Source organism: Martinezella tropici, assembly GCF_003287875.1.
Lineage (GTDB): Bacteria > Pseudomonadota > Alphaproteobacteria > Rhizobiales > Rhizobiaceae > Rhizobium > Rhizobium tropici_C.
Map to the genome: position 1 here is coordinate 57,672 of NZ_QMKK01000056.1, position 57,671 is coordinate 115,342.

At 56.8% G+C, this 57,671-nt stretch carries 50 protein-coding genes and 3 pseudogenes (2 of these 53 cut by a window edge); 34 read left to right on the plus strand and 19 right to left on the minus strand.

Going from position 1 to position 57,671, the window contains the following annotated elements:
- Positions 1–100, minus strand: partial view of a hypothetical protein gene (locus DQ393_RS33955; protein ID WP_146758997.1) — the 5' end (the start) only. It extends 212 nt beyond the left edge of the window; the window shows 100 of its 312 coding nt (coding positions 1–100); it begins with the start codon at positions 98–100; the stop codon falls past the left edge of the window.
- A 78-nt stretch (positions 101–178) separates the two neighbouring features.
- Between DQ393_RS33955 and DQ393_RS29610 the strand changes: the two genes are divergently transcribed.
- Together DQ393_RS29610 and DQ393_RS29615 are read left to right on the plus strand one after the other, a co-directional pair.
- Positions 179–2,137: an McrB family protein gene (locus DQ393_RS29610; RefSeq protein ID WP_245430492.1), complete on the plus strand. Its 1,959-nt coding sequence runs from the start codon at positions 179–181 to the stop codon at positions 2,135–2,137.
- A gap of 47 nt (positions 2,138–2,184) precedes the next feature.
- On the plus strand, positions 2,185–3,510 hold the full coding sequence (locus DQ393_RS29615; RefSeq protein ID WP_245430507.1) for an McrC family protein: 1,326 nt from the start codon (positions 2,185–2,187) through the stop codon (positions 3,508–3,510).
- Between the two features lie 300 nt (positions 3,511–3,810).
- On the opposite strand, the gene DQ393_RS29620 is transcribed toward DQ393_RS29615, so the two are convergent.
- Positions 3,811–4,446 (minus strand): hypothetical protein, encoded by a 636-nt coding sequence (locus DQ393_RS29620; RefSeq protein ID WP_245430493.1) that lies wholly within the window; start codon positions 4,444–4,446, stop codon positions 3,811–3,813.
- 186 nt (positions 4,447–4,632) lie between these two features.
- On the opposite strand from DQ393_RS29620, the gene DQ393_RS29625 reads away from it, so the two are divergent.
- The 4 genes from DQ393_RS29625 to DQ393_RS29645 all read left to right on the plus strand — a co-directional run bounded on the left by DQ393_RS29625 (position 4,633) and on the right by DQ393_RS29645 (position 9,184).
- Positions 4,633–6,126: a recombinase family protein gene (locus DQ393_RS29625; RefSeq protein WP_112345377.1), complete on the plus strand. Its 1,494-nt coding sequence runs from the start codon at positions 4,633–4,635 to the stop codon at positions 6,124–6,126.
- Positions 6,126–7,025, plus strand: coding sequence for a plasmid partitioning protein RepB C-terminal domain-containing protein (locus DQ393_RS29630; protein WP_245430494.1), 900 nt, complete (start codon positions 6,126–6,128; stop codon positions 7,023–7,025). Before DQ393_RS29625 ends, DQ393_RS29630 begins: the two co-directional genes overlap by 1 nt.
- The gene (locus tag DQ393_RS29635) at positions 7,009–7,941 is read left to right on the plus strand and encodes a plasmid partitioning protein RepB C-terminal domain-containing protein (protein WP_112345285.1); all 933 of its coding nucleotides are present in this window, start codon (positions 7,009–7,011) and stop codon (positions 7,939–7,941) included. Before DQ393_RS29630 ends, DQ393_RS29635 begins: the two co-directional genes overlap by 17 nt.
- Positions 7,942–8,410: 469 nt before the next feature.
- Entirely contained in the window at positions 8,411–9,184 is a 774-nt protein-coding gene (locus tag DQ393_RS29645; RefSeq protein WP_112345287.1) for a site-2 protease family protein, read from the plus strand.
- 306 nt (positions 9,185–9,490) lie between these two features.
- Here DQ393_RS29645 and DQ393_RS29650 read toward each other — a convergent pair.
- A pseudogene (locus DQ393_RS29650) lies at positions 9,491–10,074 on the minus strand (transposase); the annotation flags it as partial.
- Positions 10,075–10,321: 247 nt separating this feature from the next.
- Here DQ393_RS29650 and DQ393_RS29655 point away from each other — a divergent pair.
- From DQ393_RS29655 to DQ393_RS29670, 4 genes are all read left to right on the plus strand, one after another.
- Positions 10,322–10,882, plus strand: coding sequence for a hypothetical protein (locus DQ393_RS29655; RefSeq protein WP_112345288.1), 561 nt, complete (start codon positions 10,322–10,324; stop codon positions 10,880–10,882).
- 656 nt (positions 10,883–11,538) lie between these two features.
- A complete protein-coding gene (locus DQ393_RS29660) occupies positions 11,539–12,123 on the plus strand; it encodes a hypothetical protein (RefSeq protein ID WP_146758998.1) in 585 nt (194 codons plus the stop codon).
- 327 nt (positions 12,124–12,450) lie between these two features.
- Complete coding sequence (locus DQ393_RS29665) at positions 12,451–14,235, plus strand: flagellin (RefSeq protein WP_112345290.1); 1,785 nt, start codon at positions 12,451–12,453, stop codon at positions 14,233–14,235.
- Between the two features lie 283 nt (positions 14,236–14,518).
- Positions 14,519–15,538 (plus strand): ABC transporter substrate-binding protein, encoded by a 1,020-nt coding sequence (locus tag DQ393_RS29670; RefSeq protein WP_112345291.1) that lies wholly within the window; start codon positions 14,519–14,521, stop codon positions 15,536–15,538.
- A gap of 193 nt (positions 15,539–15,731) precedes the next feature.
- Here DQ393_RS29670 and DQ393_RS33960 read toward each other — a convergent pair.
- Positions 15,732–15,972, minus strand: a pseudogene (locus DQ393_RS33960) (hypothetical protein); the annotation flags it as partial.
- Positions 15,973–16,197: 225 nt separating this feature from the next.
- Here DQ393_RS33960 and DQ393_RS29675 point away from each other — a divergent pair.
- The 13 genes from DQ393_RS29675 to DQ393_RS33605 all read left to right on the plus strand — a co-directional run bounded on the left by DQ393_RS29675 (position 16,198) and on the right by DQ393_RS33605 (position 30,334).
- Positions 16,198–17,553, plus strand: coding sequence for an NAD(P)/FAD-dependent oxidoreductase (locus tag DQ393_RS29675; RefSeq protein ID WP_112345292.1), 1,356 nt, complete (start codon positions 16,198–16,200; stop codon positions 17,551–17,553).
- 108 nt (positions 17,554–17,661) lie between these two features.
- Positions 17,662–18,483 (plus strand): IclR family transcriptional regulator, encoded by an 822-nt coding sequence (locus DQ393_RS29680; protein WP_112345293.1) that lies wholly within the window; start codon positions 17,662–17,664, stop codon positions 18,481–18,483.
- Between the two features lie 17 nt (positions 18,484–18,500).
- Entirely contained in the window at positions 18,501–18,854 is a 354-nt protein-coding gene (locus DQ393_RS29685) for a RidA family protein (protein ID WP_112345294.1), read from the plus strand.
- 46 nt (positions 18,855–18,900) lie between these two features.
- Entirely contained in the window at positions 18,901–19,911 is a 1,011-nt protein-coding gene (locus DQ393_RS29690) for an ABC transporter substrate-binding protein (protein WP_112345295.1), read from the plus strand.
- A 69-nt stretch (positions 19,912–19,980) separates the two neighbouring features.
- Entirely contained in the window at positions 19,981–20,871 is an 891-nt protein-coding gene (locus DQ393_RS29695) for an ABC transporter permease (RefSeq protein ID WP_146758999.1), read from the plus strand.
- Positions 20,868–21,650 carry an ABC transporter permease gene (locus DQ393_RS29700; protein WP_181592440.1) on the plus strand — a complete coding sequence of 261 codons (783 nt, stop codon included), beginning with the start codon at positions 20,868–20,870 and terminating at the stop codon, positions 21,648–21,650. Before DQ393_RS29695 ends, DQ393_RS29700 begins: the two co-directional genes overlap by 4 nt.
- Positions 21,650–22,756, plus strand: coding sequence for an ABC transporter ATP-binding protein (locus tag DQ393_RS29705; RefSeq protein ID WP_112345298.1), 1,107 nt, complete (start codon positions 21,650–21,652; stop codon positions 22,754–22,756). Before DQ393_RS29700 ends, DQ393_RS29705 begins: the two co-directional genes overlap by 1 nt.
- Before the next feature lie 14 nt (positions 22,757–22,770).
- On the plus strand, positions 22,771–24,243 hold the full coding sequence (locus tag DQ393_RS34355; protein WP_146759000.1) for a 2Fe-2S iron-sulfur cluster-binding protein: 1,473 nt from the start codon (positions 22,771–22,773) through the stop codon (positions 24,241–24,243).
- Positions 24,240–25,394: an NAD(P)/FAD-dependent oxidoreductase gene (locus tag DQ393_RS29715; RefSeq protein WP_112345300.1), complete on the plus strand. Its 1,155-nt coding sequence runs from the start codon at positions 24,240–24,242 to the stop codon at positions 25,392–25,394. Before DQ393_RS34355 ends, DQ393_RS29715 begins: the two co-directional genes overlap by 4 nt.
- A 51-nt stretch (positions 25,395–25,445) precedes the next feature.
- Positions 25,446–26,873 carry an aldehyde dehydrogenase family protein gene (locus tag DQ393_RS29720; RefSeq protein WP_112345301.1) on the plus strand — a complete coding sequence of 476 codons (1,428 nt, stop codon included), beginning with the start codon at positions 25,446–25,448 and terminating at the stop codon, positions 26,871–26,873.
- A 512-nt stretch (positions 26,874–27,385) separates the two neighbouring features.
- The gene (locus DQ393_RS29725; protein ID WP_112345302.1) at positions 27,386–28,387 is read left to right on the plus strand and encodes an IS30 family transposase; all 1,002 of its coding nucleotides are present in this window, start codon (positions 27,386–27,388) and stop codon (positions 28,385–28,387) included.
- Positions 28,388–28,664: 277 nt separating this feature from the next.
- Positions 28,665–30,191, plus strand: coding sequence for a hypothetical protein (locus tag DQ393_RS29730; protein ID WP_112345303.1), 1,527 nt, complete (start codon positions 28,665–28,667; stop codon positions 30,189–30,191).
- Positions 30,188–30,334, plus strand: coding sequence for a hypothetical protein (locus DQ393_RS33605; protein ID WP_181592441.1), 147 nt, complete (start codon positions 30,188–30,190; stop codon positions 30,332–30,334). Before DQ393_RS29730 ends, DQ393_RS33605 begins: the two co-directional genes overlap by 4 nt.
- Positions 30,335–30,338: 4 nt before the next feature.
- On the opposite strand, the gene DQ393_RS29735 is transcribed toward DQ393_RS33605, so the two are convergent.
- Entirely contained in the window at positions 30,339–33,503 is a 3,165-nt protein-coding gene (locus DQ393_RS29735) for an adenylate/guanylate cyclase domain-containing protein (RefSeq protein WP_112345379.1), read from the minus strand.
- Between the two features lie 236 nt (positions 33,504–33,739).
- On the opposite strand from DQ393_RS29735, the gene DQ393_RS29740 reads away from it, so the two are divergent.
- The gene (locus DQ393_RS29740; RefSeq protein WP_112345304.1) at positions 33,740–34,321 is read left to right on the plus strand and encodes a hypothetical protein; all 582 of its coding nucleotides are present in this window, start codon (positions 33,740–33,742) and stop codon (positions 34,319–34,321) included.
- Between the two features lie 33 nt (positions 34,322–34,354).
- Positions 34,355–36,235, plus strand: a complete 1,881-nt coding sequence (locus tag DQ393_RS29745; protein ID WP_112345305.1) for a hypothetical protein — start codon at positions 34,355–34,357, stop codon at positions 36,233–36,235.
- Positions 36,236–36,283: 48 nt separating this feature from the next.
- Here DQ393_RS29745 and DQ393_RS29750 read toward each other — a convergent pair.
- A pseudogene (locus DQ393_RS29750) lies at positions 36,284–36,358 on the minus strand (DDE-type integrase/transposase/recombinase); the annotation flags it as partial.
- Positions 36,359–36,470: 112 nt separating this feature from the next.
- A complete protein-coding gene (locus tag DQ393_RS29755) occupies positions 36,471–37,370 on the minus strand; it encodes a LysR family transcriptional regulator (RefSeq protein WP_112345306.1) in 900 nt (299 codons plus the stop codon).
- Between the two features lie 96 nt (positions 37,371–37,466).
- On the opposite strand from DQ393_RS29755, the gene DQ393_RS29760 reads away from it, so the two are divergent.
- A complete protein-coding gene (locus tag DQ393_RS29760) occupies positions 37,467–38,303 on the plus strand; it encodes an SDR family oxidoreductase (protein ID WP_112345307.1) in 837 nt (278 codons plus the stop codon).
- A 101-nt stretch (positions 38,304–38,404) separates the two neighbouring features.
- On the opposite strand, the gene DQ393_RS29765 is transcribed toward DQ393_RS29760, so the two are convergent.
- The 5 genes from DQ393_RS29765 to DQ393_RS29785 form a co-directional block, all read right to left on the minus strand.
- Positions 38,405–39,637, minus strand: coding sequence for an MFS transporter (locus tag DQ393_RS29765; protein ID WP_112345308.1), 1,233 nt, complete (start codon positions 39,635–39,637; stop codon positions 38,405–38,407).
- 59 nt (positions 39,638–39,696) lie between these two features.
- A complete protein-coding gene (locus DQ393_RS29770; RefSeq protein ID WP_112345309.1) occupies positions 39,697–40,455 on the minus strand; it encodes an SDR family oxidoreductase in 759 nt (252 codons plus the stop codon).
- 139 nt (positions 40,456–40,594) lie between these two features.
- Positions 40,595–41,134, minus strand: coding sequence for a carboxymuconolactone decarboxylase family protein (locus DQ393_RS29775; protein ID WP_112345310.1), 540 nt, complete (start codon positions 41,132–41,134; stop codon positions 40,595–40,597).
- Positions 41,135–41,273: 139 nt separating this feature from the next.
- Positions 41,274–42,236, minus strand: a complete 963-nt coding sequence (locus DQ393_RS29780) for a GlxA family transcriptional regulator (RefSeq protein ID WP_069610733.1) — start codon at positions 42,234–42,236, stop codon at positions 41,274–41,276.
- A gap of 53 nt (positions 42,237–42,289) precedes the next feature.
- The gene (locus DQ393_RS29785) at positions 42,290–42,691 is read right to left on the minus strand and encodes a winged helix-turn-helix transcriptional regulator (RefSeq protein ID WP_069610732.1); all 402 of its coding nucleotides are present in this window, start codon (positions 42,689–42,691) and stop codon (positions 42,290–42,292) included.
- A gap of 115 nt (positions 42,692–42,806) precedes the next feature.
- Here DQ393_RS29785 and DQ393_RS29790 point away from each other — a divergent pair, with 115 nt between their 5' ends.
- The 4 genes from DQ393_RS29790 to DQ393_RS29805 all read left to right on the plus strand — a co-directional run bounded on the left by DQ393_RS29790 (position 42,807) and on the right by DQ393_RS29805 (position 46,254).
- The gene (locus DQ393_RS29790) at positions 42,807–43,820 is read left to right on the plus strand and encodes a zinc-binding alcohol dehydrogenase family protein (protein ID WP_112345311.1); all 1,014 of its coding nucleotides are present in this window, start codon (positions 42,807–42,809) and stop codon (positions 43,818–43,820) included.
- A gap of 84 nt (positions 43,821–43,904) precedes the next feature.
- A complete protein-coding gene (locus DQ393_RS29795) occupies positions 43,905–44,213 on the plus strand; it encodes a putative quinol monooxygenase (RefSeq protein ID WP_112345312.1) in 309 nt (102 codons plus the stop codon).
- A gap of 50 nt (positions 44,214–44,263) precedes the next feature.
- Positions 44,264–44,977, plus strand: coding sequence for an SDR family oxidoreductase (locus tag DQ393_RS29800; RefSeq protein ID WP_112345313.1), 714 nt, complete (start codon positions 44,264–44,266; stop codon positions 44,975–44,977).
- Between the two features lie 128 nt (positions 44,978–45,105).
- Positions 45,106–46,254, plus strand: a complete 1,149-nt coding sequence (locus tag DQ393_RS29805; protein WP_245430496.1) for a major royal jelly family protein — start codon at positions 45,106–45,108, stop codon at positions 46,252–46,254.
- Between the two features lie 75 nt (positions 46,255–46,329).
- On the opposite strand, the gene DQ393_RS29810 is transcribed toward DQ393_RS29805, so the two are convergent.
- Positions 46,330–48,882, minus strand: coding sequence for an MFS transporter (locus DQ393_RS29810; protein WP_112345315.1), 2,553 nt, complete (start codon positions 48,880–48,882; stop codon positions 46,330–46,332).
- A 196-nt stretch (positions 48,883–49,078) separates the two neighbouring features.
- On the opposite strand from DQ393_RS29810, the gene DQ393_RS29815 reads away from it, so the two are divergent.
- Together DQ393_RS29815 and DQ393_RS29820 are read left to right on the plus strand one after the other, a co-directional pair.
- Positions 49,079–49,693 (plus strand): response regulator transcription factor, encoded by a 615-nt coding sequence (locus DQ393_RS29815; RefSeq protein ID WP_112345316.1) that lies wholly within the window; start codon positions 49,079–49,081, stop codon positions 49,691–49,693.
- A gap of 127 nt (positions 49,694–49,820) precedes the next feature.
- Positions 49,821–50,216 (plus strand): response regulator transcription factor, encoded by a 396-nt coding sequence (locus DQ393_RS29820; RefSeq protein WP_245430497.1) that lies wholly within the window; start codon positions 49,821–49,823, stop codon positions 50,214–50,216.
- 177 nt (positions 50,217–50,393) lie between these two features.
- Here DQ393_RS29820 and DQ393_RS29825 read toward each other — a convergent pair whose 3' ends face one another.
- Positions 50,394–50,894 (minus strand): helix-turn-helix domain-containing protein, encoded by a 501-nt coding sequence (locus tag DQ393_RS29825; RefSeq protein WP_112345317.1) that lies wholly within the window; start codon positions 50,892–50,894, stop codon positions 50,394–50,396.
- Between the two features lie 444 nt (positions 50,895–51,338).
- Between DQ393_RS29825 and DQ393_RS29830 the strand changes: the two genes are divergently transcribed.
- Together DQ393_RS29830 and DQ393_RS29835 are read left to right on the plus strand one after the other, a co-directional pair.
- A complete protein-coding gene (locus DQ393_RS29830) occupies positions 51,339–52,148 on the plus strand; it encodes an SDR family NAD(P)-dependent oxidoreductase (RefSeq protein ID WP_112345318.1) in 810 nt (269 codons plus the stop codon).
- A 10-nt stretch (positions 52,149–52,158) separates the two neighbouring features.
- Positions 52,159–52,593 carry a cupin domain-containing protein gene (locus DQ393_RS29835; protein WP_112345319.1) on the plus strand — a complete coding sequence of 145 codons (435 nt, stop codon included), beginning with the start codon at positions 52,159–52,161 and terminating at the stop codon, positions 52,591–52,593.
- A 39-nt stretch (positions 52,594–52,632) separates the two neighbouring features.
- On the opposite strand, the gene DQ393_RS29840 is transcribed toward DQ393_RS29835, so the two are convergent.
- The 5 genes from DQ393_RS29840 to DQ393_RS29860 all read right to left on the minus strand — a co-directional run.
- The gene (locus tag DQ393_RS29840; RefSeq protein ID WP_245430498.1) at positions 52,633–53,577 is read right to left on the minus strand and encodes an alpha/beta fold hydrolase; all 945 of its coding nucleotides are present in this window, start codon (positions 53,575–53,577) and stop codon (positions 52,633–52,635) included.
- A 109-nt stretch (positions 53,578–53,686) separates the two neighbouring features.
- Positions 53,687–54,856, minus strand: coding sequence for a M20 aminoacylase family protein (locus DQ393_RS29845; RefSeq protein ID WP_112345320.1), 1,170 nt, complete (start codon positions 54,854–54,856; stop codon positions 53,687–53,689).
- Between the two features lie 2 nt (positions 54,857–54,858).
- Positions 54,859–55,497 carry a GntR family transcriptional regulator gene (locus DQ393_RS29850; RefSeq protein WP_112345321.1) on the minus strand — a complete coding sequence of 213 codons (639 nt, stop codon included), beginning with the start codon at positions 55,495–55,497 and terminating at the stop codon, positions 54,859–54,861.
- Positions 55,498–55,864: 367 nt separating this feature from the next.
- A complete protein-coding gene (locus DQ393_RS29855) occupies positions 55,865–56,752 on the minus strand; it encodes an N-acyl homoserine lactonase family protein (protein ID WP_112345322.1) in 888 nt (295 codons plus the stop codon).
- Positions 56,753–56,865: 113 nt separating this feature from the next.
- Positions 56,866–57,671 carry the 3' portion of an MFS transporter gene (locus tag DQ393_RS29860; protein WP_112345323.1) on the minus strand. 409 nt of this gene lie beyond the right edge of the window, so the window shows 806 of its 1,215 coding nt (coding positions 410–1,215); the start codon falls outside the window, past its right edge — the gene reads right to left on this strand; the stop codon is at positions 56,866–56,868.

Below are 57,671 nucleotides of genomic sequence, written 5' to 3' on the forward strand. Positions count from 1 at the left end.
GGCCCGGATATACCCGACGAAAAATGCGCCTGAACAGCTGGCCTACACGGTCGGAATCGAGGCCGAAGGTTGCTTCGTGGTCAAGATTGACACGGTCCATCTCAGCGATAGTGACCCAATCCGTAAAAAATATGCGGAGATGCGCGGCCCCTATGACAACTCTTCCCGGATAGTGGCGATGCTGTCGGCGGCAGATGGAGTGGACAGGCCCATCTCGGACCTTGTCGCCTGGAGCGTCGGAGAGATCAACAAGTTTTCTCCGGGTTACGATGAATTGGCTAAAGCACTGGGCCTTGGATCCCTTGACGATGGGGGAATCCTTCGCCGGTTCGACGGAAAGGCCGCCTTCAAAAATGCCCGTGCGTCATGGACGCCGCAGGAGACCGAACTCTTTTGCCGCCTAGCGCGGCTGGTGCATGAGCGCGACCTTGATTGGTGGCATATCGATACGGACATCGAGGTCCGGTTCGGCCGCAAGGAGCCAGGCAGCGAGCGCGCCATTGGCGTTCTCGGGACTGTTCACGGGCGCGCGTCTCGGACATTAAGCCTCAGGCACGACCTAGGAGACCTGTCGAAGTTCACGCGGCAGCCGGTGACGGCAGATCTCGTAAAGCAGCTTGAGGCTGCCCTTTCGTCGAGCAGCGCCGTGCTCCTCGATTGGGCAGCCCCCAGCCAGGACCGCCCCGGCTATTGGCCCGATGAAACGTCGTTTGAGAAGGCCGAGGGCGACGTCGGGAGTGCGGGCGATGACATACGGCCCTCCGCTAAGGTAAGCTCGCCATCTCCACGGAACGTCATCTACTACGGCCCGCCAGGGACCGGAAAGACCTTCGCAGTTCGCCGTCTGATCGAGGCCGACTATCAGGACACGACGGCGACACACGACGCCGACGAATGGCGCAGAAGCTTCATTGCGGAGAAATTCAGCGAGCTCCGGTGGTGGGAAGCGATTGCTGCCGCGCTCTACGACCTGGGCAAACCTTCGAAGGTGACCGAGATCCGGGACCATCAAATCATTCGAACAGTGGAGGCCGCGAACAACAACAATCATGTGCCGTCGACGATCTACCGTGTGCTTGCATCGCATGCGATTGCCGCGGCGCAAGGCGAAGCGCACGCGCCAATCATTTTCGAGAAAAGCGAAAACGCGCTTTGGAGCCTTGCTGGCGAATGGAACGAGGCCTGCGGCGAGATCATCAAGCTCGTCGACAAGCTCCGCCTCGGTCCTCCTGCAGGCAGTGTTATCAAGCGCTATGAGTTCGTCACCTTTCATCAGTCGTATGGGTATGAGGAATTCGTCGAGGGCCTGCGACCGCTCCTGGACGGGGAAGGCGAGGGGAGTGGCGTTGCCTACAGGATCCGCCCCGGCGTCTTCCGCGTGCTTTGCGAGGCAGCCAAAGCCGCACCGGATCACCGTTTCGCGATCGTCATCGACGAGATCAATCGTGGCAATATCAGCAAGATCTTCGGAGAACTGATCACTCTGATCGAGGTCGACAAGCGCCGGGGCATGAAGCAGGAGATAACGGTGACGCTTCCCTACTCAAGCGACAAATTTTCCGTACCGGCAAACGTCGACATTATCGGCACGATGAACACAGCCGACAGGTCGCTCGCCCTCCTCGATACAGCGCTGCGGCGCCGGTTCGATTTCAAGCCGGTTTATCCCGACAGCCGCGACGAAGCGGGCGCCCCGCTACAGGGTCTGCGAGTGCAAACGGAGGAAGCGACGATCAATATTCCGCAGATGCTTTCAGCCATCAACGAGCGGATTGAAGCCCTCTATGATCGTGACCATACGATCGGCCACGCCTACTTCGAGCGTTTGAAGGACTGCCCAGATGGGCTTGAGCGGTTTGAGGCACTTTCGGCGATTTTCCGGGCGAATATCGTACCGCTGCTCGAGGAATATTTCTTCGAGGACTGGCAGAAGATCAGGCTCGTGCTCGGCGATAACCAGAAAGAGCCGCTGGCACAGTTCGTGGCTGAGGTCGGCGATGCGCAAGAGGAATACCGGAGGCTGTTCGGCGCGAATTCATCGATAGATTCCTTCGCCGCCAAGGCCAGGTTCGCTCTCCAGCCCGGTGCGTTCTCTATGCCATCGGCTTATGTCGGCATATACAAGATCTTCCGCTGATGGCCTATCCGAACCCCGGTCACACGCTCACGGTCCACGAATTCGACATGCTCGTCGGAGAGGACGCGGCGCAGTCAGGGCAGAACGCAGCGGCGGTTGTTCCAAACCATGTTTTCGAATGGCTTCAACAACAATGCCTGGCCCAGACGGAGGGTAAGGGAGCGAGGTGGGCGCGGCTGGCGCAGCGCGGCGGCCGGCTAGTCGTGCAGGTTACAAACTATGTTGGCGTGATCCGCGCGCCGGGCGGCGTGCAGATCGAGGTCTTGCCGAAGGTCGGCCGCGCTGGTGGTGCCGACGAAAATTGGGCACGGCGTCTGCTGATCCGCATGCTCTCCTGCCTCGGTCCGTTTCGGCATATCAGGACCGCCCGCGCCGAGCTTGCCGCGACCAGGATGTCGCTGCTCGAGGTTTTCGTGGCTGAATTCCTCGATGCGGTCTCCGCCGTCATCAAACGCGGACTACGGGGGGCTTATGTAACACGCCAGGGCAATCTGCCGTTTCTGCGGGGCAAGCTCATGATGTCTGATCACCTCCGACACAACCTTGTTCGCGCTGACGCCTTTTTCACAGAACATGACGACTTCTCAACCGATCGGCCGGAAAACCGGCTCATCCACGCCGCGTTGAATGAAGTGATCGCTCAGTCGGTTTCGCTTGAAAATCAGCGACGGGCGCGGGAACTGCGCTTCGTCTTTTCCGATGTCCCTCCAACCGGCGACGTCGCCGGCGATATCAGGAAGCTGCAGCCGGACCGGAGCATGATCCACTATGGCGAGGCACTCTCTTGGGCTGAGCTGGTTCTGACCGGCTTCTCTCCTTTGACGGGCGCCGGCCACAGGTCAGCGTCGTCACTGCTCTTTCCAATGGAAATGCTTTTTGAGGCCTATGTCGCCAAACACCTCGAAATTGCGATCGATCCCGCCTTGCGGCTGAAGGTTCACCCGGCGACCCATTATCTCGTCGAGCACGAGACGGAGCAATGGTTCCGGCTGGAGCCCGATCTTGTCGTGCGGAAGGACGGCCGAAACATCGTCGTGCTTGACACCAAATGGAAGCTGCTCGACATTATCGAAACAATGCGGAAAGAGAGGTACAATCTTTCGCAAGGCGATTTCTACCAGCTCCACGCTTATGGTCACACCTACCTGGAAGGGGAGGGCGACGTGGTGCTCGTCTATCCAAAGACAGAGGCGTTCCCTCGCCCGCTCGAGCCGTTCATCTTCCCGAGCGCACAAAACCTTCGGCTTTGGGTATTGCCGTTCTGCCTAGACACCGGGACACTGGTATGTCCTGCTAACCAGCCCGATAGAGCTTCCTTTCCGATGATTCTGCGAGTGCATCGCCACGCTGCCTCTATTTCAGGAGCAAGCTAGAGCGTGCCCGCCGTTGTTTAGCAGTTGAAAGAACAATCATTCAGAGGGGAGCGTAAGGTAAACGGCGTATGGCAAAAGCCTACCAGGAGGCACGCGCACTCGCGGCGACGATCGATCGCGACATGGTTCGGCCCCTCCATGGACCGACGCATGTCTCAAGCGCTTCAATATTCATAAGGATGTCGACGAAGGAGCTGCGGCCGGCTGGATGCTAGCCGCAATCCAGGAGCAGGTGAGCGAACGCAACGTCTACGGCTGATGAAGGCTGGGGAAGATCGTCGATGCGGCGGTGAACGAACCCTAGCGCAATGATGTTTTCCGATACCGGCCCTTTCGTCTAGATCCTATATATTCAAGTAGTTTCGAATGGAGAAGAGCACTGATGTCCCGCCGGGCTGTCTTCAGGCTGACATGCCAGTTCAACACGATTTCTTTCGCTCCGAAGCGATCGCCTGCGCTGATCCGTTCTAGAAACCATTGTTGGCGTTGATTGAATGTCAGCGGTTCTGGGTCATCTTTAGGGTCATTTTCCGGGACACGATTAGGGTCATTGCGGCGTGTGTTTACTGCCAGCGTGGAGATGGCGGCTTCGCCGGTCGTATAAGCTTCCTTGGTGGCTACGCGAATGAAGCGATCGTTTAAGGAAAAAGTCTCCTCGGAGGCCGGGCCTTCGATAATACCCAGCACAAAAGCCCGCACTACCGGCGAAGAAACAACGAGCCGAAGGAAAAACATAACTTCTGGAGCATGTTGACCAGACAGCCAATGTTTTGCGGTGCGTTCGCTGGCACCTGTCTGCCGCATCAGCTCCTTGATAGCTCGATGGCTGTCGCCATGCTCTTTTTTTAAAAGATTGGCGACTGTGACGGCGAGAACCTCTCGGTCGCCAAGGAAGCCTGGCCACATCGGCAACTTACTGCCCTTTTTCGGCAACATCTTCCGCTCCTTCATGCGCTAGGATTACAAGGCGGATACCTGCAGAAATGGATGTGCTGGTCGCCGCGGCGGCCTCAAGATCAGACGTGTTCTGATCGACGATAGGAGGGGCGACCAGTGGATCGGGAGACCTTTAGCGCTAGGTCATCGGTGTCGCAGCCTGTGCGGGCTGCCGAATATGTGCGTATGTCGACCGATCATCAGCGATACTCTACCGAAAACCAATCGGAGGCAATCCGGGAATATGCTCAGACTCGCGGTATCGAAATTGTCCGAACATACGCGGATTCCGGAAAGAGTGGGTTGAAAATCGAAGGACGCGATGCGCTCCGACAACTCATCACGGATGTGCAGGTCGGCACAGCCGATTTCACAATGGTCCTGGTATATGATGTCAGTCGCTGGGGCCGTTTCCAGGATGCTGATGAAAGCGCCTATTACGAATACATCTGCCGCCGTGCTGGGATCTCCGTCCAGTATTGCGCGGAGCAGTTTGAAAATGACGGCAGCCCAATATCGACCATCGTCAAAGGCGTCAAGCGAGCTATGGCCGGAGAGTATAGCCGAGAGTTGTCTACAAAGGTTTTCGCAGGACAGGGCCGGCTGATCGAAAAAGGGTACCGGCAAGGGGGGCCAGCTGGTTTCGGTCTGCGACGGACCCTGATCGATGAGCGCGGTCAGATTAAGGGTATTCTTCATCGTGGGGAGTACAAAAGCATCCAGACCGACCGGGTTATTCTCACTTTAGGGCCGACCGAAGAAGTGGAGCTAGTCCGTGAGATATATCGCAGGTTCGTCCATCATGGGGAGAGTGAAAGCCAAATCGCGGCTGATCTGAACGAGCGGGGCATCAAATCCGACCTTGGGCGCGACTGGACGAGAGGGACAGTCCATCAAATCCTGATCAACGAGAAATATGCCGGCGACAATGTATGGAACCGGCGGTCTTTCAAATTGAAGAAAAGGCATGTGCGCAATGATCCGGACATGTGGATCAGGGCTGACGGCGTATTCGATCCCGTCATCGAGCGCCCCCTCTTCCAAGCGGCCCGAACGCTCATCAACGCTCGGTCATATCGCTTGAGCGACGATGAAATGCTGCAGTCTTTGCGGGACCTTTACCGGCGAATTGGAAGCTTGTCCGGTATCGTCATTGATGAGTGCGATGGCATGCCGTCGAGCAGTGTCTACAGCTCGCGCTTCGGAAGCCTTCTCCGAGCCTATAGTCTCGTGGGCTTTAATCCGGATCGAGATTATCGTTATATCGAGATCAATCGAAAACTGCGCAAGCTCCATCCCGAGGTGCTTGAGGAGGTAATGAGCTCTTTGAAATCCTCGGGAAGTGAGGCTTGGCAGGACAGCGAAAGTGATCGTGTGACTGTCAATGAAGAGTTCACCCTATCGATCGTAATCGCCCGCTGCTTTCAGACCTCCACGGGACTTTTACGCTGGAAGCTGCGTTTCGACACGTCGCTTGCTCCGGACATCACCATTGTTGTCCGCATGGATTCAACCAATCGGAGGCCTTTCGACTACTATCTCCTTCCAAGGCTCGATCTTCTCGCCGAACGATTGAGGATGGCAGAAGACAACGCTTTGCAGCTCGACGCCTATCGGTTCGACGATCTCGCTATTCTCTATCAGATTGCTGTACCCGTGAACCTGCCGGAGGCCGCGTGATGTCTGCTCTTCATATAGAAATGATCCCTATTTCGCGGATCTCAGTCCTAAACCCGCGCGCTCGCAATAAAAGGCAGCATCGGGATATCGTAAACAATATCGAAGCCATTGGCCTCAAACGCCCGATCACTGTTAGCCGCCACGATGGTCCAGGCGGACTACGGTATGATCTGGTTTGCGGGGAGGGGCGGTTGGAAGCTTTCCAGATGCTCGGGCAAAGCGAAATTCCAGCGGTTGTCATCGAGGCCAGCGAGGACAAATGCCTTGTGATGAGCCTGGTCGAAAACATTGCTCGACCAACGCCCAGACCGATCGATCTCATGCGCGAGATCGGTTCTTTGAAAGCGCGTGGCTACACTGACGCTGCAATTGCCGAGAAAATCGGCGTGGGAACATCCTGGGTCTATATGATCGCAACGCTCCTTGAAAAAGGAGAGGAACGTCTCGTTGCGGCTGTCGAAACCGGTCTGATACCGATCACACTGGCGATGGAGATTTCTCGAGCAGAAACTGAAGAAGCTCAGAGCCTGCTGCTGGAAGCCTATGAGGCAGGCCAGCTTCGCGGAAAAAAATTGGCAGCCGTCCGACGGTTACTCGACATGCGTATGCGCGCACGGGGAAAGGGGCTGCCAGCAGCGCCTCTCGGTCGAAAGGGCACGGGTCGGCGGATGACGGCCCATGATCTGATGCAGGTCTACCAGCGAGAAGCGGAAAAACAACGCCTGCTGGTCAAGAAATCCGATTTCACCCAAACACGTCTTCTCTTCATTGTGGAAGCGATCAAGGACCTTCTCGCCGATGAAGGCTTTGTCAACTTATTGAGGGCTGAGGGGTTGGCCACAATGCCGAAAGCGCTCGCAAACCGAATTTCCGGAGAGCACGATGACCGAAGGGCATAATGAGGAGGATGGGCAAATACATCTGGCGTTCGATCGGGATATCCGAACGATTCCTATCTCGTCGATCCTTCCACTGAAATCTCTACCTGATGGCGCGCGCGAGAGCCGAAAGTTTGCGCAAGTCTTGAGCTCGATCAAGGCAATTGGATTGGTCGAAGCACCGGTCGTCATTGAGGATACCAGGCAGCCAGGTATTTGGTTTCTTCTAGACGGCCATCTGCGACTAGAGGCATTGAAGGAGCTAGGCCTCCTTGAGGTTGAATGTCTGATCGCAACTGACGACGACACCTATACATATAATAAGCGTGTCAATCGACTGGCCCCCATTCAGGAACATAGGATGATCGCGCGGGCGATCGACAGAGGCGTCGCGCCGGCCGACATAGCTGATGCCTTAGGTCTTCAAATGGAATCTGTTATACGCCGGTTCAGACTACTTGACGGCATCAGTCCTGAGGCCGCGGAGATGCTGAAAGACACGCCATGTTCGATGACCGTTATCGACGTGTTACGGCAGATGTCGGCTGTCAGGCAAATAGAGGCCGCGGACCTAATGATTGGTCAGCATAATTTTTCCATCATGTTTGCCAAAGCTATACGCGCCGCCACTCCAGATAGCCAACTCGTTGCTCCTAAAAAATTTTCAGGCCGGGCTGCCGGCACTCCATCCGGTCAGCAGATCGCGCGAATGGAGAGGGAGCTGGCAGCGCTACAAACTCAAGTGAAGAACATCGAAGAGACCTACGGAATCGATAATCTGCATCTTACCGTCGCACGGGGATACATCACTAAACTATTGGCCAATAGCCGCATCACCTGGTGGTTAGAAAATCACCGGCAGGAGTATCTTGGGGAATTCCAGAAAATTGCAGAGATCGAGTCGATCGCCCCTTTCAAGGATGCTCCCGAGGTCTAGGCCTTGAGGCAGCTTTTTAACGCCGAAGCCGACAGCCCACATCATCGACTGGTTCCACATCGCCATGAAGATCCAGCCAATGCAGCAGATCGCCAATTACCTGTGTCACTCCACCTCTGACCGTGCCGATGTACTGCCTATTGACAGGGACGTCACGGCCGTGAAGCGGCGTCTGTGGCGCGGTCGCGTCGATCGGGCGATCCGCGACCTGGAGCAACTCTTGGTAAGTCTCAGGCAGCGCAGCGGGAAGGTGAATTCTCGATCGCACGGCTTCACAGCCTTTGCTCGCAGCTCCTGACCTACATCCGTTCCAACCGCGGCGAAGGGCGCCATCCAGCAACCACTTGCAACCATTCCTTAGCCATCGAATAACTTATAAGTTGACCAGAACAGTCCGCCGCCTGCAAAGATTTGGATGGGCGGCTATTCGTTGACCGCGTTCGATTTTTGAGTTCCGGAACACTATTTTATGCAACCAAAGATAATTTATTCCCGATTTCCACAATCATGGAATCTGAGTGCCAACTTCTTAGCTGCCTTCATTATCTTTCTCGGGACGGGAATCGCTCTTTTTGCCGGCTGGCTCGATTTGCCGGTGGCCGTTTTCGTGTTCGTCTTAGCTGGCTGGATCGTCTCCTTATGCCTACACGAGGGCGCCCACGCGCTCGCAGCATATTGGGGCGGAGATCGAAGTGTTTCTGCAAAAGGATATCTCAGCCTCGAGCCGCTGGCTTACGCCCAGCCATTCTTAAGTTTCGGTCTGCCTCTGCTCTACCTGATATTGGGCGGAATCGGTCTTCCAGGCGGCGCTGTATCTATCGATCATGGAGTACTTAGAAATAAGCACTGGCAGGCTTTCGTATCTGCTGCCGGCCCACTGACAAACTTGGTGTTCCTGATAATCCTCACTCTTCCCTTCCTCCTCGGATTGGCTGATGACGATTCGCGCTTCTGGCAGGCCGCAGCCCTTCTCGGAGCTTTGCAGGCTTCCGCTGTCGTCTTGAATCTTCTTCCCATTCCTGGCCTGGATGGCTTTGGCATCCTGCGACCATATCTCCCACGGGATATGCAACTGCAGGCCAATCAAATAGCCCCGATGCTGAGCGTCCTATTGCTGATGATGTTCACTTCCCATTCTGCAAATAGCGCTCTCTGGCGTGCCGTTTTCGAGCTTACCGATTTCTTTTCCGTTGATCGGTTTCTCATCCATGAGGGGTGGAATTCATTCCGCTTTTGGATGTGAAGCCTTTTAAATAGCTGGCGATGGAGCATCGGTTTTCGGCTCGTCTGACCCGTCGGAGAAGTTGGATGAAGCTGCCGGAGGTTTTTTGCGTTGCTGACCATCGCTCGAAGGAGTTTGCAATTTCGTTGACCAAATTGGCCGCGCCGCGGTTCGATTGGCCAATATCTCCTCCACCCATACGTAACCCGCACCGGGCAGAGATCTTTGCAGGACGACGAAGGATTGCCCACTTCATCACGGTCAGAGGCGTCGATCGAGGATGCCAAACGACCTGGCCGCGCTGGCGCTCGCGCGGCGGCTATCGGCGGCTCGCCTTTCGCGATTGAGGAGCGCGGCGATCCGCCGATAGCCATAGGTTGGCTTTTGATCCACCAGCCTGCGAATGGCGGGCAGAAGCTCTGTATCCTCGGCCTTGTGATAGGGCCCGCGCGGCTTTGATCTGCCTTTCAGCCGCTCAACGAGGTTGGAGCGGGAGACGCCCAGCGTGTCTGCGACGGTCTTCATCGGGAACCGTCCTTCGGCAACAAGATCGGCCGCGATATCCGTTTTTTTGAGTCTGCTTTCGAAAGTGCTTCGCGGAGGATTTCGACCTCCATCGTTTTGCGGCCGAGCATGCGCTCCAGCTCGCGGACGCGGTCCTCCAGCTTCTTCACTTCCGAATTGCCCACAACCGGCTCGTCAGAATCCACGGCTGCAGCACCTCCCTCGCTCAAGAGCCTGCGCCACCGGTAAAGCAGATTGGGCGCAACGCCATGGCGGCGAGCGGTGGAAGATACCGTCTCGCCTGGTTCGAAACTCTGCTCGATCATTGTCAGCTTTTGCTCGGTTGTCCACCGTCTGCGCCGGACATCACCCGTCAGCAGTTCAACGTGTCGATACTCGTTAGACATAAGCATGTCCTCAAGCCTGTGCTTGAGCCTTTCTGCTTATGCCGACTGTCCGGTCAGAACGGGGTGCAGTTCAGTGGGAAAGCTTTTCTCACATGCGAAGCCCAGATTTTCGGATGAGTCCTTACAGTGGAAGCGGAAAATTGAGCCTATAATGTCCACGTAATACCTGTCAGTGGCGTTGACATCGATTTTCCTCGAAGTAGATTTCGATGTTATTTTGTGAAACGCGGCGCAAGCGGGGGCTTATATGCCAATTCTTATACTGATCTTCATGGGAGTTTTCGGGGGTATCGGCGCTGCAATGGCTGGCAGCCGAGGCAGAAGTGGAGTCGCTTGGTTTTTCATATGTGCGTTTACTGGTCTCTTCGGTATCATTATTCTCGCATTGATCGGCTCATCATCAGTACCAGCGACAGCGCAACTTGCAGCCCCCAGCAGTCAAGGGCCTGACCTGAAAAAGCGCTGGTCAACTCTCGTAGATTTGGATCCAGATATTGCAGCGGCTTCGGCGAAAGCCAGATCATACGGTCAAGAATGTGAAGATATACTTGCAGATAAATACCTTACCTTAAACGACAAAGCCTATCTGTCAGCTGCCCTAGAGAAAGCAATCGCAGGATTTCAATCTCAGGCACAAGAACGGCAGGTAATGATACGGCAGCAAGGTGACGATTCAGGGGAGATCAAGGGACCGCTCGGCATATCGAAATATGCGCGCAAAGAGGATCGTTTCGTAATCGTTTCAGGTCCGTTTGTCGGCAATAGCTTCACAACACACGACGATATGGTCCGCTTTTTCTCAGCTTGACCTACCATCGGTCGTCAATCGAAAGCCCAACCAGCACTTTTGCGGGTCGGGTAGCAACCCATCGGGCGTGATTCCTTAGTTGCTATATATCGGCCTTCAACGAGGGACAGAGCATGACGTCGGCCCGGCTTACTGGCCATGTTAGGGCGATTTTCGTCCGCTGGTTCATCACCGCTGAAGCCAATTCACGGTGATGGTCGAAGGCGATGTCGTGTTGGAGAATGTGGAACAGATTGGCCGTCCGATAACTGGTCGATGCTCTCGAACATCGCAGCAGATGATCGAGCACCATTATACCCATGTCACAGGCGAGGATATCAAAGATCGAATGAAGCCGTTACGGACGAACCGGTGGGCTCCGTCAACGCCAAGTGCTGAGCGACCTTTTTGCTCTTCAAGAAGAGCATCAGAATTTCAGCAATATAGCACATGTCTGCCATGGAATATGTCGGGTGTCGGTTAGGATCGAGCAGACAGAGCATACAAAACTGGAATGTACCGACCTATGGCTTCGCGCGAAGCTGGAAGTTAAGCTTACTGAGCTTGCGATTCGCTAAACTTGCGAAGCTGACATTAATGAGGAGCGAGCCCAGTTGAGCAGAGAACGTTCCGAAATGCGCAATTTAGCACACCGGCTATACCGAGATCACAAGAAGATGCTGGATCTCATCCCCAAGCATAACCCGGCTCCGGATTTTGGGTTTGTAGTCTATCGACTATTTGGTGACAGCCCCACACGGGGGAAATCGGCCAAGGTTGGCGACGGTGAGCTCGTATATTCGGGATTTGCGAAAAACGGTGTGAGCTTCCTGCCTGCCAATTGGCGCAAGGAGCTGGATAGAATCGGCGTCACATGGCGGGGTTGCGAGAATTGGTGGCTGGGCTATCCGTTTATCTCTTTGATGGAATTGAAGGTAGCCGATGACGGCACCAAAGGGAACCTCAAGCTCAATGCAGAAGTCGGCCCTATCTCAAATCATAAAGTCCGGAAAGGTATCATCTCGGCGATCACTGCGGCGGCACGTGAAAAAAACTTTGATCGTCTCCTATTCCCGGTCGGCGCCTCGGACAAAGGGCGCCTCTACTCACGTTTTCTGCGCAAGAATTCCATCGCTGTAAACGACATTTATGACACGGACGAAATGGGAACAAAATTCATGCAGCTTATTGCTGACTTCGGGCCGGAATTCGAATTGGTTGCAAGTGTTATACCGGAGTTCTTTCGCTTGGGCGAGCTATGATAGTCGTGTGAAAGGAAGCTACGCAGAACAATCCGATAGAACATAGAGAATTGTTCATCGACATTAATAGATGATATCGTTGCAGTTAGCTTTTTGTTAACCAATCCAAGTGCAAAACGTTAATGAAAGTGCTCTGCCTGGTTGCATAGGAAAATCTCCGCAGAGAAGCCCTAAACCGTCGAGTTTACTCGCTTTTTTAGGGCGACGGTCTCGCCATTATGGCGAGCACCCCCGTGGTTAACCGTTAAAGTGTTCCCACCCCTATCCTCTTTCTGCCGGGCCGATCATGACGTCCGGGAGCTAGCCTATACTCAGGGAGCTTTTAACATGACCAGCATTTTAACCAATACTGCGGCAATGGCCGCCCTTCAAACCCTTCGCACCGTAAACTCAGGCCTTGAGCAAACACAGCAACAGGTCAGCTCTGGTTTAAGGATTGGAAAAGCCGCTGATAATGCTGCCTATTGGTCGATAGCAACCACGATGCGCTCGGATAGATCGGCAGTTTCCGCCGTTTCAGATGCTATAGGCCTTGGACAAGCAAAAGCCGATACCGCCTATAGCGGGCTCAATGCGGTTAGCGATATTCTTTCCCAATTCAAGGAGAAGCTCGTCGCCGCGACCGAAACCAGCGTCGACAAAGACAAAATCCAGCAGGAATTGGATCAATATAAACAACAGATTCTCGGGATCGCGCAGTCCAGCTCCTTCAATGGCCAGAATTGGCTGTCCACAAATGTTGACGACATCTATGACGTCAGCGCCAATAGCGACACCGTCGCGTCCTCATTCGTCAGAAGCGCCAACGGCACGGTTTCCGTGAACTCGGCCAATATGCATTTGTCGGAAACGTCGCTGTTCAACAGCACGGGCGGCGGCATCTTGCAAAAGGACGGCCGCGATGCGGGATCGATCGGTGGTCTACGCTACTTGACCAGTTGGCAAAATGGCTCCGAGATCGAAACCGGCTGGAATCCCTATAATGCAAGCCAAGGGATGAAGGCGAGCTTCGACTTCACATTTTCAGGGCCATTGACCTTCAATGATCCATCAAAGCAGATCAGCTTCGACGTAACGGTAGACGCAGATAACCCGGCCGACGGCATTGATCCGCCCTATGCGGCCGGAAAGACCACAGCCGTTACAATCGACAGGTCGACAATCGATGCAGTGAACGCCTCGTGGAATGGGGTGATCTCTACCTATACGCAATATCAGCAAGTGTTGAATTATGCGCTTTCGCAGGCCAGCACCGGGGCCGCTGCCACGACGTATGTTGACGTAAACAATCAGCCGATCATCAATCGCGTTGGCATCTATACACAGCAGGATCGCTCGACCGGGCTGACCGGATCTTATGTTGAAGTCAGCAACTTCGCCAGTAACGTTGGCTCCAGCGGGCTTGGGAATGCGTCGGACTACGGTTCACGTGGATCGAAGTTGACGCTGAATTTTACACCGTTTCAGGATTACAAGGATGGTGACAATCCGAACGGCATCACAATCAGCTTCTATTTTTCGATCAACGGCGCTGCCCCGAAAACTTACACCTTCAATCGTACTTATGTGAACGACTTGCTTGGCGTCGAAAATGGAAAGGTCGAGACGTCCGAGCAAATGGCGACGCTTCTCCGGTCGCTGATGTCGGCCGATTGGCCAACTCTGAAGATCGACGCAAACAGCTCGTCATCTGTTGTTGTTCAATCAGACCCGGCGCTCGATCGTTTATCCGGTGCCGGTACGAGCGTCTCGTTCTCCAATTTCTACGTCAGCAACGAACCACTGCCCACGATCGATTTCATGGATATCGATATCGTCAAGAATCCAGGCAGCATCAAAGATTACCTCGACTATATCGAAACTGTCAGTCAGCGTGTAACTGCGGGAGCTTCACAGGTCGGCAGCTTACAAAAGCGGCTGGACCATCAATTGAGCTTCGCCAACGACATGATGGACAGCATCGATAAAGGCGTAGGTCGTCTGGTGGATACCGATATGGAACAGGCGTCTGCCAAGCTTGCAGCACAGCGGACGCAACAGCAGCTCGCGGTGCAGGCGCTTTCGATCGCAAACTCCAGCGCTCAGGACATCATGCAGTTATTTCGGCAATAGTTGACGGGTTCCGCTAGCGCGCGGCTAAACGGTATTGATCTCTGAACTCATTCTTTACTCGCCCCGCTGGATACCTTGATCGACGCGGTAAACGCCGGCAAGAGTGCATATGCATTGCGCCAGATGGTCACCTGCCTGAGATGACTGCAGACTGATCCGACCCATACCCCGGAAACTAAAACGATGGTAATCGCCCACTCTCTACAAACGGTGTAACGATGTTCACAATCTTACGTGTATTTCTGCTAAGCAATATCGATCATTTTCCCGTGAAGTGAGTTCAGTGACTCATACCGTTCTTTTCAAATCCAGTTTCTTGCCCACCCTAATCGCCGCTGCAATCGCTACTTCTTCCCCCGCACTAGCCCTGGACAAGGTGCGGTTCGGTACCGATTGGCTCGCGGAGGCCGACCACGGCGGCTTCTATGAAGCGGTCGTCGATGGCACTTTCGCCAAATACGGTCTTGATGTTGAAATTGTCCAAGGCGGACCGAGTGTACAAAATCGCGCCATGCTTCTTGCTGGCAAACTCGATTTCTATCTTGGCACCCAGCAGGAACAGCTTGTCGGACAGGAGCAAGGCATTCCGTTGGTCGATGTCGCGGCGATCTATCAAAAAAACGCCCAGATCATCTTGGCTCATCCAGTCACGGGCAATGATAAATTTGAAGATCTTGCCAAACTACAGACTATCTTCATGACGCAGGGTGGCTTTGGCACCTACTTCGAATGGATGAAGGCTAACTTCAAGGGCTTCCACGACGAGCAGTTCCGCCCGTATAATTTCAGTCCTGCCCCATTCCTTGCAGATAAAAATTCCGCGCAGCAGGGCCTCGTGACCTCAGAGCCTTATGCGATCAAGACGAAGACCGGAATTGATCCTAAGGTATTTCTACTTGCCGACGCCGGTTATACTCCTTACGCGACGATGATAACCGTGCAGCGCCAGCTGATCGACACCAATCCTGATCTTGTCAAACGCTTTGTCGATGCCTCAATAGAGGGTTGGTACAACTATCTGTACAGCGACAATTCCGCCGCAAACGCGCTGATCAAGAAACAAAACCCCGACATGACCGATGGCCAGATCGACTATGCTATCGACAAGCTCAGGGAATATGGCATCGTCGATAGTGGTGATGCCCTAGACAAGGGTATTGGCTGCTTGACAGCTGAACGCTACACCCAGTTTGCAAAGACACTGGTCAGCCTAAAACTTCTGATGCCCGATACAGATGTCTCCAAAGCTTTCGATACCCGATTTTCGTGCAAGGGCGTCGGATTGTCGCTGAAGAAATCCTAGATCACTGGAAACGCTCTGCCGAAACATTAGGTGTTATTACCTACATGTTAAATAAGAAGCCAAGAGGAAGACCATGATCTGGGAAACCGGCGTTATCCCGGCGTCTCTGTCGCTACAGGCTCGTTCCTTTCTGAACACTGTCGACAGGATTGATCAAGACCAATAGGCCTCCAGTTTCTCAATGACCATACAGCGGATCGCGCCGAAGCTTGCGCAAGCGCTGTCGCCGTTCCCCGGCGACGTCATCGGAAAATATGGAGAAATAGCCACTATTCGGGAAGCTCGTGGTCCTGGAACGTATTGCTTCCGATCTCGCGATTGATGGTCGAACGATGGTGTCCGAGTTGGCGAGCCATCACATCGGCCTCGCGCTTTACAAGATAATGACCTGAGCGGATTGCCGGCCGCCCGCTGTTGGACAACCCGCGAAACAGCGTGTTTCTAGGGAGTCCTCGGATATCGCAACGAACCAATAAGGTGAAGTTGCAATGGCCGAACTCGCGCTCAAAGGTCAAACCCCTCGCAGAATCTCCTCCTATTGCTGCCGCGGATAAAAAGCACCTCGTCATAAATCGATATCCAGGTTGACAATATCGATCAAGTTCGTCTTTACTATAAAAAATGATGTATAGAAATCGCATAGCGATATTGGAAGCCCGATGTACGATCCCCTCGTCCATGCCTACCCTAACCAGTCTCAACCAGATCCGAACTCCTTCTGGCTGGCTCACAGTGGCGAGCAACCGTCTGATGATGGAGTGTTGACTGGTGATCGGGATGTCGATGTTGCGATCATCGGTGGCGGGTACACCGGGTTGTCGGCGGCCCTATCGCTCGCGCGTGACCACGGGGTGAGGGCCACTGTACTTGAGGCACGCAGTTCCGCTTGGGGCTGCAGTGGCCGAAACGGTAGTTTTGTGCGCATCTCCGGCGGTCGGGTGCCCTGGTCGACTTTTGTTAAGACCTATGGGGAGCATGAGGCACGCGCTTTTTTCAACGAACTCCGGCAAGGGCTCGATACGGTCCGCGATCTAATTGAGCGGGGCTCAATCGAATGTGAACGCCAATCTGACGGCGTTTACAAGGTTGCGGCATATAAAACCCATGTAGAAGCCCTTCAGCGTGAGGAACGCCTTTACAACAACATTCTTCGCTATCCGGCGAAGTTCGTTTCAAGCCAGGACCTTCAGGGTATCCATAGGGGACCGGAAAGTCATGGCGCGCTGTATCTCCCAGACGGGTTCTCCGTAAACCCGCTTTTGTTGGCGCGAGGCCTTCACCAGATGGCGCGAGAGGCGGGTGCCATCATCCACACTGGCTCACCAGTTACGGGATGGAGAACCGAAGGTAATTCTCACGTGCTGGTTACGCCACAAGGAACCGTGCGCGCGAAGAACGTAATCGTAGCCACAAACGGGTACACATCATCGCAGCTGCACTGCCGCCTCGCGGGGCGTGTCCTACCCGTACACTCTCAGATCATAGTCACGGAGCCAATGAGCGAAGCTCAGGTGGCCGAGAGCCTGCCGTCTGACAAGTGCTTTTTCGATACACGCAACCTCCTGTTCTATTACCGCCGTCTTCCAGACAACCGCATCATGTTTGGTGGCCGAAGCGCGATCACAGGGCAGGATGCAGAAGCGCCCCGGCACCAGGACTATCTCTACCAGGCCCTGCAGCGGAAGTTTCCCAGCTTGAATGGCGTTGGCGTGGGCTATTGGTGGGGAGGGTGGGTGGCGGTAACCCGGAATTCCCTGCCGTATTGCTACCAGGTTCCGGGGTTGACGAACGTGTTTACATCAGGCGGCTGCGCGGGTAGTGGCGTCTCGCTATCCATCCATCTTGGCACGAAGCTCGCGCTGATGGCCGCAGGAAAGCCCTTTATCACCGACGCATCAATCCTCAAACGCCAGCCGGATCGCTATCCGCTTTCGTCGTTGATCCGCCTTGGACAGTGGATGGCTTACCGCTGGCTTCACGTAAAGGACGCTCGCGATGCGAAAAAGGCAGCCTAGCGTGGCACCGGCACCGGACTCTGAGATCAGTGATGTATTTCGCGCCTCAACGCCGGAGCGAGGCATGTTATGACGGCGGCCCCAGCAACAGTTTCGCGAACAGGTCCCATGGCAGACGCAGAAGACTCTCCACTTTTTGTAACCGCGTTGGCCAAAGGCCTCTCGGTCCTCTCGACGTTCACAGCCTCCAGATCGGTCATGAACCTTCTTGAGATCGCTGAGGCAACAGGGCTGAACAAGAGCACGGTCCAACGGTCCGTTTTCACCCTTGAGAGCATTGGTTACCTGACCAAGGACGTAAGCTCAAAAGGATATCGTCTAACGGCAAAGTCGTTGGAAATCGGCTCGAATTATCTGCAAACAAGCGAGCTGATCGATAGGGCAACGCCCTATCTTCACGAGCTTAACAGACAAAGCCAAGAAAGCTGTAACCTACTCGAGCCATACGGCACGGAGATGGTCTATGTTTCGAGGTTCGCCAGCCACAAGCAGATCTCAATCCATGTGCCAATTGGCCAAAGGCTGCCGATGTTCTGCACAGCGGCAGGCCGGGCATATCTCGCAGCCCTGCCCCAAGACGAGGCCGAGGCGTGTATACGCGGTTCCAAGCTCACAGCCTATACGCCGAACACGGTTACGGATCCGGATGAACTGCTTGCGCTCTTGAAGCGCGTAAGAACTGACGGATTCGCGTTCTCAAACGAGGAATACTACGTCGGCGACATCGCTATCGGTGCTTGCATCGTCAACGCCGAAGGCAAACCACTCGGCTCCATCAACATCTCCGTGCCGTTTAGCCGATGGCGTATCGAACAGGTCTTCTCCGAGCTGGGGCCCCAGATCGTGAACGCCGCTCGTGCCATCTCGACTGCAGCTCGCGGATTGAAGCCAGGCTCCGCAGGGAGAACATCCATCAACGCCAAACTTTAGAACCGACGGGAGTCATTATGACGATTCAACGCTTCGAACCGAACGGAAAACGCCTGAGCCACGTACTCGTGCACAACGGAATTGCGTACGTTACTGGCCAGGTGCCTGCGGATCGCACTCAGGATGTGGCTGGGCAAACCTCCCAAATTCTCGAACGCATCGACCACCTTCTTGCTACCGCAGGGACCGACAAGTCCAAGATCCTGTTCGCGCAGATATGGCTGAAGCATGCTGTCTCGGACTTCCCTTCCATGAATGCCGTTTGGGAGGATTGGATTCCGGAAGACGCACTGCCGGCGCGTGCAACCGTAGAGGCAAACCTGGCAGCCGAGAACATTCTGGTCGAGATCGCACTTCAGGCCGCGGTTTGAACGTCAATTCGTCACGCATTACCAAACCAAAAAAAGGGGAACTAACATGCGCAAATTGCTTTTGGTCACTGCTGTGGTTGCGGCGCTCACCACGTCAGCCGTATTTGCTGCCGAGACCACGCTCACCGTGTCCAGCTACGGTGGGGTCTACCAGGAAGCTCAATCGAAGTCCTATTTCAAGCCCTATATGGAGAGGAATCCGGGCATCAAGATTGTCGAAGATACGTCGTCGAGCAACGCGAAGCTTAAGGCGATGGTCGAGACTGGCAACGTCACGCTGGACCTACTCCTGACGGACGATAGCTTCGGGCTCGAGACCGATGCCCAGTGGCTCGAACCGATTGATTATTCCATCATTGACCGCTCTAAATTCATCGACGGTGCTGCAGGCAAGTACCGGGTGGCTTCGGATATCGAAGGCACCGTGCTAGCTTACAATGACAAGGAATTCGGTGGCAAGGCACCCAAAGGCTTTGCGGATTTCTTCGATACGAAGAAGTTCCCGGGATCACGTGCCGTGTGGAAATACGCCGCATCCGGAATCTTCGAAGCAGCCCTTCTCGCGGATGGCGTGAAGCCTCAGGATCTCTACCCGATCGACGTGGAAAGAGCACTCAAGAAGCTGGACACTATCAAGGAAGATATTGTCTGGTGGGACAGTGGCTCCCAGTCTGAGCAGCTTCTTTCAAGCGGTGAAGCCACATTGGGACTCGTATGGGTTGGGCGCGCGGTCAGCGTAAGTGAGAAGGGCATCAAGATCGACTGGACAAATTGGACCTCACAGACCGGGTACTGGGTAGTCCCCAAAGGTACCAAGAACAAGGACGCGGTCATGAAGGCTATCAATTTCTTTACCGAACCCGAACAGCAGATCGCCTTCACCAAGTACATGCCTTACGGCCCCTCCAACAAGAAGGCCGTCGATGCGGTAGATCCTAAATTCAAGGGTAACCTCCCGACGGATCATCTGGGTACACGGGTCCTTATGAACGCCGAATGGTGGGCCCAGAACGGAGCGAAGGTGGACCTTCGCTTCCAGGAATGGCTGCTGCAGTAGGCCTATCTGAGCAAAGGCCCGTTTCGTATGCGGGGCGGGCCGCAAATTTCAACGCTCATCGGTGACGAGATGTCCACGACCTTCAACGACGAATTCGGCGATCGCCCGCGTGCGACGTTCGCGCGAAGCTTTCGCCCAGCGCCTTGGATCGGGCTACTGGTGCCATCGGCAATCTTCCTCAGCTTGTTTTTCATCTTCCCGCTGCTCAAGCTGATCGCGATCTCGCTTCCAAATGGTAGTACAGAATTTTATCGGCAGATCTTTACAACGCCATTGTTTCTGCGCGTCATCGGTGAGACGTTCCGGGTATCGTTCATTGTTATGATCGTCACTGTCGTTGTGGCATATCCGTACGCTTATGCGATGGCCCATGGCGGTCGAAAAGTTCTCCTACTGCTGTCGATCGCACTGCTCATTCCATTCTGGGTCAGCCTTCTTCTGCGCAGTTTCTCTTGGATTATTCTGCTGCAGAACAGCGGCTTGATTAACGAGATACTGCTAGCGACAGGGCTCACAGATCGACCGCTTCGGCTGATCCGCACGCCGGTCGGCGTGGCCGTCGGTATGGTGCATATCTTGCTGCCCTACGCGGTGCTTCCCTTGTATACCGTGATGAAGAAAATTGATCTTCGGCTTCTTGAAGCGTCAGCGATTTGCGGAGCCAACTGGCTTCGTGGTTTTTTGAGAATCTACCTACCGCTTTCTTTGCCGGGCATTGCTGCCGCAGCGATCCTCGCCTTCACGCTTTCGCTGGGCTTCTATATCACCCCGTCCCTGCTAGGCAGCCCTCGTGACATAATGATTGCGCAGCTGATAGCCGGGCAGTTCACCGAGCAGCTCAACTTCGGCCTCGGCGCAGCTTTGGCAATCGTGCTCATGATCCTGACGGCTGTGGCGTTCGGCATATTTGGTGTGGCCAGAACTTGGCTACAGAGCCGCAACGGTGCGGGGAGAGCATGACGATGAATCGTCTTCGTAGTCTCCTGTTTTGGCTGGTCGTCGTTTTGATCGCGCTGTTCCTATTGCTTCCCACGCTGGTCATCGTTCCGATGTCTTTCACGACGACCGCGACGCTGGAGTTTCCTCCGGTCGGCTTTACGCTCGACTGGTATGGGAAAGTCTTGGGCTCGCCTGACTGGCAGAATGCCTTGATCAACAGCCTCATTATAGCGGTAGCAGCTTCAATCCTCGCCACCGTCCTCGGCACCTCCGCCGCGGTCGCCATCAACGCGCATCGCTTTCCGGGCAAGACACTGATTATGGGACTTCTACTCAGCCCAATGGTGACGCCAGTTATCGTTCTTGCGGTTGGGATGTACATGGTGTTTTCCGGTTGGGGTCTGGTAGCCACGCACATCGGTCTCGTGCTCGCGCACACCGTCCTTGCGATCCCCTTCGTTGTGGTTTCCGTCATGGCCAGCCTGCGCATGGTGAACCCATCTCTTGTACCCGCAAGTCTGGGTCTAGGCGCCGGCCACTGGTTCACATTTGGAAGAGTGACGCTGCCCCTGATATTCCCAGGGGTGGTTTCTGGCGCCGTCTTCGCATTCATAACATCTTGGGACGAGGTCGTAGTTGCGCTGTTCCTCGCCGATGTTCAGACCCGCACTGTTCCCATCATGATCTGGAACCAAGTTCGAACCAATCTCGATCCGGCCACGGCCGCAGTTGCGGCGATCTTGATCGTTCTGTCTGCGGCCGGTGTGCTCGTTTCCAACAAATCCAGGGAATTACGATAATGAATGCCGCTCAGGAGACCTCCATCGGAACGGCCATGAAGCTTGAAGGTGTATCCAAGCTATACGGCCCTGTCAAAGCACTGGACAATATCTCGTTCGAGCTGCGGAAGGGCGAGTTCCTGACGATGCTTGGCCCGTCTGGCTCCGGCAAGACAACATCATTGCGTGCCATCGCCGGCTTCATCCAGCCTACTTCCGGAAAGCTTCTTATCGACGGACGAGACATGACACGTGTCCCGCCCCAGAAGCGCAATATCGGAATGATGTTTCAAGACTACGCTCTCTTTCCTCATATGACGGTGCTGGAAAACATTGGTTACCCCCTGGAGACGCGAGGCGTGAAGCGCGAAGAACGGCAGAGGCGAGTGATGGAGATGCTTGAGGTTGTCGGCTTGGCCCATTGCGCATCACGGTACCCAAAGGAAATGTCCGGCGGCCAGCAGCAGCGTGTTGCATTGGCTAGGGCCCTGGTGTTCAAGCCCGACATCGTCCTTCTTGATGAACCGATGGCCGCACTCGACAAAAAGTTGCGTGGCCAGATGCAGATCGAGATTATGCATATTACCAGGCAGGTAGGTGCGACCGTGGTGTCCGTCACCCACGACCAAGAGGAGGCCTTAGTAATGAGCGATCGCATCGCCATCTTCAAAGAAGGTCGCCTTGAACAGATTGGAACGCCACGCGAACTCTACCAGAAGCCCCGCTCAGAATTCGTCGCGGACTTCATAGGAGAGGCCAACCTGCTGCATGGAGTGACGCGGTCCGATGATCACGGCGTCGTAGTAGAAGGCTGTAGCTGGAAAGCTAGCCTTCCAAAGGCTGACCCGCGTGTTCAGGCGATTTCGAATGGACGGAAAGCATGTGTAGTCCTGCGTCCAGAACGGATCGAGCCAAGCGCTGCGGTTCATCAAGGCGGGAACGGCGGCCAAGGTATCATCGAAGACAAGATCTATCTTGGAGTGGAATACCGCTTGGTCGTCCGCATGCGTGATGGAAGCAAGGTGAACCTCCGAAGCCGCGATGTTACTTCTGTTGAGGCAATGAATGCTGGCGATCGGATAGGCATTTCCTGGTCGCCGTCCGACATCGTCATCCTGGGCGACTGAAGACGGGGGCAGAGTTGGTCGATAACACCATACATGAAAAGTCAGGCAATGCGTTCCGCTGGAACGACATGCGAATTGAATTCTCTCCCGGCGATACGGTAGCGGCCGCCTTGTGGCGCGCTGGTATGACGACGCTCGCCAGATCGCGTAAGTTGCATCGTCACCTAGGATATAGTGGATCCTTTACGACGGGCGTTCTCGCCCGAGTAGACGGCCGGCCGAATGTCAGGCTCGACACCACGATCGCAAAAGCGAACATGATGGTGGAGACGCAGAACACCTGGCCTTCCGCCCGTTTTGATCTGCTCGGCCTGGCACAGCTTCTTCCGTCGCGTATGGTCTACGGTGGGTTCGAGCACGGTGGTTGGATGCCGCGCAGCGGCGTTGGTTACCGAATCGCCGAACGGATCATGGCCAATCTCGCGGGAGTGGCGCGCCCCGCTGACAAAGATCTCCGTTCTCAAGCTATAGCTGGCGATCGCGTCGCTCTTGATTGCCTCGTCGTCGGAGGCGGTCCTGCGGGAATAGCCGAAGCCAACCGGCGTGCTCTTCTAGGCAAGGACGTTGCCCTCGTAACCCGAGGCGGAGCATTGGCCCGTTCCGCAAGCGCTATGGGAAAATCGACGGAAGCGGTTCACGAACGAGTCCGCGTTTTCAGTGGGATGGAGCTTTTCGGGGTGTACCGCGACGGAAATCTCATGGTCGGAGCACCACATGACCACGAGACCGGTGCGGTTATCTTCGAACCAGGCGAGGCGGTGTTCGCCACGGGGCGGAGATCGATCCCGCCGCTCGTAAAGGGAAATCATCTGCCAGGCGTCATAGACGCTGCAGCAGCGCTGCAACTGATGGCGGTTCAAGGGGTGAATATAGGACAGAAAGTTGCCGTTTTGGGAACGGGTGCCGAAACTGCGCTCGCTGAGCGACTGCGCGCGCTCGACGTGAATGTTGTCCATGTGGGGCGCGTCGAGCAGCTCGTTGAAATTGCTGGACGCCGACGTGTCACGTCGATAGGCGTGCCGCACAGAGTTCAATGCGACACTTTGGTTCATGCGGGTCCATGGCGGACTGATCCCAGCCTTGGGTTCCAAGCCTCCGCCGATGGCCTCTTCCAGATGCAAGCTCGACCTTTGCCGGCTCGCATTCAGGTAGTCGGTGCAGCAGCCCTCGGCGACGAACCGATCCCTGTGCATGGAGATATCCACCAAGACACGCTCGTCTGCCCATGCATGGATGTCACCGCAGGAGAACTTTTCTGCCACGTCGACGCGGGCGAGACAGATCCGGAAGTTCTCAAAAGGCTTACATCTTGCGGCATGGGCACGTGCCAAGGATTCCCGTGCTGGGAAAACATGATCGCGCTGCTTGCCGCTCGCCTTAGGCGCGAGCCGCGTGATTTTGACAGACCTACTCACCGCCCTCCGAGACGGTCGATTACTGTGGCACAGGCAGCGGGCCTTGCCGGGCTTGTGGAGCCGGACAGATGACGAAGCCTTTACCTAAGCGGGCCTCCGTGATCATCATAGGCGGGGGCATTCAAGGTCTGTCCGTGGCGTTCAATCTGATAGAAAAGGGAGAACGCGACATCCTCGTCTTGGACGCTGGGTACTGGCAGGGCGGCGCATCGGGTCGCAACGGAACGCTCATCCGACCAGGCTTCGCATCCCTTGCCTGGACCGAGCTTTTCGTCCTGACTGTCAACGAGTGGAAGACGTGGTCGAAACGGCTAGGCGAGAATGTCATGTTTACGCAGCGCGGCTATTCCGTTGTCTCAGAACAGGAAAAGAGCGAGGCGATGCTCCTTGAGGGCCTGAAGGTCCAGAAGAGACTCGGCGTTAACAGCCGAATGCTCACTCGCCGCGAGATCGATGATATGCTTCCCGCGATCAATAAGTCGCGTGTTCGGGCAGTACAACACCAGCCGGACGGCGGGGTAGCGCCGCATCATGCGGTCATGAAGGCATTGTTTTCGTTCTGTGAACGAAACGGCGCAGATATCCGCTATCGCACTCGGATCACCGGTGTCGAGCGCACTGGCGAGCGTGTTTCGGGAGTGTGGGTGGGCGACGAGCTGGTCCAAGCGGGCTGCATCGTATCTTGCGCCGGTCCCAATAACCCGGATATCGCAGCCATGGCGAGTGTTGGGATCAACGGGTTCGGCATGCGCATCGAGGCGATGGCTCTCGAACCGACACGACCGCTCATCAAACCCGCAATCGCTCTGATCGATAGCCTTGCGTATTTCCATCAAACGTCGCGAGGTGAGGTTGTTGGTGGGACTGAGGTGCCGGAACGACCGCGCATGTCGTTACAAGTTGACTTCCCAGTCATGGCCAACATGGCCAAGGTATACCTGGAGATGTTTCCGCAGCTCGGCGAAGTTCGCATTCTTCGCCATTGGGCCGGGCAACTTCACGCCTCGTCCGACTATGCACCCTTATTGGGCGAGCACCCCGCCGTCAGGGACCTATGGTTCTCGGCTGGTTGGTCCTACGGCTTCGCTGGTGCTCCCGCGGCCGGAAAGCTCATCGCCGAAGGAATAATTAAAGGTCATATCGACCATCGAATGAAACCGTTTGCTCTCGACCGCTTCGAAAAGACCGGACCCATTGTCGAGGGCGGCATAGTCTTGGCCTGACGCCACCCACCGGGCGGAGTTCAGCTCCGCGAACATGAAAGGATTGCCCCGATGTCCCACTATGAACAATTCTATATCGACGGCGAGTGGATAGCGCCTGTAAACACCATGACTATGGATGTTGTTAATCCTGCTACCGAAGAGCCCTTCGCCCGCATTGGAAGCGGGTCCGCTGCTGACGTCGACAATGCCGTCGCCGCCGCCAAGAGAGCGTTCGAAAGTTTTTCTGTCACAACGCAGGCCGAGCGCCTCGCTCTGCTCAAGAAGATACTCGAGGTCTACAATGAGCGCTTCGAGGACATCGCGCAGGCGGTCTCCGCCGAGATGGGCGCACCCATTGCTTTCGCTCGAGACGCCCAGGCCTGGTCTGGTCGCGGTCACCTGCAATCGACGATCAAAGCGCTCGAAGGATACGAGTTCAGCGAGAAGCGGGGCACGACTATGGTTGTGAAGGAGCCTATCGGCGTCTGCGCGCTCATAACGCCTTGGAACTGGCCGCTCAACCAGATCGTTTGCAAGGTGGCGCCTGCCATCGCCGCAGGGTGCACGGTTGTTCTTAAGCCTTCTGAAGTTGCTCCCATCTCCGGCTTGATCTTCGCGGAGGTCATGCACGCTGCTGGCGTGCCGAAAGGCGTCTTCAATCTTGTCAACGGTACCGGACCTGAGGTTGGTCAAATCATGGCCGGGCACCCTGACGTTGACATGGTGTCGTTTACCGGCTCGACGCGGGCAGGCATCATCGTTGCAAAGACCGCCGCGGATACTGTCAAGCGCGTCGCCCAAGAGCTCGGTGGGAAATCCGCCAACATTATTCTCCCTGACGCCGATCTCGAAACGGCAGTCACCAAAGGTGTGGATGGATGCTTCAGCAACACCGGACAGTCGTGCGACGCTCCAACGCGGATGCTTGTGCCGAAGGCGAGGCACGACGAGGCATTGAAAATCGCGAAGACCGCAGCTGAAGCTTTCAGAACTGGGGATCCAAATGCTGAAAATACGAAGCTTGGTCCTGTCGTCAGCCAGTTGCAGTTCGACAAGATCCAGCGCCTGATCGAGACGGGTATCAAAGAGGGCGCAACTCTCGTTACCGGGGGACCTGGGCGTCCGGAAGGGTTGAACCGCGGCTACTACATACGTCCGACAGTGTTCGGAAATGTAACGCCGGACATGACAATTGCGCGCGAGGAAATTTTCGGGCCTGTGTTGTCGATCATTTCCTATGAAGACGAGGAGGATGCAGTTCGCATTGCTAACGATACAGTCTATGGTCTCGCTGCCTATGTGCAGTCGTCAAGCATCGAAAACGCCCGTAGGATTGCATCTCGTATGCGCGCAGGATCGGTCTACATCAACTATCCGGCATGGGACACCATGGCTTCTTTTGGCGGTTACAAGCAGTCAGGGAATGGACGCGAGTACGCCGACTTTGGAATTCACGACTTCCTGGAGGTGAAGAGCATCGTGGGTTACGGCGACTGAAAGTCAGTCCATGGAACCAAAACTCAAGCCTTATCCCGTAGGAGCATGGCGCTCCTGCGGGGGCACCCATGCCATCGCGACCGCTACCAAACCGCTTCATCCGCTGGAGAGGCCTGATCACGAACAACGCATTACTCGCCACCCGCCGTTCAGATGCCATTTCGAGAGTCTTCTAGCGACCTCACTCTGCCACTGCGCTGGCCGCTACTCACCCCAGTCTGCCCTGGTGCCTTGCCTGAAAACAATCGATGGTCGATCCCATCGATGCAATGAAAATTCAACGTATTCGGCATTGCAAACCAGCCGAGGACGCACCTTAAGTGACCCTTTGAGGTCGATGATAGTACTGTCAATCGCCGGGCTCTGGCCCAAGGGTGGCCATCGCCTGATCTCTGGGCTAACGCAGAAGTTCCATAATTCCGATTACCACACCGAAGCCGGCGCGATGGTACATTCTATTTCCAAGTGCGACATGCCAATGATTTCAATGGCTTCACTTTGGAGATTTTTGCATGTCCCGATGCTATACGCAGATCACCCTTGCCGATCGCCGGCGCCTTCATCATCTGGTTGCGGCAAAGGTTCCGGTCAACGAAATGGCGCGTCAGCTTGGCCGTCATCGCTCGACCATTTACCGCGAGATCAAGCGCAACACGTTTCATGACCGTGAGCTGTCAGACTATGACGGCTACTACAGCACGGTTGCTCACGACATCTCCAGAGACCGTCGACGCCGATTGAGAAAGCTGCGGCGCCATCCGAACTTACGCACGGAGATCATCAACCAGTTGGAGGCACGCTGGTCTCCCGAGCAGATCGCCGGGCGTCTGTTGTTGGACGGGCACAGCCCCGTCCGCGTCTGTAAAGAGACTATCTATCGCTTCATCTACAGTAAGGAAGATTATAGGTTGGGCCTCTATCAGTATCTACCGGAAGCGCGCCGCAAACGTCGTCCACTGCGCTCCAGGAAGCCGCGCGACGGTGTCTTTCCAGCCTCGCACCGCATATCCCAACGTCCTGATTTTATTGGAAATAGATCTCAGTTTGGGCATTGGGAAGGCGACCTTCTCATCTTCGAACGCCCACTCGGCCATGCCAATGTCACCACGCTCGTGGAGCGCAAGAGCCGCTACACCGCTCTCATAAAGAATCCAAGCCGGCATTCTCGCCCGATCATGGACAAGATCATCAGAGCGTTTTCTCCTTTGCCGGCCTTTGCGCGTCAGAGCTTCACCTTTGATCGGGGTACCGAGTTTGCTGGATTCAGGGCTTTGGAAGATGGGATCGGTGCACGCAGTTGGTTCTGCGATCCGAGTGCGCCATGGCAGAAAGGGGCGGTCGAGAACGCCAACAAGCGCATTCGCCGCTTCATGCCAGGCGATACGGATCTTGCAACCATCTCCCAGCAAGACCTCACTCGCCTTGCCCGCCACCTCAACGATCTGCCGCGAAAATGCCTCGGCTACAAAACGCCAGCCGAAGTGTTCATGGCGCATTTGCACGAAGAGGGCTGATCCCCTACCCTAAACGCCGGCATGATGCACTTCGGTGAGCTTCTCCAGATATGCATAATATGTCCGATATCTCAAGGAATTAGTTAAAAAGACGCAGCCGACGGTTCGGATCCCTTCATCAAGAGCATCACCCGCGAGCCTGCGCTCTTAAGAGTAGCCCGTTGTCATTGTCGCGGTGAATGGTAACATCGAGCTTGCGCACCCTTAAGGCACAGCAACTTACGGCTTCATCCGAAGAATGATTGTTCACGGTGCAACAATGGGAAAGGGCATCAGCATGTCGCACGCGCCCGGGAAATCTAACAAAGTTTTAAGAAAGCCGGCAACCGCCGCCGGGAAGACCAAGACCGCGAAAACGAATGTATCTTCCACCACGCTCACTGAAACGGTGGCTGCGTGGGAGGACGATCCGGAAACCGCCGTCAGCCTGATGGTGCCAACGCCGGATCTTTCCATGATTCCCCTTGCGTTCTCGTTCCCAGCCGGCGGGCCGTCGCCTGCCGTTTATGCGCAGGGCACGCCCGAGTTCCGTTATTGGGCCACTGCGGCCGCGTTGAGGCGGAGCGCCGACTATTGGGCAAAGCGGGTACCGCTGGCGCAATGGCAGGGAGGGCCGAGCCTCAGCGTCGTGCTCGACAACGGATTCGACCTCGACGCCAATTATAATCGGGCGGCGTTGAACTTCTTCCACGGTCCTGGTGTGACAGGAACGGTCTTTACCGGCGAAAGTCCCGACGTTAGCTGTCACGAGGTGGGCCACGCCGTGCTTGACGCGTTCAAGCCCGAGCTGTGGGGTGTCGCAAGCCAGGAAATCGCGGCCTTTCATGAGTCCTTTGGCGACATCAGCGCCTTGATGTCGGCCATCCAGATTCCTTCGCTGCGGATCGCTGTCCTCGCCGCCACTGGCGGAGACCTGTACACGACATCGCGCCTTTCAAGGCTTGCGGAGCAGCTCGGGAGCGCTCTCCGTGCACAGGACCCTGCCTTGGCCGAGGCGGACTGCCTGCGCAGTGCGGTCAACTCGTTCAACTATCAGGACCCGATGACGCTTCCAAGCGCAGCCCCCATGTCGCAGCTCTCGTCCAACCCCCACTCTTTCTCGCGCATTTTCACGGGTGCCTTCTTCGAGATTCTCGGGGTTTCGCTCGCCGCGAAGGCGGCCAACCCGGAGGCACCGACCGAGGCGGAGCTGCTTGCCGTCGCTGACGATCTCGCCGGATTTTTCGTTCAAGGTGTGAAATGGTCGTGGCCAATCGTTACCAACTGGTACGCCCAAGTCGCTGCGAACATGGTGATCGCGGCCCAGGCAGACCCGACCTATTCGTCAATCACCAAGGGTGTGTTCGTAGGCAGGAGCATCCTTTCCCTGCAAGCCGCGTCCTCGCTGCCAATGATGGCGAAGGCCAAGTCGCTCACCACGGCGGCGAAATCGGCCACGGTCGAGCAGGGGCCTCTGCCCATGGTCGGGCTGCCGGGGTCCCTGTATGGCATCGACGGCAGCCTCTTCGTGGAGGCCGCGGCCGAGCCGCGGGAATTTGTCGTGACGTCCGCCGGTTTTACTGGCGAGCCAGACGTCCCCTCGAACGGAACTGCGGTGGCTAAGGCTTTCGTCGACGACCTATTCATGCGTGGTCAGATCGACTATGGCGCGGTCGTCGACCCAAAACATCGGCTGGTGCGCAACCACAAGACCAAGACGCACGCACTCGTCAAGGTCGACGGGGGAGTGCGTCTCGAGCGTCGACTTTTCAACTGCGGCCTCTGCGCGCGTGGCGTTAACCACCAGAGAGGAATGAGGGGGTGACGCAGAAGGAAAACTCGCCGGACCAAATCATCGACCAATTTGCCAGCGACCCGGTGGGGTTGACCGTCCGGGGCGTCAGCCTGAAAATTGCTTCAAGACGATCGGTGACCGGTCGTGCGGATGCAACTTACCCCGATCCTTGATCCGCTATCCTTGCGGCGGGCTAGACGAAAGTAAATCAAGCGACTGCTTGGCTCTTTCCTCCCATGCCTTGGCTCCCTGATTGCGTGCGAAAGAGATCGCCTCCTGAAACGATTTCCTGGCCTCAGCGGGTCGGTCCATCTGCCGCAGTAATTCTCCTCTTAGCCGAAACAACTCAGGCATGTAGTAATGCTCACCGGTACGCTCTGCGAGCCTCAGTCCTTGGTTGAGGGCCTCTGTCGCTTCGTGAACTCGTCCCATTCGAAGGTAGCTATCGGTAAGCACGCCCAGATAACATGTTTTATCGACCTCCTGATCACCCATGTAGTCGCAGATGTGCTTCATCTGCGCCAGACCGGAAGGATCTTTGTGGCTTGCGACCTTGGCCCAGCCGGAAAAAAATGAAGCGAAATTGAGCCAGAGCTGAAATCCGTTTCGTGTCGCAAGCGGCACGAGCTCATCCACCAGCCTCTCGAGCGTTGCTACATCCTGACGAAGAGACATCAGTATGCAGCCGTTGCCCAGATACGCGGCCAGACGGTAGTCCGCTTGTCCGCGAGCTTCCATTTCAGCTGCGCGGAACAGTTCCATGGCCGCGTCTGTTTCGCCAAGTATTTGCAGCGTCCATGAGAGATAAAGCATCGACATGCTTGGAAAATCACTTCCCACTTCATGGGAGCGCTCGCGATGCTCAAGGGCTTCTAACAATACCTCTCGTGCTTCCGGAAAGTTGCCGCGCGCGAAGGCGCACATGCCTCCGAATTGCAGTCCGAGCACCAAGGCCCTAGTGTTGTCATCCGTGCGGCCAATCTCTTTGAGCTGGTTGCTCGCCCATTCTGCGTTCGAGAATCGGGCGGAGTTGAACGAAGTTCCGAACAGGCCATCGAGGGCGCGGATCGCCGCCTCCGGATCTCCGATAGCCTCGCTCAGCCGCATGACATTGCGATACGCGTCGCTGCCTTCCTCGGTCATATATCCATAGGCCGCATAGAGGACGTCGCCCCTTTCGAGTTCGAGGGTAAGCTCCCTGCTGTCGCGCCCCGGTGACGGCGGCATTCTGCGCACACATTCGATCCCTTTCGCGAACATGTTTGCAGCCTCGACCTTCGCCCATGTCGCCCCAAGCTTCCTGCCCGCCCTAAGCCAGTAGTCGGCGGCGCGCTCGAACTGCGTTGCCTCGTGATAATGCTGGGCGAGGATTTCGGGATGCTCCACGACAGTCCTCGGTTGGACGACCTCGATCGCCTTCGCGACGAGGGCATGGAGCTCCCGCCGCCGGTCCCGAAGCAGCGCCCCTTGCGCGGCCTCCTGCAACAAACTGTGAGAGAAGGAGAAGCGGGGCCAATCGCCGAAGGGTTGCGGTGCGACGATCCCGACGGCGACAAGACGCTCGATCTGCGGTCGCAACACCTCGCTCGAGAGTCCGACGACATGAGCGAGCGTCTTCAGGTCGAATTCCCGGCCGATCACAGCTGCAGTTTGTGCGACCGTTTTAGTCGCGCCGAGCTTGTCCAGACGGGACATAAGCGCGGACTGGAGTGAGATGGGGACGGGGCTTGCGGCCTTCTTCGCCCCGGACAGATCGGATGAATTGGCGGCAAGCACGAGGGCCGACCGGGCGAGTTCCTCAAGATAGAGGGGAACGCCTTCGGCTTTGCTGAGGAGCGTCGAGACCACGCTGGAAGATAGGTGGCCCCCTTCGACGACATTCTGGACGAATTCGCCAGCCTCCTCGCGCGAGAACCGTTCGAGGGCAAGATGCATCGTGACGGCTTTATCAAACTCAGCCCTTGTCTGGCGCTCGCGCGAGGTCACCAAAAGGAGCACCGGAAACCGCGCGACGCCGCAAGCGAGCGTCTGGAGGAGTTTGGCCGAAGAAGGATCGATCCATTGTTCGTCCTCTACGAAAAACATCAGGGGACGGGTGCTCGCCAATTGCCGAAGCCAGTCGGAAAACACGTGGCCGATCGCGGCTTCCTGTTCGGTTGAGGTAAGCCTGGACGGCTCGTATTCTGGTTCAACCGCCAGAAGCCGTGCGAAGATCGGATATGAAACCGACAAGGGGACAGTGCTTGCCGATAGAGTGGCCCGCAACCTTTCGGACGGTAAAGGCGTATCCTCCGCAATGCCAGCCTCCTGCTTGAGCAGTCTGAGAAACGGAAAAAGTGCGCTGTTGGTGAAGGCGGGCGCACACTGTGCGACGAGCGCTTTCGATGTGGGAAAGCTTCTTCCGACCTCGTAGAGCAGACGCGATTTACCGATCCCTGGCTCGCCGCTTATCAACGCGACGCGCCCGTGGCCGTCAGTTCGTACGCCATCCCAGAGGGCCTCTATTGCCTGCAACTCGTTCTTCCTCCCCACCAGCGGCGTTGATCGGAGTTCCGCTACAAAGCGGTATTGCCTCGCAATCGGCTTGAGGGCACGACGGATGTTGATGGGATCACTAAAACCCTTCAGAGTCCTCCCGCCGACATCGGTGTATTCGAAGGCTCCCGACGTCGCTTCATACGTGTTCTCGTCGACGTAGATGACGTTCGGTTCGGCTATTGCCTGAAGTCGGTGCGCGAGACTCGGGACATACCCGAACGCTACCGTCGAAATCCCGGCAGGCGCACCCTCAATATCGCCGACGACGACCAGCCCGCTTGCCACTCCAATTCTGACGCTAAGATGCGAACCATCTGGCGCCTCTATCTGTGGAACGGCAGCCACGATATCCAATGCCAGGTGGATCGCGCGCTCGGCGTCATTCTCCTCTGCCGTCGGAAAGCCGAACAGAACCTGTAGTGCATCGCCGACATAGTTGGCGACGAAGCCTCCATGCAACCTCGCAAGCCCGTTGCATCGCGAGAGGAATGTCTGTGTGAGCTGGCTGAAGTCCTCGGGGTCGAGCTTAGAGGCATACTCGGTCGAACCGACCATGTCGCCCATTAGAATCGTTAACTGCCGGCGTTCGACTGGAGTCCGATCATCCGCAGGCTGCCGCACCGAACTGCCGAGCGCCGCGATCGCTGCAAGTAGCTTGCGGCGGGGGCCCATGGGGACGCCAAGTTCGCGTAGATCCTGATCAGAAAGCAGCGCGAGCGTGTCAAAGTCGATCTGCGCGTCAACGAACTTGTTCGCCAAATGCTGCAATCCGATCTCGGCAAGCCATATGGTGACATCGTTCATCGCCGGATTCACCCAGTTGAAATAAACCATACTCAACTTGCGCATTTCTTCCATTCAAGCCACTCTACTAGGTGCCTTTATTCAACAAGTTGACTTTATTCTGGGCGCGGCCGCTTGGGTTTCCACGTATACTTGCAATGCTGCGAGAGCGTTTGGTGCGGTCCTTTGGTAGTGCATGGCATTGGCATGGGTAGGAACCGGCCGGACCCTCCGCGGGCGGCACGGAGGGGGTCAATATGAAAGCATGTAGGTTTTATGGGGCTTTAGCCCTTTTCTCGTTGCTTGCGGCCTCGCCTGCATTCGCGATCAACGAATGCCCCGGGGCTGGCCAAATGCCCTGGAGGGACTACCGTAATGGTTCACTGACCGCGCCAACGCCGGAAGAACGGCGTGACGTGATAGACTTGCTGTCTCAATATGCATGGACGATGGATAACCGCGACTTTGACGGGCTTGCCGCTTTGTTCGAGAGGACGGGTCAGTACCTCCATTGCGACCCGGGCAATGTGAATGCCGTACTTGCCATTTCGGCTGGATCGCTGGCTAAGCAATTCCAGACGATGTTCGCGACCCTCGCCGCTACGAACTCCAGCGCCACCCGGCTTCTCAGTAGTATCCTAATTGGGAAGAGGAAAGATGGCCTCTTCGAGGTCGCATTGACGGTCCAGGTGAACATCCAGACCATCGGGGTCAGCGCGGCACAGCTTGACTACACCGCCAAGCTATATGGAACGATCAAAAAGGATGGCGACGAGATGAAGTTCCTTGTCCTCAAGGTCGTTCCTTTCCAGTCCGGGATACAGGCCAGCGCGCGTTGACCATCCGGCTGGCGGCAAATGAGGAAAGGAAACATGGCGCGCCTCGTCCATCTCGCCGTGGCGACCGTGACTGCTCTGTCTCTGCCGGTTAGTTGGGAGATTCCTGCTCCACTGGAGCTACACGCCGGGCACCTCGAGGAAGAGGTCCCCTTCTCGGCCACCGACACAAAAGCGGCAACGGCCGGTACCCGAACCGTGTCGCCATACGACCTTCTTCTTGAGTGGAACGGTGACGTATTGTGGGCTCCGGCGACAGAAAGCAACGATCCGGTGACGAAATTCGGCGATGAGGCCAGGTCGGTGTTCGGCCCCATACCGGACGGCGTCTGTACGGGGCCGAACTCGAGGCCGATCGGTATCGAGGTTGGCGGAAATGCCGTAAAGCTGGAGCCAAATCCCTCCAAGGCAGGCGCTCCACTCGAATTTGTGCACCGTGACGTCGAAGGCCGCCTGGTGAAGTGGACGACTGCCGTCGACCGTTGCGACAAGCCTTCGCTCGCTGGCGGCGTGACTTTCTGCGCAATGAACTCGCGTGTCGGCCGGGTCGCCCGTGACCATGTACAGTGGCTGTTTCTCTGCCGAAAGTCGTCCGAAAGCCTAGAAATCGTGCCGGATACGTACTGGACGGAGATGGATCCACGGTTTTCCCGATACAGCGCTATCGGATTCAACGACGTTACGGGTGAAATCGCATTCCTAGACGGCCGGAAGGACCGCTCCGTCTTCGACTGGAGAGAGCGCTTCCCTCCACCCGGCGGAACATCCTACGGCGACTCAGCCGGGCGGCGCGCCGCGGAGGAACTATATGACGGCAGCGCCAAGGTCGACTGCGTACTCTGTCATGATAACAAGAAGCCCACGGTCATCGATCCGCACATGCAACAGGCGCGAGTCGGTTATTTCGGGAGTAGGCACGATCCGCGCGCCGCATTTAGCATGGGCAACTTTCTTCCCGGCCGTGTCGCGAGGCAAGGCCTACCATTTCGCGTGATCGGTTCGGGATACGCGGCCATCCATGCCGGCACGCTACTTGACGCTAGGTCTGTCTTGATCGACGGTCATCCTTGCTCGGGCTGCCACAGCCTTACAACGCTGGAGTCGGGACGTCGCTTCGCCGCTGACGCTACTGGGAAGACGCCTGTCATCCCGAACGCGACGGTGATGCAGAACGCGGCCCTCTTTGCGCAAAAGATGGCCCTCGGGCTCGTGCAGAACCACAGGACCGAATGGGCCTCTGCCTCTGGGGCGGGTAGGATCAGTCCGTGGATGACACCCGAGCATGGTGGCAACCTATGGAAAGGCGTGCAAACACTCAGTGATGAGGACTGGTTGCGTCTCACTCGTTGCGCATGGGGCGTCGGTGGAAGCGAATGTGGTTACAGGCCGCTGTTCACGCCGTGCCCGCCCCCGGGCGGCGGCGGCGACACCTTCTTGCCAGCAGACTTTTCCGCCGACGTCCGCTCTCAAGCCACCGCCGCGAACGGCGTGCAAAAGATCCTGCGACTTTCTTGGAAGTACCTGAACGGCTATGGCAACGTGCCGACCCGCGACGACGTACGTTTCAACGTGGCATTCAAAACGATGGATGTATCGCTGGTCCGTGGACCACCGGGTCAGCAGGAATATCCGACAATTGACGAGGCGAAGGGAATGGGCTTTGTCGCAGCGGCAGGAGGTGTGGGCCGCTCTGGATCGGCGACGCTCTTAAAAGATGTTTCGTTCGCCGGACATAAAAAATGGACGGACCCCGTGCCATCCAACATAGCTCGCTTGTATTCGATTGATATCCCGGCAGCATGCGGGATGCGGTATCTCTTTAGGATAGAGCCCAAGCGCTTCTGCTTTGACAACTCAGAAATCCGGTTCAGTGAAACAGAATACCTGCTCTACAAGGACATAGATTGCCGCAGATAGGCTGTACGAAGCTGCTTCCTTCGATGCTGTTGCAAGAATTCCGTCAATGTCCGAATCGACAGCGCGCCACAGCCAATATTTTCGGCCGGCAATGGTGATGACGACCTCATCCAGGTGCCAGATGCTTGAAGTCCGGCTGCCTAATGAGATTGTATCTATAACAGCGCATTATCTTAGCAAAAAATGATAATGCACGGGGCCGCGGGTTCGTATCTCTTCAAGAGCAGTAAGCCTCTCAGGCAAACTCGCTCCTTTTAACCACATTGATGAACGCTCTGAGCGCGGGCGGGACGAGCCGGTGGCCCGGATAGTAGAGGCACAGACCTTCATATGTCGAGGACCAGTCGTCCAACAACGACACCAAGGCGCCGGTCTCGAGATGAGTTCGGCACAGTCTCTCCGGAACGTAGGAAACCCCTAAGCCGCGCAGTGCGGCCTGGAGAGCAAGCTCCGATCGATTGACAGTAAATGCGCCTACGGGATCGACAGAAATCTTCTTGCCTCCCTTCTCGAATTCCCAGCGATAGGGAACACCGGTCGCCGGTCTGGATCGAACACAGTCTAAGACATCCAGTTCCTCCGGAGAGGCGGGAAGCTGGCGGCCTTTCAAGTAAGCTGGCGATCCAACCACCTTCATGCGTGACTTCGCCCCGAACTTAAGAGCGATCATGTCCTTAGGAATATCATCGCCCAACCGAAAGGCTGCATCGAACCCCTCCGCAACGATGTCAACAAAAGCGGAGTTCGCAACAAGTTCAAGCTGTACGTGCGGATACTCACTGAAAAACGTCGGTACCACGGTCTCCATCAGCAGGGCTGCCACGACATCAGACGCCAACACGCGCAGTGGGCCCCGTGGGCTGTCCTTGGTATTTGCCGCCTCCACTAATGCCTCATCCAGATCATGAATTAGCGGAGACAGCCGGTTCGCGAACGCTTCGCCGGCTGATGTGAGCGACACGCTTCGTGTGCTTCTGTGGAGAAGACGCGTCTCAAGACGCTCCTCAAGCCGTCGGATGAAATGGCTAAGTGTCGATGGCGCAATGCCAAGTTCCTCGGCTGCTTTACGAAAGTTGCGATGGCGCGCAGCAGCCAAAAATGCGCCCAGTTCAGCGAAGGTCGGCTTTTCATTCATGGCCAATTAGCTAACAGTCCATCCAAGCTTGTGCAATTCTGCTTCGTAAATTCGCTCGCTATTTGAGAGGCCATTACTAATGTGAGGACCTCTGAAATGCATAAAGTCTGGTTCATAACTGGAATTGGCCGTGGGCTGGGGCGTGAACTGGCCGAGCAGCTCCTTGCCGCCGGGCACTCTGTATTCGGCACTGCCCGCAGCAAGCCCGACCTGCAGCAGCTGATTGCAAAATATCCTGATGCCCTTGCGGTTGAACGGCTGGACCTTGCCGATGATGCGCCGAGATTTGTCGCTGTCGTCGAAGCCGCCGCTGAGCGGTTCGGCGGGATTGACGTTCTCGTCAATAACGCCGGCTACGGCCTCTTTGGTGCCGCCGAAGGCATAGAGGAAGAGCAATTGCGACGGCAACTCGAGGTCAATCTGGTCGCCCCCATGCTTCTCACCAAGTATGCGCTTCCGCATATGCGCGCACGAGGGAAGGGGACCATCATTGGGATTTCGAGTTACGGGGGCCAGGCCACACATCCCGGGGCATCCGCGTATCATGCGAGTAAATGGGGGCTCGAAGGCTATTTTGAATCGCTTTCGAAGGAGATCGGCTATTTTGGGCTCCGCGTACTGATCGTAGAACCTGGCGCGGCGCGAACATCTTTCCGCGGCGCTGCAGCCGAGCATCTGACCAACACGCCTCCGGGATATGAGCAAACTCCCATCGCCTCTCTCGGATCGGCTCTGCGAGATCCTGCTCGCAACCCCATAGGCGACCCTAAAAAGATTGCCGCCGCTATCATCCAAGCGACCGACAATCCCACGGACGCTCTACGGCTGGTTCTAGGTAGCGATGCTTATACCTATATCACGAGCGCGCTGTCCGAGAGGCTGAACCAAGTCGAGGGCCAACGGCTCTCGGCCGCGTGGACAGATTTCACGTAAATCCCAGCGGATATGCGAGCCTTTGCGGTCTCTTCCCTGATGGCGCCACCACAGGCATCTGCGGCGGCGCCGTCTCTGATCCTGGTTTCGCGTCGTTCCCGTCAGGTTTGTCTTCGTCTCCAGATCTCGTCGAGAGCCAAGGCAACGATTTCCATCGAAGCAGCTGCCGCACCGATCATCCAGACATTGCCAATCGCGATGATCCCGGCGCCGATCGCGCTGCCGATGGAAAAGCCGAGATACATGGTGGATGTGTTGAGAGAGAGTGCGACCGAGGCGTGGCTCTGTCCTCCGACAACGATCAGTCGCGCCATCTGCGCGGGAAAGAAGGACCAGACACTGAATCCCCAGCCGGCGACGGCGAGAAGTGCCAGCAAAACGGCACCCGTGCCAGGGAATATTGTGGCCGCAGCCAAAGCGGCGAAAGAGAGGGCCAGCGCGATAAGCGAGAGCTTCGCGACCTTGAGCGAGCCGAACCGATCGTTCAGTGCGCCGCCGGTGAAGACGCCGAGCGCCGCGAATACGCCCCACAGCGTGACGGTCGCCGCAATGCCCCTGTCGGCAAACCCAAGCGTCTGCGAGAGGTAGGGGGCGATATAGGGATAGGCCGTATAGGCGCCCATCGACCAGAACAGCGTCACCGACAGCAGTTTTAACACGGGTGCCTGACGGATCACGCCAATACGCTCGGAAAGGCTCGCGATGATCATATGGGCCCCCGCGTTGCGTCCGACACCTGCAAGGATGCCGATAATCCCGGCAGCCCCCATGGCGGCGACCATGAGAAATGTCGAGCGCCAGCCAAATGCATGGCCGATGATCGAGCCGAGCGGTAGGCCAAGTGCGATCGCGATGGTCATACCGCCGCTGACGATGGCAAGTGCGCGTCCTCTTTTCTCAGCCGGCACGATCATTCCGGCAAGCGCGTTGGCGTTCGGCGCATAGAGACCGGCGGCAACCGCCATCAGGATGCGTGCCAGTATCAACGTGGCGAACCCTGGCGCAAAGGCCGCGATCAGATTGCCGCCCGTGAAGAGCATCATGGCAAGCAACAACGTGTCCCGCCGACGCAAGCCACCGGTGATGACCGTTGCGATCGGCGAGCTGAGCGCCAGTACCAGGGTAAAGACGACAACCAGCATGGCGGTTGCCGACAGGCTCATGCCGAGATCGGCCGAGATGGTCGGCAACAATGGCGCGATCATGAACCCTTCGGTACCGATCGCGAAGGTCCCGAGCGCCAGGAACCATGCCGGTAGCATGGACGGCTCGGGCCGTCCGAGATCCCCGCCGTTAATGGGAATGGCTGATTTCAAATCATGTTTCTGCAGCATGGTAACCTCCAGCCGAATGCCCGGCCGCCTTGTCGGCAACCGGGCCTCGGCCTGTCGTGTCAGACGGGGATCGGATTTGCGACCAGAGATTCGTTGAAGGCGTTGAAGAGCGCGTGCTCCCCGCTGCCGGGATTGTCGCGGATGGCCTTGATCTCCTCGACATAGATCTCCTCGGCCTCGGTACCGAGACCCTTCATCGTCTTCTCGATGAAGATGTCCAGCGGCATTGCGCGCGGATCGCCGCTCTTCTTGATCAGATCGGTGTCGACCCATGGCGGCGCGATTTCCTGGACGCTGACATTGGTGCCGCGCAGCTGGAAACGCTGCGACAGAGCATAGGAATGCAGTGCCGCCTTGGTGGCGGAATAGACTGCGGTGGAGGCAAGCGGCAGATAGGCGAGGACCGACGTGTTGTGGATGATCGTAGCCCTTGGCTGAGCCTTAAGATGGTCGATAAGCGCCGACGTCAGACGGATCGGGCCAAGCAGATTGGTGTTGATGATCCGGCGCGATTGCGCGTCATCGATCTTTGCGCCCGCGTCGTCGAAAGGCATGATGCCGGCATTGTTGACGAGGACATTGAGCGCGGGATAGTCGCGGATCAGACGGGCTGCGACGCGCTCGATATCTGCGGGATCGGCGATGTCGAGTTCGATGCCATCCATGCCCGGATTAGCAGCGGTCACCTCATCGAGCAGAGCCTTGCGGCGGCCGGCGATGATGACCTTGTTGCCGAGTCTGTGAAAAGATTCCGCCAATGCGCGGCCAATGCCGGATGTGCCGCCCGTGATGAAAATCGTATTGTTCTTAAGTTGCATGAAAGCTCTCCTTGGATTGTGGGTTTGCGGTAGAAGCGGTGCTTCGATGGGATGATCATGGCTCAGCGCAGCAGTGTCTGAAATGACAACTAAACGTCATTTCAGGACATCAGCTTCACATGATCGGGATAGGCCGGTGTCAAGCGGCGCGCTCGACCTTCGGAAAATCGAGGACCGTGCCGACCGTGTTATTGACGCTGTTGGTGAGGATGTTGACCGCGACGTGAGCGATCGTCTCGAGGATTTCCGCGTCGGTCAGACCATAAGCTCTGGCTGCCTCAAGGGCTGTAGCCGCTCCCTGCCCATGCGTGGCATTGATTGCGAGAGCAAGCTCGAGAATGGCCTGGATCTTCGGGTCGGACGCGCGTCCCTTTTGAGCGTTGGCCCGGTCTTCGGCACTGACCCCAGCCGCGCGTGCTCCGCCGGTATGTGCGGCGAGGCAATAGTCACACCCGTTAGCGGTTGCGATGGCGACGGCGATTTGCTCCTGCGCCGCGGGGGGAAGGACGCCGTCGCGCAGAAATCCCTTGCTCCCTGTATAGACGTCGAGTGCCGCCGGTGCATGGGCAAGAACGCGATAGAGATTAGGAACCTTGCCCATCGCTGCCTTTGTCGAGGCAAAGACGTCTGCTACATGGGGTGTTACTTCGTTGTCTGAAAGTGTTGAAATTGCTGACATGGTTGATCTCCTTCAAGCGCTGCGATGATGCGCGGCAGGAGAGCGTCAAGCTTGTAACTTCGTGCTATCGATGGTCACGACAGATCGCTATTGGCAGGCTAGGCCCATCGTGTGATCGGATCGGACAATTCGAGGAACTTCAAGCGGCAAATTCCTCGGCACGTTCGCCTTCGATCAGCCGCAAGCTGCGCCGAAGGCTTTGCGGCGGCTGGCCGAAAGAGCGCAAGAACGCGCGGCGCATGCGGTTCCGATCCGCGAAACCTGTATCCCTTGCCACAATATCAATCGGGTGGCGACCGTCTTCCAGCATGGCCTTGGCTGCCTCCAGCCGCAGCCGCTCGACTGCCTTTGCCGGCGATTGCCCGGTTTCGTCACGAAACAGACGGCTGAACTGGCGCGGGCTGAGGCTTGCGGCTTCAGCGAGTTCCTCCACGGTCAGGGGATTGCGAAGGTTCTCCTTGGCATAGACAAGGGCCCGGCGGACCCGATCCGAACGGGGCTCAAGTTCGAGCAAGGCGGAAAACTGTGATTGACCGCCGGGCCTGCGGTGATAGACGACCATCTTGCGGGCGATAAGGCGGGAGAGTTCGGCACCATGATCGTCCTCGATCATGGCGAGCGTCAGGTCTATGGCCGCACTCATGCCGGCAGAGGTCCAGATGTTGTCGTCATGGACAAAGATCCTGTCGTCGTCGACTGCGATTGCCGGATACCGCTCGCGCAACGTCCGGGCATGGGCCCAGTGTGTGGTCGCGGTGCGACCATCCAATAAGCCGGCTTCGGCCAAAAGGAAGGCTCCGGTACAGACACCAGCGACGCGTCGCGACTGGATCGCGGCATCGCGGATATAGGCAAGCAGTTTTGCCGACGCAGGCTTGGGAACGAGCTCTCCAACCACCATCAGCGTATCGGGAAAATCGCCGAGCGGTTCGGTCTCGATACGGATGCCGAGTGATGAGCGGACCGTACCACCCTTTTCGGACATGACCGTCAGGCGGTACATCTCCTCGCCGAGCGCATCATTGGCGAATTCGAAGGCAGTCAGAGCGGCCATGCCCATGACCTGGAAGCCATCTTCCATAATGAAACCAACGCGTCGCATATCGACTTCCGCATTAGGTCCGTAATTGACGGACAAGCTGGATCATAGAGTTCTCAGGCGTGGGCTTCGCCACGCTCCGCGACTTTCGCCTCTCGCGGATCAACGCCGCGGGGTTTACCATAGAGGCTAATATTGGCATCGCCCCAATATTTGAGTGCGAGCAGGATCGGCTCCATGCTGCGGCCGAGTTCCGAAAGGCTGTATTCGACCTTCGGCGGGACCTGCGCATAAACCTTCCGCTCAATCAGGCCGTCGTCCTCCAGTTCACGCAACTGATTGGTCAGCATGCGTGGCGTCACATTGACGATATGCTTGCGGAGCTCGTTGAACCTCAATGTGCCCGACAGGAGGTGGAAAAGGACCACCGACTTCCATTTTCCATCGATGAGGCCGATGGCCGCCTCGACCGAGCAGCCGGGAGAACAATCGAAACGGGAGTGTCTGGCTTTTGCCATAACAGTATCCTTTTTGATACTACGTGCGTTCTTTGTGCGTATTGCGCTCCTACGAATATAGACCATTTTGGATCCATATCAATCAGCAATCACTCACTCATCAAAGGAGCAAATCATGAAAGCGATCGGTTACAAAACAGCGGGCGCCATTGACCGCGAAGACGCCTTGCAGGATATCGAACTTCCCCGTCCCGTGCCGGCAGGCCACGACATTCTCGTCGAGGTCGAGGCGATTTCGGTCAATCCGGTCGATACGAAAGTTCGCAAAAACGCCAATCCGGAAGCGGGTCAATGGAAGGTTCTCGGCTGGGATGCCGTCGGCAAGGTGGTCGAAGCCGGGCCTGACGTGAAAGGCTTCAAGGTAGGCGATGAGGTGTTTTATGCCGGCTCCCTGATCCGTCCCGGCGCCAACAGCCAGTTTCATCTGGTTGACGAGCGTATCGTTGGAAACAAACCGAAGACCCTCTCCAATGCGGAAGCTGCGGCCTTGCCGCTGACGGCGATTACCGCCTGGGAAATGCTGTTTGACCGGCTGGATATCCGCAAGCCCGTGCCAGGTGCGGCAAACGCGATCGTCATTATCGGCGGTGCGGGTGGCGTCGGCTCGATCGCAATTCAGCTCGTACGAGCGCTTACCAATGTAACGGTCATTGCCACGGCGTCGCGTCCGGAAACGCAAGAATGGGTCAAGAGCCTTGGCGCGCACCACGTCATCGACCATTCCAAGCCGCTTGCCGAACAGGTTGCCGCCCTCGGGATTGGCGCGCCGGCCTTCGTCTTCTCCACGACCGAGACCCATCGTCATGTGAAGGAGATTATCGAGCTCATCGCGCCGCAGGGCCGCTTCGGGCTGATCGACGACCCGGAAAGCCTCGATGTCCTTGGCTTCAAGCGCAAGGCTGCATCGATCCACTGGGAGCTGATGTTCACGCGTTCGATCTTCGAGACCGCCGACATTGCCGAACAGGGCAAGCTGCTGAATGAAGTCGCCAGGCTGATCGACGAGGGGAAGATCTATACAACCGTAACTGAGACGATTTCTCCCATAAACGCAGCGAACTTGAAAAAAGCCCATGCCGCGATCGAAAGTGGAAAGACCAAAGGCAAGCTCGTGCTCGAAGGTTTCTGAGCCAATCGAAGACCCAGAGGGCGGAAGAGTGATTATCTTGCCGCCCGATCTTCGGGTGATGGTCACTTAAAGAAGGACAGGACAATGGACGAGAATGCGTCGGAGGTTATTCACCTCGTTGCAAGGTTAAAGGCGAAGCCGGAGCAGCGGTCTGCGCTCTTTGATGCATTGAAGGCAATCGTGCCGGAGGTGCGAAAGGAGGATGGCTGCCTGCTCTACGATCTTACCGTGGACCGCGACGACCCTGATTCAGCTGTGATGCTGGAAAGCTGGCGCGATGGCTCCGCTCTCGAAGCTCATGCGCAGGCGGCCCCGTTCCGATCGCTGGAGGCTCGTCTCAATGAGCTTCTTGCGGAACCGTTGCACCTGCAACGTCTTCAGCAACTCCTCTGAAACCAGATATTGCCGAGCTCGCGACTGAGTGAGGCAGGAAGGGTAATATCATGACATCTCTAGCAAACAGCCGCGTTCTCGTTGTTGGCGGCAGTTCGGGCATCGGCTTGGCCGTGGGAGAAGCGGCCATCGCCGTCGGTGCTGCTGTCACGATCGCCTCGCGGTCACGTCCCAAGCTTGATGAGGCGTTGAAGTTGTTGGGACCTCAGGCTCGATCCGCAGTTCTCGATACAGCGGACGAAAACGCGCTCGAAGCGTTTTTCGGCGCAAACGATCCTTTCGACCATATCGTTGTGTCAGCGGCACAGACGCCCACGGGACCTGTGCGCAAGCTTGCGCTTGCCGAAGCGCAGCAGGCGATGGAGAGCAAATTCTGGGGCGCCTATCGCGTTGCTCGATTTGCCCGTTTCAGCGAACGTGGGAGTTTGACACTCATCTCGGGCTTCCTGAGTGAACGGCCGTCAGGCACCTCGGTGCTGCAGGGCGCCATCAATGCCGCGCTCGAGGGCTTGGCGCGGGGCCTTGCACTGGAACTTTCCCCCGTCCGGGTGAACACGGTGTCGCCAGGCCTGATCGATACGCCGCTCTGGTCGAAAATGGATCAGGACGCGAAAGACGCAATGTTCGCCAAGGTCACCGCCAACCTGCCGGCAAAGACAGTGGGGAAGTCGACCGACATTGCCAATGCGGTGCTTTTCCTCATGGCTACGCCGTTTGCGACCGGCTCGAATGTCCGCGTCGATGGCGGCGGCGCTATCGCGTGAAACCTACCTCTTATTGAAAGTAAACATTGCACCGGCCTTGTCCGTGCAACTGTCTCGAAACTTGCCCCTCTGGCTCAGCGGCTCTCCGCCCGGCCGGGATCGATGGGCTGTGCTCTATGGAGATCTTAATGATAAAGAAAACGCTGTTGTTGCTGGCCACCACTGGCCTAATGCTGGCATTCCACGCCAGCGAGTCTTCTGCGGAAGACAAGCCGCCGAAGCTTGAGACCGTTGCCACGTTTAATGATGCAATGCCGACGGGAGTGACTGTCACGCGTGACGGCCGCATCTTCATCAACTACCCACGATGGGGCGACGACGTTCCGTTCACCGTGGCGGAATTGATCAATGGCAAGGCAGTTGCCTACCCCGATGCAGAAATCAATAAAGCGGACCCGGCCAATCCGGCCAAGAGCCTCATCAGCGTACAGAGCGTTGTCGCCGATCCGGCCAACCGATTGTGGATTCTTGACACCGCGGCACCCGGTTTCAAGCCGCCGCTTCAAGGGGGTGCCAAGCTGGTCGGCGTCGACCTCGCGACCAACAAGGTAGTGAAGACGATCGTCTTCCCAGCAGACGTTATTCTGAAGTCGACTTATGTGAACGATATCCGTTTCGATCTGACCAAGGGTTCGGAGGGTGTCGCCTATGTGACCGACAGCTCTCTGACCGGTCCAGGAGGCATCATCGTTGTCGATCTTGCATCTGGAAAGGCCTTCCGTCGCCTGACGGGCGACCCGAGTACGTCGGCTGACAAGGATTTCATCGCTGTCATCGACGGCCACAAGTTCATGAACCGTCCGAAGGACGGAAAACCGTCCAAGATTCAGATCGCCAGCGATGGGATTGCCATCTCTCCGGACGGCGAGACGCTCTATTACTCGGCGGTATCTGGCCGGCATCTCTATTCGGTACCCACGGCGGCACTTCTCGATCAGAACGTCAGCGAAAAGCAGCTTGCCGCCAAGGTCAAGGATCTTGGCTTAAAAGGTGCTTCCGATGGGCTAGAAACGGATGACAAGGGCCGTGTCTATGGCGGTGACTACGAGCACGACAGTATCCGCGTCCTCGACAAGGGCAAGTGGTCGACGCTCGTCCATTCCCCTGAGATTCAATGGCCGGACACCCTGTCGATTGCGGCCGATGGCTATCTCTATCTTACCGCCAACCAACTCGACAAGCAGGCTGGTTTCCATCAAGGCGTCGACATGCGCAAGAAGCCCTACAAGCTGCTTCGCATCAAGATCTACGGCGGACCGGTTCTGTTGAACAAATAAAAGGTTCGATTGGTTTCGACATGCCATCAGCGGCGATGATGGCCTCCATCGCCGCTGATTTGGCGGGCAAGTCAACTATACGGCGGGTATGCTGGCGGCGCCATGGCTGGGCGTCGCTGCCTGAGGCAAGATCATCTCGAATATGGCACCGCCATCGGGATGGTTGCGAGCGGTCAGCGAGCCGCCGTGTGCGTCAACGATCGTCTTGCAGATCGAAAGGCCAACGCCCATGCCTTCGGATTTTGTTGTGAAGAATGGGTCGAACAGCTTCGCCAGGTTTTCCGGTCGAATTCCGGTCCCGTTGTCGCGGACCGTCAGCCTTATGGTTTCGTCTGAAACTTGATCGGTAACCAACTTGACTTCCCGCCTCTCCAACGAGGTCTCGGTCATCGCGTGGATGGCGTTCGTGACGAGATTTGCGACCACCTGCTGCATTTCTACCCGATTGGCAAGAACCACGTGGTCGAGCTCCGCAAAGATGGATTTGATGCGTGTCGCGGAGGAAACGACCTCTCGCTCCAGCAGTCCGATGACCTCCAGGACGAGCTCCTTGAGATCGACAAGCTCAGGTCTGGGCTGGTTTCCCTTGATCTGTTCGCGCGTGCGCTGAATGATTTGGCTGGCACGCATGCTATGCTGTACCACCTTCTCGGCCGCGTTGTGCGCTGCCCGTATGTCTGGCGTTTCAGACTTCAGCCAGCGGATGCAAGCCTGTGCGAACATGACCGCGGCACCAATCGGCTGGTTGACCTCGTGAGCAATAGTGGCGGAGACCGCCCCCACGGTTGCCACCCGACCGGCACGGGCAAGCTGCACTTGGGCCGCAAGGAGTGCCTCCTTCGCTTGCTCACGCTCAGTCACATCGATCATCGCGCAAGCGACACGGTCAAGAGCGTCCCGATCCGTCGTCAGTGCTGCAATAAACAGAACCGTAACCGGTTTGCCCTGACGGGTCAGCAGATGTAACTCCTTCTCATAACGTTCAGCGCTATCCTCCACCGCGAATATCAACGAAAGAAACGTGTCCGCATTGGTCGGTAGAAACCGGCGCATCGGACCGAGGAGCTCTTCTGCCGAGCTGCAAGCAAATAGCTTCACCGTGGCGTCGTTGACGTCAACAAAGTGTATGAGATCCGCGCATTCGTCGGCAGAGCCCGGATGACGTTCAAAGAAATCTCTGACACTGCCACCATCGGCCAGAGCTATCTCATCGAGTTTCTCACGCAGCCTTGATAGGTCGAGTTCACAAAGGGAAACATGGTTCTGCTCGAAAATAGCGCGATAGCGCTTCTCACTTTGCGTGAGCGCATGCATGGTTCGGGCGCGCGCGCTCGCATCGAATGCGACAAGGCTCAGTCCGCCGGTGATCGCCAGGTAGAAACCGACTGCGAGGAGGCCGCTGGTGGAGGCAAGCGTCTGAGCGATCACAGGAGAAAAGGCGCCACCCACGATACCGCCAATGTTGAAGGCCAGCGACGTGCCGGAATATCGGACACGGGCGGGAAACAAGCTCGGCAGCCAGGCGCCGAGCGGTCCGTTGACGAAGCCCATGGCACAGAGAGAAAGAGCCAGGTAGAGGAAGATCGTCGACAGCGAGCCACTGCTCATCATCGGCGATATGGCGATGCCTGACAGGATTGTCCCGACGCATCCCCAGATCAATACTCGTTCGTGGCTCAGCCGATCGGCAAGCCAGCTCGCGATGATAATCGAGCCTGCCATGAACAAGATGGCAATCAGCTGCACTCCAAGAAATTCAGCTCTTGTATAGCCGAGGCTTGTCGTGCCGTAGCCGAGCGCAAACGCGGTCACAACGTAGTAAAGAGAGAAGCATGCGACGACACCGAAAGCGCCGATGATAAGCTGGGAGGAATGATCGCGCACGACCTCAACAAGGGGAACGCGTGCGGGCTTCGTCTCAGCGACCGCCTCGGTGAATTCGGGGGTTTCGACCAGGTTGAAGCGCAGCCAGAGGCCAAAGCCTACAAGCGGAAGGCTGACGAGGAAGGGAATGCGCCATCCCCAGCTGGCGAACTCCGCCGGGGTCAGCGAAACCGTCAGCAACAGGAATAGTCCATTTGCCAAGAGGAAGCCGATCGGTGCACCGAGCGGCGCGAACATCGCAAAACGGGCCCGCCATCCAGGAGGAGCATTTTCCAGCGCCAGCAGGACAGCGCCTGTCCACTCTCCCCCGAGCGCCAAGCCTTGGCCGAAACGCAACAGACAGAGGAGGGCGGGGGCTAGCCAACCCGCGACCGCGTAGCTTGGAAGAAGGCCGATCGCAGCTGTTGAGAGGCCCATCAATAATAGCGACGCTACGAGGGTGGCCTTGCGACCCACCCGATCTCCAAAATGCCCGAAGACAACGCCTCCGATCGGCCTCGCCATGAACGCGATGCCAAAGCTTGCATAGGCTCCGATCAGCTCCAGCGATGAGACGGAAGCCGGAAAGAAGAGTGGCCCGAATATCAAGCTTGCGGCAGTCGCATAGATGTAGAAATCGTAGAATTCGACTGATGTCCCGATGAGGCTCGACACGAGAATTCGCGAGGTTACCGCGATCGGTTTGGTTGTTCCTCCACCTGTCGAACGGAAGGTGGAGGTCTCGGTCGGCAGGACATCGGCCATGAAATGTGTCGCTAAAATGATTGATCGGGTCTGGCGAGATTTCTGTTAGCACTTCGCGGACCTGTCTGCACCTCTAAGGAGCAAATACCGCGTGGAGTAGGCGTTCTGTCTATGGCGCGTAAGGCTGAAGCTCTGTAGGAAGATTTGACGACGACGTTTCATATATCCGCAAGCCGAGTTTGCCTGGAGAGAACGCATGACCGACGCAACACCCCTTGTTACCATCGTTGACGACGACGAAGGGATGCGGGAAAGCGTCGGCGAAATCCTCAGGTCCGTTGGGATCGCTTCGGTCGGGTTTGGCTCTACCGCCGAACTTTTGGCCGCGGCCGTGCCCGATCGCCCCGGATGCTTGGTTCTCGATGTGCGGCTGCCCGGGCTCAGCGGTCTGGAGTTACAGACCAAACTCGCGGCAGCCGGTAATCGGAAGCCGATCATTTTCATGACCGGGTATGGGGACGTCCCGATGACTGTCCGAGCGATGAAAGCGGGAGCGCTTGATTTTCTGCAGAAGCCATTCCGGGATCAGGATATCATTGATGCCGTGACTGTTGCGATCGAGAAAGACCGCGAGCAACGTTCGCAATGGACCGCAACGGTGGAAATAGCCGAGCTTGCCGCCACACTCACGCCGCGCGAGACTCAGGTCATGAATGCCGTTGTGCGAGGTCTACTAAACAAACAAATCGCCCATGAGCTGCAACTGAGCGAAATCACCGTCAAAATCCACCGCGGCAACGTCATGCGCAAGATGAAGTCGGGCTCGGTCGCAGACCTGGTCCGTAAGGCGGAGCTGCTGAGAGCCGGCTGACGCAACCAAATCTCACCAGAGACATTCGTACCTTTAGCCTGCTGGTCGGGCCTGTTTATGATCGTTTCGGCATATGGCCATACGATCGTATAACTATCGCGAGGCCACCGACGGGCTATTTACAGCTATGACTGAACGTGTTGCGGAAAGGACGGCGCCGGTGTACCTCGGCAAAAAAACCATTGCTATCGTTGATGACGACGAGGCGCTGCTTGAGGCCACGTCCGGGTTCCTCGAGGCAATGGGTTACGATGTCCTTGCCTTTGGATCTGGAGAGGCGTTTTTGGAATCTCCCGACATGGAGCGCGTTGATGTCCTCTTAACCGACATCAATATGCCTGGCATGAGTGGTCTTGATCTGCAAAATGTTGTTCGCGCCCAGCATCCCCGAATTCCGGTCGTCATGATGACAGCATTACGGGACGACATGTTGCGGCAACGCGCTATAACGAGCGGAGCCAGGGAGCTCCTTCAAAAACCAATACTCGCCGATGATCTCATTCGCTGCCTTGAGGGCGCCTGAGAGGCAGCGCGCCCCTAGCTCCAGTCCTTGGGTCGAGAACAAGTACCTGTAGACCACGCCCATCTATAACAAAAAACCTGTAAGCGCCGGCATAGGCGATTACAGGTTTGTCGGTCGTTCAGCCGTGAGACCAAGCGTCGCCGCGGACACGCCGGCAGCGACGGCTGTCGATATGTTTCAGTGAAGGGTGTGGTTCGCTTCCGCCCGCTGAGGCTTTCGCCATGCGTTTGGCGTCGTCCCGAAGGTGCGGCGAAAAACCTTGCAAAGATGAGCTTGATCCGACATTCCGCAATCCAGGGCAATCTGGCTGAGGGAAGCGTCTGTCTGCGCCATTAATTGCTTAGCGAAAGCCATCCGGCGACCGAGAACATAGTCGTAAGGCGACTGGCCGGCCGTTGCCCGAAAAGCACGAGAAAAGTGACTGCAGCTCAAGCGGGCAAGACCCGCGAGTTCCTCGATCCGGATCGTTTCAGAAAGATTCTCTTCGATGAACTTCAACACCTTCTTGTACTGCCACGGGGCGAGCCCGCCACGAACAACTTCGGTGCTCGCATCTGGGAAGAAGGCGGGCATCTTGGCGATGTCGGCATCCACAGCCGATGGGTGAACACCGGTGGCGATGCCGGGGCGCACGGCGTCGGCATTGATTGTCCAAGATATGTTTGCGGCAGCGATCATCTCGTTAACTCCTTGGTTAAGCTCAATGATCTCACCTTGCCGAATGCACCTTGATTTGGCGATTGAACTCAGGTTGGCGCGACCCCAAACCTTTGGATGGGGTGCCGCTGCCAAGGATGTTAGTCACTATTTTCGATAGGTTGAATCAGCCCAATCGAACCGGGAGACCGCGAATTCTGAGGCAATGCAATATCTCCTTGGGCTGACAGGAATATCTCCGAGCGATGCAACTTTGACGACGACAACAATATGGCTCACGGGCGCCCGGATGATGCGGGTGTGCCTAAAAGTGGGAACCCTGCTTGACGATCAATTCGATGATTGTGCTCGCCAAGGCGGTCCATCTGCGCCTTACGAGCAATGAATGTATCGTCAAATATCAAGAACTGCGTCCGCTCTAGCTTTCCGGTGACATTTCTTATCGCCCCTGAAAGGAGTTTAAACATGAGCACTGAAAGCACGACCGCCATCATCACTGGCGCATCTTCTGGTATCGGCGCGACCTATGCGGAGCGGCTGGCGAGGCGTGGATACGACGTCATCCTAGTCGCGCGAAACAAGCAAAAGCTGGAGGCCGTCGCCGAGCGTATCCGCAAGTCTCACGATGTAAGGGTAACTGTTTTGACCGCCGATCTTACCAAGGACGCTGATCTCGCTGCGCTCGAGGCGCGCTTCTCAGGCGACGAGAGCATTTCTGTTCTTGTCAACAATGCCGGTTTCGGTGGTGCCGGCACGCTTCTAGAAAGCGACATCGGCAAAATGGCCGAAATGATTGCCACCAACGTCACAGCCCCAACGCGGCTGACTTATGCGGTCGTGCCTGGCATGGTCAAGCGAGGTGGCGGCACGATCATCAATATCGCGTCCATCGTGGCGATCGCTCCGGAGCTACTCAACGGCGTCTATGGCGGCACCAAGGCATATATGCTGGCCTTCACCCAGTCGCTGCAGCATGAGCTTTCCTCCAAGGGCATCCATGCTCAGGCGGTATTGCCGGGCGCCACATCGACCGAATTTTGGGATATTGCGGGCGTCGGCGTCAGCAACCTTCCGAGCGAGTGGCTGATGAGCACTGCGGATCTGGTTGATTCCGCCCTTCTCGGCCTCGACCGCCAGGAAAAGGTGACAATTCCTTCGCTCCAGGACGGTGCGGAATGGGAGGCATATGAGGCCGCGCGTCAGGTTATGTTGCCGCACCTTTCAAACGTTCATCCGGCTCCGCGCTATGCTGGCGCATCCGAACTGGCCGCGTAAGGAGTTTGCCATGACCACGACGACAAACGCGCGCTCGGCCCGTTTCGATCTGGCATCGATCATCGCGAAATTCCCGCAGACGGCCGATACGCTCCTGATAGACGAGTATCTGACCGACACAGCCGCGGCGAGTTCACGCGTATTCCGTGTCTACAGAGGAACGCCCCCGCATTTTCACCGTGGCTGTGACGAGTATCTCTACGTGCTCTCCGGCCGGGGGACCTTCTGGATGGAAGATCCTTCAACTGAGGCGGAATTCAAACCGGGAGATTTGCTCTTCTTCGAAAAGGGCACCGTTCATGCGTTGCCGAAGATCATTGAGGAGCCGGTCGTATTTCTGTCCGTTGACACACCACGCCGCGAGCCGAATGATATCGTCTTCGTCAACAGCGAGGACGGCACGCCTGAGACTTTTATCGCGCAACGGGAGCGTTCGGGGGGCTGACCATGCAACCCGTTCGCATCTGTCTCGGTTGACGCTGGCTCAAAAGATGCCTGAAGGCCCGCCTCGCTCGCTGGGCGGGTCAAAATCCGTCGACCTGACGTCAACCCCCCAACCGTGAACCGTGATGACAGCGTCGGCAAACTGCTGTGGTGCCTCCCAAGGTAAATTGTGCCCACACTCAACGACCCGGTGCTCGTGACGAGCTGTGAACATGGGGGCATGATCCGCCGTTCCGCGGGGTTTCAACGGGTCTTGCGTCCCGTCAATGGTGATCGAAGGAACGGTGATGGGTGGTTTGCTGGCTAGTCGTGTTTCCAGGTCAACAAGCGCTGGGTCACCCGGTTCAGTTCCGAAATCGAAACGGTAGGAGTGGATGACCACATCAACGAAATCAGGGTTGTCGAACGAAGCTGCGGTCCTTTCGAACGTTTCGTCGTCGAAAGCCCATGTCGGCGACCACTGCTTCCAGAGTATCTTGCACAAATCGCGGCGGTGGAGAGACAGGCATTCCCTACCGCGCTCATGCTGGAATAGGTGCTGATACCAGACTGCCTGTTCGAGGCTGGGCTGATAGGCATGGCCAAGACGCTTTACATCGATGATATCGTAGCCAGCATAGGACACCAGTCCAGCCACTCTAGCCGGCCACAACGCTGATGCGACACAAGAGGCAAGACCGCCCCAGTCGTAACCCGCCAAGACCGCCTTTTCGATGCCAAGAGCATCCAGCAGGTCGATGACATCCTTTCCAAGTGCGGCTTGTTGACCACTGCGCATTGATGAGCGCGATAGGAAGCGCGTTGGACCAAAGCCGCGCAGGTAAGGGACGATCACTCGCGCTCCTGCGTCTGCCAGGCGAGGAGCAACCTCGTCATAAGCGTGAATGTCATATGGAAATCCATGGCTCAGCACCACAGGCCAGCCTTCCGGAGAACCATGTTCGAAATACGCGATTTCCAGCGTGCCGGTTTCGACTGTTAGCATGAAGATCCTCTTTCTCGAATTTGTCGGAGGCAATCTCTGATCGAGCGCCCGTTGGGGCTATCGCGCAAATTCCGTCGAGCAAGCTCCCGGAAGGCGGGTGCGGAGGCCCTTATTGAAGTTGTTGTTCGGCTATGGTGGCGAAATAAGAGGCCCCCAATGGCAGCGCCTCGTCATTGAAATCATACCACGCGCTGTGGAGGATGCGGCCATCATGATCCGGTCCATTTCCAATCCATCCATAGCATCCGGGTCGATCTTCAAGCATGAAGGCGAAGTCCTCGACGATCATCGTCTGCGACGGGTTTGTTTCTACTTTGGCGAATACCGATAGCCCTGCGGCCTTGGCTGACCGGGCCGCAGCTTCGGAATTGACCAGCGTTGGATATTGCTGGGTATAGGACACCTCGCACTCGGCGCCTGTCGATGATGCAATACCTTCCACGATGCGGTGGATTGCTGGCTCGGCTGCCGCACGTGCTTGGGGGGAGAAGGCCCTTACCGTGCCTCGAATGGTAACTGTATTGGGCAAAACATTGTAGGCATCTCCACCATGAATCTGCGTGGCGCTCACAACAAGGGCGTCAAGGGGGTCGATGTTTCGAGCAGTAACCTGCTGAAGCGCTACAAGGACGTGCCCCGCTGTTAGAACGACATCGACTCCCTTGTGAGGTTGCGCTGCGTGCATTCCCTTTGACGACAGCACAATTTCGAAACTGTCGCCCGATGCCATCATGGGGCCCGCCTTTACTGCAAAGCATCCGACATCCATGCCCGGCCAGTTGTGCAACCCATATAGCTCGTCGCATGGAAAGCGTTCGAACAGCCCTTCACGGATCATCCGCGCCGCGCCGCCATCTGCCCCTCCCATTTCCTCAGCCGGTTGAAAGATGAAAACCACACGGCCGGAAAAATTCCGGGTCTCTGCAAGATAGCGGGCCGCACCCAGAAGCATCGCTGTATGCCCATCGTGGCCGCATGCGTGCATGACGCCTTTGTTCACCGAACGGTGGGCAAAATCGTTACGTTCCTCTATCGCGAGGGCATCCATGTCGGCGCGCAAGCCGATGGAGCGTTCGCCACCCCGGTCTCCGTAGAGGACGCCGACGACGCCAGTTCCGCCAACGCGTTCCGTGACGTCGATCCCAAAGGAGCGGAGCTTGTGAGCCACGAAGCTTGCTGTTTGAAATTCCTGGTAAGACAGTTCCGGGTTAGCATGAAGATGGCGCCGCCACGTCACCATCTCGTCATGAATGTCGGCGATCCTGTTGATGATGGGCACGATCAGTACTCCAAATTTTGAATGTCGTGATACGCAAGCTGGAGATGTTTCGTCAGATGAAGAATGGCACCGTCCATATCCCCGTTGCGACAGGCCTCAAGCAGCTCACGATGTTCGGCAGCCGATTTCTCCGATCGGATAACGATGGATTTTGCAATCGCCTCCGCGAACGCGGACGCTCTGTTGAGCTGCTCGATGGTCCTCATGAGCGTTGGCCGGTCCGAGGGCCGGTAGAGCGCATGATGGAATTCCCAGTTCCGCTGCGAGAGCCTGTGAGGGTCTCTTTCTGTATCAGCGGCATCGAGCGCCATTTCTGCCCTGGCAAAATCTAGCTTGGTGTGGTGCGCGACGGCAGATTTGAGCGCCAGCGGTTCCAGCAACAGGCGCATATCAAACAGATCGCGCACCATGTTCGGATCGGGTCGGGCGACACGCGCTCCCTTGAAGCCAACCGTCTCGACCAATCCCTCCTCGGCGAGAGACTGAAGCGCATGCCGAAGGGGTGTGCGGCTGACTTTCAGGCGCTCCGATAGCGCCTCCTGTCTTAAGGGCTGACCAGGGCGGTACGTCCCGTCAAGAATGAGGGTTCTGATCTGTTCAGCGGCGACGTGCACTTGAGTCTTTTCTGTATACGTTTCCATAATTGTATCCAATTATGCAAACGCCGCGCTGTCAAGTGGTGGCGCATTTGTGTAGTCGAAAGAGATACTTGATCGTTCTTCTTGCTGCAGGGTGGTTTAGGCGCTGGTCGATGGGACGACCCGGTCGGCTTACCGGCCTTATCACTGCGGACGGAAACCTGAGTGAGTCCGAAGCAGGTGCTTTCCCTCAGAATCTTGACGTCCAGTCCGCAGATAAATGTACTGAAATCTGCTTGCCGCGACGATCCTCCCACCGTAGGACCCCGGCCAGTCAAGGCAGGACAAAGTCAAACCCAGCTAGATTTCCGTGAAATGGCTCCGCCGCGCGCCTTTCTAAGAGGCGCGCAACGGACAAGTCAGCGCTCTATCACGCGGCCTCGATTTCGTCGGCGAGCTGCGGGCGCGCCAGAAGGTCGTAGTTGGCAGCCGTTGTGGCGTCAGCCTTAGGGTTATCGATTGCGCCGTCGAAGCGACCAACAACCTTGCCGCCACTGATAAGAGCCGGGGAGTCATGGCTAATAAAAAGGAAGCGAGTGCCGGACAGCGCACGCTTGATTGCCTTCTTCTCCTGCAACGTGGACATAGCGTGGTTGCCCGTGATTGTCGGCTCGTGCGCTGCCTGATCTAGGATTGGGGTGATCAACTGGTCTCCCAGATGGTAGGCGATGTCACCTGCGATGTTCGCCAGACCCTCGTCAGTCTCGACGAGAATTGAGATGGAACCCGGCGTATGCCCACCCGACAGGCGTACCGCGACGCCCGGAATGATTTCCTCTTCGAAGGTGCCATCGACGTCAAACAGACGAAGCGCGCCGCGGGTATGCAGCCTGTCGATAAGATGCTTCGTCTCGATCGCCGTGTACATACCAGGACCCATCAGACCAGAAGCGGCGAACTCGAGTTCCCGCCGCGACATCATAACGGTCGTTGACATCGGGAAGAGGTAGTCCTGACCCGAATGATCGATATGCACGTGCGTATGGATCACGTGACGAATGTCCTTCATATTCAAACCATGTTGGGCGAGATGATGTTCGATGGTCATCTGCTTGGTTCTTTCGTGAATCATGCCGAAGGCCGCATACTGCTCTGAGTTCCTCGATCCGGTATCGACGAGAAGTGGCTCCTCACCGCCGGTGATCAAAAACCCTAAGGTGGGAATCGTCGTTAGAACTCCGGGGTTTCGAAACAGCACGAGACCGCTCGAGTCCATGGTGATGTTGCCGTAGTTGATTGGATGAATCTTGAGGGGCATAGCATTCTCCTTCAGTTGCGAGATATTTTGAACCAAATGGTTCAATATGGTCGTACGTTTCACGGAAAGCAGGATGAGGTTTTCCGATGGGACACGGCCTAAGGCCGTCACATTCAGGCCCGTTGAGAGTTTAAGGACTTGATCTGGACAGCCGGGGTCCGAGGAAGTCTGACGACCAGGGCGATGACAATCGCGCACAGTCCGACCATGACCGCGGCTCCGATTAGAGCGGCCACCGCCATGCTGAGCTCGGTGGCCACTTTGCCCAGCGCGACTGCCAGAAGTCCGGTAAACAGATAGGCGAACAGATAAAGGGCCGACATAACGCCACCTCGAACATTTTCCGGGGTCACCGGGTTGATGATGGCGAGACCGCCGTAGACCATCAAGGCGTAGCCCACGCCGGAAATGGACGTCGCGGGGATGAAGAAGACGAGCGTGTGTTGAGCAATCGCCGCCGAGAGAAACAACATCCCGACGATCGACGCCACCGAACCCCAGACCACAGCCTTGATTCCGGTCAGACGGCGAGCAAACAGACCTGCGATACCTAAAGAAATCGCAAAAAGGGCGAGAACGGATCCGTTGACGAATATATTCGACGACTGGACGAGTTCCTTGGCGATCTGGGCTCCAAGCGAGGTGATGATGACACCATGGGTATAAGCGGTCATGACGGCGAGGGAAGAAGCCATGAAGGCGGTTCGGATTTCCGGCTGGACGCCCGGAATTTTGGGGTGCCAGCGGCCGGTGTTTGCGCGCCGGTTTTCCGGCAGATACCAGCTAACCGCAAAAAGTGCGAGCAGTAGAACAAAAAGGACTATGAAAGTGAGGCGACTCGGAAGCGGGGCATACTGCACCAGGAAGCCGCCCACGGTGAGTGCACAGGAAAAGCCGATAGCCTGAGCAATGATCGTGG

Excerpts from the sequence above, each read along its gene's own strand:
- DQ393_RS29825 (WP_112345317.1), bottom strand. The coding sequence starts at position 50,894 with ATGATCGCTGCCGCAAACATATCTTGGACAATCAATGCCGACGCCGTG.
- DQ393_RS29735 (WP_112345379.1), bottom strand. The coding sequence starts at position 33,503 with ATGAACGATGTCACCATATGGCTTGCCGAGATCGGATTGCAGCATTTG.
- DQ393_RS29725 (WP_112345302.1), top strand. The coding sequence starts at position 27,386 with ATGTCCCGATGCTATACGCAGATCACCCTTGCCGATCGCCGGCGCCTT.
- DQ393_RS29745 (WP_112345305.1), top strand. The coding sequence starts at position 34,355 with ATGGCGCGCCTCGTCCATCTCGCCGTGGCGACCGTGACTGCTCTGTCT.
- DQ393_RS29835 (WP_112345319.1), top strand. The coding sequence starts at position 52,159 with ATGACCACGACGACAAACGCGCGCTCGGCCCGTTTCGATCTGGCATCG.
- DQ393_RS29790 (WP_112345311.1), top strand. The coding sequence starts at position 42,807 with ATGAAAGCGATCGGTTACAAAACAGCGGGCGCCATTGACCGCGAAGAC.
- DQ393_RS29775 (WP_112345310.1), bottom strand. The coding sequence starts at position 41,134 with ATGTCAGCAATTTCAACACTTTCAGACAACGAAGTAACACCCCATGTA.
- DQ393_RS29695 (WP_146758999.1), top strand. The coding sequence starts at position 19,981 with ATGTCCACGACCTTCAACGACGAATTCGGCGATCGCCCGCGTGCGACG.
- DQ393_RS29820 (WP_245430497.1), top strand. The coding sequence starts at position 49,821 with ATGACTGAACGTGTTGCGGAAAGGACGGCGCCGGTGTACCTCGGCAAA.
- DQ393_RS29830 (WP_112345318.1), top strand. The coding sequence starts at position 51,339 with ATGAGCACTGAAAGCACGACCGCCATCATCACTGGCGCATCTTCTGGT.
- DQ393_RS29765 (WP_112345308.1), bottom strand. The coding sequence starts at position 39,637 with ATGCTGCAGAAACATGATTTGAAATCAGCCATTCCCATTAACGGCGGG.
- DQ393_RS29760 (WP_112345307.1), top strand. The coding sequence starts at position 37,467 with ATGCATAAAGTCTGGTTCATAACTGGAATTGGCCGTGGGCTGGGGCGT.
- DQ393_RS29665 (WP_112345290.1), top strand. The coding sequence starts at position 12,451 with ATGACCAGCATTTTAACCAATACTGCGGCAATGGCCGCCCTTCAAACC.
- DQ393_RS29680 (WP_112345293.1), top strand. The coding sequence starts at position 17,662 with ATGGCAGACGCAGAAGACTCTCCACTTTTTGTAACCGCGTTGGCCAAA.
- DQ393_RS29645 (WP_112345287.1), top strand. The coding sequence starts at position 8,411 with ATGCAACCAAAGATAATTTATTCCCGATTTCCACAATCATGGAATCTG.
- DQ393_RS29850 (WP_112345321.1), bottom strand. The coding sequence starts at position 55,497 with ATGGAAACGTATACAGAAAAGACTCAAGTGCACGTCGCCGCTGAACAG.
- DQ393_RS29785 (WP_069610732.1), bottom strand. The coding sequence starts at position 42,691 with ATGGCAAAAGCCAGACACTCCCGTTTCGATTGTTCTCCCGGCTGCTCG.
- DQ393_RS29815 (WP_112345316.1), top strand. The coding sequence starts at position 49,079 with ATGACCGACGCAACACCCCTTGTTACCATCGTTGACGACGACGAAGGG.
- DQ393_RS29635 (WP_112345285.1), top strand. The coding sequence starts at position 7,009 with ATGACCGAAGGGCATAATGAGGAGGATGGGCAAATACATCTGGCGTTC.
- DQ393_RS29655 (WP_112345288.1), top strand. The coding sequence starts at position 10,322 with ATGCCAATTCTTATACTGATCTTCATGGGAGTTTTCGGGGGTATCGGC.
- DQ393_RS29715 (WP_112345300.1), top strand. The coding sequence starts at position 24,240 with ATGACGAAGCCTTTACCTAAGCGGGCCTCCGTGATCATCATAGGCGGG.
- DQ393_RS29770 (WP_112345309.1), bottom strand. The coding sequence starts at position 40,455 with ATGCAACTTAAGAACAATACGATTTTCATCACGGGCGGCACATCCGGC.
- DQ393_RS29675 (WP_112345292.1), top strand. The coding sequence starts at position 16,198 with ATGTACGATCCCCTCGTCCATGCCTACCCTAACCAGTCTCAACCAGAT.
- DQ393_RS29730 (WP_112345303.1), top strand. The coding sequence starts at position 28,665 with ATGTCGCACGCGCCCGGGAAATCTAACAAAGTTTTAAGAAAGCCGGCA.
- DQ393_RS29755 (WP_112345306.1), bottom strand. The coding sequence starts at position 37,370 with ATGAATGAAAAGCCGACCTTCGCTGAACTGGGCGCATTTTTGGCTGCT.
- DQ393_RS29630 (WP_245430494.1), top strand. The coding sequence starts at position 6,126 with ATGTCTGCTCTTCATATAGAAATGATCCCTATTTCGCGGATCTCAGTC.
- DQ393_RS29705 (WP_112345298.1), top strand. The coding sequence starts at position 21,650 with ATGAATGCCGCTCAGGAGACCTCCATCGGAACGGCCATGAAGCTTGAA.
- DQ393_RS29810 (WP_112345315.1), bottom strand. The coding sequence starts at position 48,882 with ATGGCCGATGTCCTGCCGACCGAGACCTCCACCTTCCGTTCGACAGGT.
- DQ393_RS29780 (WP_069610733.1), bottom strand. The coding sequence starts at position 42,236 with ATGCGACGCGTTGGTTTCATTATGGAAGATGGCTTCCAGGTCATGGGC.
- DQ393_RS29685 (WP_112345294.1), top strand. The coding sequence starts at position 18,501 with ATGACGATTCAACGCTTCGAACCGAACGGAAAACGCCTGAGCCACGTA.
- DQ393_RS29700 (WP_181592440.1), top strand. The coding sequence starts at position 20,868 with ATGACGATGAATCGTCTTCGTAGTCTCCTGTTTTGGCTGGTCGTCGTT.
- DQ393_RS29855 (WP_112345322.1), bottom strand. The coding sequence starts at position 56,752 with ATGCCCCTCAAGATTCATCCAATCAACTACGGCAACATCACCATGGAC.
- DQ393_RS29610 (WP_245430492.1), top strand. The coding sequence starts at position 179 with ATGCTGTCGGCGGCAGATGGAGTGGACAGGCCCATCTCGGACCTTGTC.
- DQ393_RS29795 (WP_112345312.1), top strand. The coding sequence starts at position 43,905 with ATGGACGAGAATGCGTCGGAGGTTATTCACCTCGTTGCAAGGTTAAAG.
- DQ393_RS29615 (WP_245430507.1), top strand. The coding sequence starts at position 2,185 with ATGCTCGTCGGAGAGGACGCGGCGCAGTCAGGGCAGAACGCAGCGGCG.
- DQ393_RS29720 (WP_112345301.1), top strand. The coding sequence starts at position 25,446 with ATGTCCCACTATGAACAATTCTATATCGACGGCGAGTGGATAGCGCCT.
- DQ393_RS29800 (WP_112345313.1), top strand. The coding sequence starts at position 44,264 with ATGACATCTCTAGCAAACAGCCGCGTTCTCGTTGTTGGCGGCAGTTCG.
- DQ393_RS29805 (WP_245430496.1), top strand. The coding sequence starts at position 45,106 with ATGATAAAGAAAACGCTGTTGTTGCTGGCCACCACTGGCCTAATGCTG.
- DQ393_RS29660 (WP_146758998.1), top strand. The coding sequence starts at position 11,539 with ATGCTGGATCTCATCCCCAAGCATAACCCGGCTCCGGATTTTGGGTTT.
- DQ393_RS29620 (WP_245430493.1), bottom strand. The coding sequence starts at position 4,446 with ATGTTGCCGAAAAAGGGCAGTAAGTTGCCGATGTGGCCAGGCTTCCTT.
- DQ393_RS29740 (WP_112345304.1), top strand. The coding sequence starts at position 33,740 with ATGAAAGCATGTAGGTTTTATGGGGCTTTAGCCCTTTTCTCGTTGCTT.
- DQ393_RS29625 (WP_112345377.1), top strand. The coding sequence starts at position 4,633 with ATGTCGACCGATCATCAGCGATACTCTACCGAAAACCAATCGGAGGCA.
- DQ393_RS29840 (WP_245430498.1), bottom strand. The coding sequence starts at position 53,577 with ATGCTAACAGTCGAAACCGGCACGCTGGAAATCGCGTATTTCGAACAT.
- DQ393_RS29690 (WP_112345295.1), top strand. The coding sequence starts at position 18,901 with ATGCGCAAATTGCTTTTGGTCACTGCTGTGGTTGCGGCGCTCACCACG.